Origin of the sequence: Rhizobium sp. RHZ02 (genome assembly GCF_014851575.1) — a bacterium.
GTDB lineage: Bacteria > Pseudomonadota > Alphaproteobacteria > Rhizobiales > Rhizobiaceae > Rhizobium > Rhizobium altiplani.
Genome location: NZ_JACUZX010000002.1, coordinates 173,015 through 229,927, shown reverse-complemented (window position 1 = coordinate 229,927; position 56,913 = coordinate 173,015). Strand labels below are relative to the sequence as shown.

At 59.9% G+C, this 56,913-nt stretch carries 55 protein-coding genes and 2 riboswitches (1 of these 57 running past the window's edge); of the genes, 30 read left to right on the top strand and 25 right to left on the bottom strand.

From position 1 onward, the window contains the following. The first annotated feature begins 100 nt into the window (after positions 1–100). The gene (locus tag IB244_RS03935; RefSeq protein ID WP_018855886.1) at positions 101–964 is read left to right on the top strand and encodes an RNA polymerase factor sigma-32; all 864 of its coding nucleotides are present in this window, start codon (positions 101–103) and stop codon (positions 962–964) included. 53 nt (positions 965–1,017) lie between these two features. On the opposite strand, the gene IB244_RS03930 is transcribed toward IB244_RS03935, so the two are convergent. The 5 genes from IB244_RS03930 to IB244_RS03910 form a co-directional block, all read right to left on the bottom strand. Next, positions 1,018–2,562 carry a M48 family metalloprotease gene (locus tag IB244_RS03930; protein ID WP_026371606.1) on the bottom strand — a complete coding sequence of 515 codons (1,545 nt, stop codon included), beginning with the start codon at positions 2,560–2,562 and terminating at the stop codon, positions 1,018–1,020. 246 nt (positions 2,563–2,808) lie between these two features. Beyond that, positions 2,809–3,525, bottom strand: coding sequence for an ATP-binding cassette domain-containing protein (locus tag IB244_RS03925; RefSeq protein ID WP_113469701.1), 717 nt, complete (start codon positions 3,523–3,525; stop codon positions 2,809–2,811). Then, entirely contained in the window at positions 3,518–5,152 is a 1,635-nt protein-coding gene (gene thiP / locus IB244_RS03920) for a thiamine/thiamine pyrophosphate ABC transporter permease ThiP (protein WP_113469700.1), read from the bottom strand. The genes IB244_RS03925 and thiP overlap by 8 nt, the downstream gene beginning before the upstream one ends. Then, positions 5,152–6,180: a thiamine ABC transporter substrate binding subunit gene (gene thiB, locus IB244_RS03915; RefSeq protein ID WP_113469699.1), complete on the bottom strand. Its 1,029-nt coding sequence runs from the start codon at positions 6,178–6,180 to the stop codon at positions 5,152–5,154. Before thiB ends, thiP begins: the two co-directional genes overlap by 1 nt. 44 nt (positions 6,181–6,224) lie before the next feature. Further along, positions 6,225–6,335, bottom strand: a riboswitch (TPP riboswitch). A 59-nt stretch (positions 6,336–6,394) separates the two neighbouring features. Next, complete coding sequence (locus IB244_RS03910) at positions 6,395–7,927, bottom strand: MDR family MFS transporter (RefSeq protein WP_113469698.1); 1,533 nt, start codon at positions 7,925–7,927, stop codon at positions 6,395–6,397. Positions 7,928–8,045: 118 nt separating this feature from the next. On the opposite strand from IB244_RS03910, the gene IB244_RS03905 reads away from it, so the two are divergent. The 4 genes from IB244_RS03905 to IB244_RS03890 all read left to right on the top strand — a co-directional run bounded on the left by IB244_RS03905 (position 8,046) and on the right by IB244_RS03890 (position 11,860). Continuing rightward, positions 8,046–8,576: a MarR family winged helix-turn-helix transcriptional regulator gene (locus tag IB244_RS03905; protein ID WP_018855892.1), complete on the top strand. Its 531-nt coding sequence runs from the start codon at positions 8,046–8,048 to the stop codon at positions 8,574–8,576. A 48-nt stretch (positions 8,577–8,624) separates the two neighbouring features. Further along, the gene (locus IB244_RS03900) at positions 8,625–9,275 is read left to right on the top strand and encodes a thiamine diphosphokinase (protein ID WP_113469696.1); all 651 of its coding nucleotides are present in this window, start codon (positions 8,625–8,627) and stop codon (positions 9,273–9,275) included. A 3-nt stretch (positions 9,276–9,278) separates the two neighbouring features. Then, on the top strand, positions 9,279–11,105 hold the full coding sequence (locus IB244_RS03895) for an ABC-F family ATP-binding cassette domain-containing protein (RefSeq protein ID WP_018855894.1): 1,827 nt from the start codon (positions 9,279–9,281) through the stop codon (positions 11,103–11,105). A gap of 194 nt (positions 11,106–11,299) precedes the next feature. Next, a complete protein-coding gene (locus IB244_RS03890; protein ID WP_245267918.1) occupies positions 11,300–11,860 on the top strand; it encodes a DUF5666 domain-containing protein in 561 nt (186 codons plus the stop codon). Between the two features lie 4 nt (positions 11,861–11,864). Here the strand turns inward: IB244_RS03890 and IB244_RS03885 are convergent, their stop codons facing one another. Further along, positions 11,865–13,691 carry an ABC transporter ATP-binding protein/permease gene (locus IB244_RS03885; protein WP_026371607.1) on the bottom strand — a complete coding sequence of 609 codons (1,827 nt, stop codon included), beginning with the start codon at positions 13,689–13,691 and terminating at the stop codon, positions 11,865–11,867. Between the two features lie 150 nt (positions 13,692–13,841). Beyond that, positions 13,842–13,919, top strand: a riboswitch (SAM riboswitch). A 35-nt stretch (positions 13,920–13,954) separates the two neighbouring features. On the opposite strand from IB244_RS03885, the gene metA reads away from it, so the two are divergent. From metA to IB244_RS03845, 8 genes are all read left to right on the top strand, one after another. After that, positions 13,955–14,878 (top strand): homoserine O-succinyltransferase, encoded by a 924-nt coding sequence (gene metA / locus IB244_RS03880; RefSeq protein ID WP_018855897.1) that lies wholly within the window; start codon positions 13,955–13,957, stop codon positions 14,876–14,878. Between the two features lie 125 nt (positions 14,879–15,003). Next, positions 15,004–16,026, top strand: coding sequence for an aldose epimerase family protein (locus IB244_RS03875; RefSeq protein WP_018855898.1), 1,023 nt, complete (start codon positions 15,004–15,006; stop codon positions 16,024–16,026). A 112-nt stretch (positions 16,027–16,138) separates the two neighbouring features. Beyond that, positions 16,139–16,912: a GntR family transcriptional regulator gene (locus IB244_RS03870; protein ID WP_018855899.1), complete on the top strand. Its 774-nt coding sequence runs from the start codon at positions 16,139–16,141 to the stop codon at positions 16,910–16,912. Beyond that, positions 16,909–17,940, top strand: coding sequence for an SIS domain-containing protein (locus IB244_RS03865; protein ID WP_026371608.1), 1,032 nt, complete (start codon positions 16,909–16,911; stop codon positions 17,938–17,940). Before IB244_RS03870 ends, IB244_RS03865 begins: the two co-directional genes overlap by 4 nt. Beyond that, the gene (gene nagA, locus IB244_RS03860; RefSeq protein WP_113469693.1) at positions 17,940–19,091 is read left to right on the top strand and encodes an N-acetylglucosamine-6-phosphate deacetylase; all 1,152 of its coding nucleotides are present in this window, start codon (positions 17,940–17,942) and stop codon (positions 19,089–19,091) included. Before IB244_RS03865 ends, nagA begins: the two co-directional genes overlap by 1 nt. Positions 19,092–19,105: 14 nt before the next feature. Beyond that, positions 19,106–19,834, top strand: coding sequence for an SIS domain-containing protein (locus tag IB244_RS03855; RefSeq protein ID WP_018855902.1), 729 nt, complete (start codon positions 19,106–19,108; stop codon positions 19,832–19,834). Positions 19,835–19,975: 141 nt separating this feature from the next. Continuing rightward, on the top strand, positions 19,976–20,122 hold the full coding sequence (locus IB244_RS03850) for a hypothetical protein (protein WP_018855903.1): 147 nt from the start codon (positions 19,976–19,978) through the stop codon (positions 20,120–20,122). A gap of 88 nt (positions 20,123–20,210) precedes the next feature. Further along, on the top strand, positions 20,211–20,363 hold the full coding sequence (locus IB244_RS03845) for a hypothetical protein (RefSeq protein WP_167354919.1): 153 nt from the start codon (positions 20,211–20,213) through the stop codon (positions 20,361–20,363). Here IB244_RS03845 and IB244_RS03840 read toward each other — a convergent pair. Together IB244_RS03840 and IB244_RS03835 are read right to left on the bottom strand one after the other, a co-directional pair. After that, entirely contained in the window at positions 20,360–21,085 is a 726-nt protein-coding gene (locus tag IB244_RS03840; RefSeq protein ID WP_018855905.1) for a beta-ketoacyl-ACP reductase, read from the bottom strand. The two genes, IB244_RS03845 and IB244_RS03840, sit on opposite strands and share 4 nt — an antisense overlap. 68 nt (positions 21,086–21,153) lie before the next feature. Then, positions 21,154–22,335, bottom strand: a complete 1,182-nt coding sequence (locus IB244_RS03835; protein WP_018855906.1) for an acetyl-CoA C-acetyltransferase — start codon at positions 22,333–22,335, stop codon at positions 21,154–21,156. Positions 22,336–22,570: 235 nt separating this feature from the next. Here IB244_RS03835 and phaR point away from each other — a divergent pair, with 235 nt between their 5' ends. After that, on the top strand, positions 22,571–23,143 hold the full coding sequence (phaR, locus tag IB244_RS03830; protein ID WP_018855907.1) for a polyhydroxyalkanoate synthesis repressor PhaR: 573 nt from the start codon (positions 22,571–22,573) through the stop codon (positions 23,141–23,143). Positions 23,144–23,146: 3 nt separating this feature from the next. Here phaR and IB244_RS03825 read toward each other — a convergent pair whose 3' ends face one another. The 5 genes from IB244_RS03825 to mtgA form a co-directional block, all read right to left on the bottom strand. Further along, complete coding sequence (locus tag IB244_RS03825) at positions 23,147–23,551, bottom strand: hypothetical protein (RefSeq protein ID WP_018855908.1); 405 nt, start codon at positions 23,549–23,551, stop codon at positions 23,147–23,149. A 146-nt stretch (positions 23,552–23,697) separates the two neighbouring features. Continuing rightward, complete coding sequence (gene rpmF / locus IB244_RS03820; RefSeq protein ID WP_016556742.1) at positions 23,698–23,883, bottom strand: 50S ribosomal protein L32; 186 nt, start codon at positions 23,881–23,883, stop codon at positions 23,698–23,700. 156 nt (positions 23,884–24,039) lie between these two features. After that, the gene (locus tag IB244_RS03815) at positions 24,040–24,687 is read right to left on the bottom strand and encodes a glutathione S-transferase family protein (protein ID WP_018855909.1); all 648 of its coding nucleotides are present in this window, start codon (positions 24,685–24,687) and stop codon (positions 24,040–24,042) included. A gap of 11 nt (positions 24,688–24,698) precedes the next feature. Beyond that, positions 24,699–25,418 carry a DUF1868 domain-containing protein gene (locus IB244_RS03810; protein ID WP_113469692.1) on the bottom strand — a complete coding sequence of 240 codons (720 nt, stop codon included), beginning with the start codon at positions 25,416–25,418 and terminating at the stop codon, positions 24,699–24,701. Between the two features lie 97 nt (positions 25,419–25,515). Beyond that, positions 25,516–26,262: a monofunctional biosynthetic peptidoglycan transglycosylase gene (gene mtgA / locus IB244_RS03805; RefSeq protein ID WP_026371609.1), complete on the bottom strand. Its 747-nt coding sequence runs from the start codon at positions 26,260–26,262 to the stop codon at positions 25,516–25,518. Positions 26,263–26,396: 134 nt separating this feature from the next. Between mtgA and IB244_RS03800 the strand changes: the two genes are divergently transcribed. Together IB244_RS03800 and IB244_RS03795 are read left to right on the top strand one after the other, a co-directional pair. Next, the gene (locus IB244_RS03800) at positions 26,397–27,311 is read left to right on the top strand and encodes a polyprenyl synthetase family protein (protein ID WP_018855912.1); all 915 of its coding nucleotides are present in this window, start codon (positions 26,397–26,399) and stop codon (positions 27,309–27,311) included. Between the two features lie 116 nt (positions 27,312–27,427). After that, the gene (locus IB244_RS03795) at positions 27,428–28,066 is read left to right on the top strand and encodes a LysE family translocator (protein WP_018855913.1); all 639 of its coding nucleotides are present in this window, start codon (positions 27,428–27,430) and stop codon (positions 28,064–28,066) included. A gap of 17 nt (positions 28,067–28,083) precedes the next feature. On the opposite strand, the gene ispG is transcribed toward IB244_RS03795, so the two are convergent. The 3 genes from ispG to IB244_RS03780 form a co-directional block, all read right to left on the bottom strand. Then, on the bottom strand, positions 28,084–29,334 hold the full coding sequence (gene ispG / locus IB244_RS03790; protein ID WP_018855914.1) for a flavodoxin-dependent (E)-4-hydroxy-3-methylbut-2-enyl-diphosphate synthase: 1,251 nt from the start codon (positions 29,332–29,334) through the stop codon (positions 28,084–28,086). Between the two features lie 96 nt (positions 29,335–29,430). Further along, positions 29,431–30,624 (bottom strand): MFS transporter, encoded by a 1,194-nt coding sequence (locus tag IB244_RS03785; protein ID WP_113469691.1) that lies wholly within the window; start codon positions 30,622–30,624, stop codon positions 29,431–29,433. Between the two features lie 60 nt (positions 30,625–30,684). Further along, on the bottom strand, positions 30,685–31,461 hold the full coding sequence (locus tag IB244_RS03780; protein WP_026371610.1) for a DeoR/GlpR family DNA-binding transcription regulator: 777 nt from the start codon (positions 31,459–31,461) through the stop codon (positions 30,685–30,687). 245 nt (positions 31,462–31,706) lie between these two features. Between IB244_RS03780 and IB244_RS03775 the strand changes: the two genes are divergently transcribed. The 3 genes from IB244_RS03775 (at position 31,707) to IB244_RS03765 (ending at position 34,022) form a co-directional block, all read left to right on the top strand. Then, the gene (locus IB244_RS03775; RefSeq protein WP_113469741.1) at positions 31,707–32,480 is read left to right on the top strand and encodes an amino acid ABC transporter substrate-binding protein; all 774 of its coding nucleotides are present in this window, start codon (positions 31,707–31,709) and stop codon (positions 32,478–32,480) included. A gap of 103 nt (positions 32,481–32,583) precedes the next feature. Next, a complete protein-coding gene (locus IB244_RS03770) occupies positions 32,584–33,264 on the top strand; it encodes an amino acid ABC transporter permease (protein WP_113469690.1) in 681 nt (226 codons plus the stop codon). Beyond that, on the top strand, positions 33,261–34,022 hold the full coding sequence (locus IB244_RS03765; RefSeq protein ID WP_018855919.1) for an amino acid ABC transporter ATP-binding protein: 762 nt from the start codon (positions 33,261–33,263) through the stop codon (positions 34,020–34,022). Before IB244_RS03770 ends, IB244_RS03765 begins: the two co-directional genes overlap by 4 nt. Positions 34,023–34,148: 126 nt before the next feature. Here the strand turns inward: IB244_RS03765 and pyc are convergent, their stop codons facing one another. Continuing rightward, on the bottom strand, positions 34,149–37,613 hold the full coding sequence (pyc, locus tag IB244_RS03760; RefSeq protein ID WP_113469689.1) for a pyruvate carboxylase: 3,465 nt from the start codon (positions 37,611–37,613) through the stop codon (positions 34,149–34,151). 115 nt (positions 37,614–37,728) lie between these two features. Next, positions 37,729–38,469 carry a helix-turn-helix transcriptional regulator gene (locus IB244_RS03755; protein ID WP_026371612.1) on the bottom strand — a complete coding sequence of 247 codons (741 nt, stop codon included), beginning with the start codon at positions 38,467–38,469 and terminating at the stop codon, positions 37,729–37,731. A gap of 316 nt (positions 38,470–38,785) precedes the next feature. Between IB244_RS03755 and IB244_RS03750 the strand changes: the two genes are divergently transcribed. From IB244_RS03750 to IB244_RS03740, 3 genes are all read left to right on the top strand, one after another. Beyond that, entirely contained in the window at positions 38,786–40,549 is a 1,764-nt protein-coding gene (locus IB244_RS03750; RefSeq protein WP_018855922.1) for a glucan ABC transporter ATP-binding protein/ permease, read from the top strand. Between the two features lie 113 nt (positions 40,550–40,662). After that, positions 40,663–41,016 carry a VOC family protein gene (locus tag IB244_RS03745; protein WP_018855923.1) on the top strand — a complete coding sequence of 118 codons (354 nt, stop codon included), beginning with the start codon at positions 40,663–40,665 and terminating at the stop codon, positions 41,014–41,016. Between the two features lie 218 nt (positions 41,017–41,234). Continuing rightward, positions 41,235–43,121, top strand: a complete 1,887-nt coding sequence (locus tag IB244_RS03740) for an MFS transporter (RefSeq protein WP_018855924.1) — start codon at positions 41,235–41,237, stop codon at positions 43,119–43,121. A 66-nt stretch (positions 43,122–43,187) separates the two neighbouring features. Here IB244_RS03740 and IB244_RS03735 read toward each other — a convergent pair whose 3' ends face one another. Then, positions 43,188–43,949, bottom strand: a complete 762-nt coding sequence (locus IB244_RS03735; RefSeq protein WP_113469688.1) for a phosphatase PAP2 family protein — start codon at positions 43,947–43,949, stop codon at positions 43,188–43,190. 117 nt (positions 43,950–44,066) lie between these two features. Beyond that, positions 44,067–45,179 carry a 3-isopropylmalate dehydrogenase gene (leuB, locus tag IB244_RS03730; protein ID WP_018855926.1) on the bottom strand — a complete coding sequence of 371 codons (1,113 nt, stop codon included), beginning with the start codon at positions 45,177–45,179 and terminating at the stop codon, positions 44,067–44,069. 177 nt (positions 45,180–45,356) lie between these two features. Here leuB and IB244_RS03725 point away from each other — a divergent pair, with 177 nt between their 5' ends. Further along, positions 45,357–46,289 (top strand): pyridoxal-phosphate dependent enzyme, encoded by a 933-nt coding sequence (locus IB244_RS03725; protein WP_025658021.1) that lies wholly within the window; start codon positions 45,357–45,359, stop codon positions 46,287–46,289. Positions 46,290–46,347: 58 nt separating this feature from the next. Here the strand turns inward: IB244_RS03725 and leuD are convergent, their stop codons facing one another. The 3 genes from leuD to IB244_RS03710 all read right to left on the bottom strand — a co-directional run bounded on the left by leuD (position 46,348) and on the right by IB244_RS03710 (position 47,879). Continuing rightward, a complete protein-coding gene (gene leuD / locus IB244_RS03720) occupies positions 46,348–46,956 on the bottom strand; it encodes a 3-isopropylmalate dehydratase small subunit (RefSeq protein ID WP_018855928.1) in 609 nt (202 codons plus the stop codon). A gap of 138 nt (positions 46,957–47,094) precedes the next feature. Then, on the bottom strand, positions 47,095–47,523 hold the full coding sequence (locus tag IB244_RS03715; RefSeq protein ID WP_018855929.1) for a VOC family protein: 429 nt from the start codon (positions 47,521–47,523) through the stop codon (positions 47,095–47,097). Positions 47,524–47,636: 113 nt separating this feature from the next. Further along, positions 47,637–47,879 (bottom strand): hypothetical protein, encoded by a 243-nt coding sequence (locus IB244_RS03710; RefSeq protein WP_018855930.1) that lies wholly within the window; start codon positions 47,877–47,879, stop codon positions 47,637–47,639. A gap of 111 nt (positions 47,880–47,990) precedes the next feature. On the opposite strand from IB244_RS03710, the gene IB244_RS03705 reads away from it, so the two are divergent. Together IB244_RS03705 and IB244_RS03700 are read left to right on the top strand one after the other, a co-directional pair. Then, positions 47,991–48,899: an HpcH/HpaI aldolase/citrate lyase family protein gene (locus tag IB244_RS03705; RefSeq protein ID WP_026371613.1), complete on the top strand. Its 909-nt coding sequence runs from the start codon at positions 47,991–47,993 to the stop codon at positions 48,897–48,899. 13 nt (positions 48,900–48,912) lie between these two features. Further along, a complete protein-coding gene (locus tag IB244_RS03700; protein ID WP_018855932.1) occupies positions 48,913–49,119 on the top strand; it encodes a DUF1737 domain-containing protein in 207 nt (68 codons plus the stop codon). 8 nt (positions 49,120–49,127) lie between these two features. Here the strand turns inward: IB244_RS03700 and IB244_RS03695 are convergent, their stop codons facing one another. Continuing rightward, entirely contained in the window at positions 49,128–49,565 is a 438-nt protein-coding gene (locus tag IB244_RS03695; RefSeq protein ID WP_192303210.1) for a metallopeptidase family protein, read from the bottom strand. A gap of 161 nt (positions 49,566–49,726) precedes the next feature. Between IB244_RS03695 and IB244_RS31990 the strand changes: the two genes are divergently transcribed. The 5 genes from IB244_RS31990 (at position 49,727) to bfr (ending at position 56,503) form a co-directional block, all read left to right on the top strand. Next, positions 49,727–50,674, top strand: coding sequence for an ImuA family protein (locus IB244_RS31990; protein WP_018855934.1), 948 nt, complete (start codon positions 49,727–49,729; stop codon positions 50,672–50,674). After that, a complete protein-coding gene (locus IB244_RS03690; RefSeq protein WP_312867210.1) occupies positions 50,586–52,139 on the top strand; it encodes a DNA polymerase Y family protein in 1,554 nt (517 codons plus the stop codon). Before IB244_RS31990 ends, IB244_RS03690 begins: the two co-directional genes overlap by 89 nt. Then, a complete protein-coding gene (locus IB244_RS03685) occupies positions 52,139–55,570 on the top strand; it encodes an error-prone DNA polymerase (protein WP_113469686.1) in 3,432 nt (1,143 codons plus the stop codon). Before IB244_RS03690 ends, IB244_RS03685 begins: the two co-directional genes overlap by 1 nt. Before the next feature lie 68 nt (positions 55,571–55,638). Continuing rightward, the gene (locus tag IB244_RS03680; RefSeq protein WP_018855937.1) at positions 55,639–56,052 is read left to right on the top strand and encodes a bacterioferritin-associated ferredoxin; all 414 of its coding nucleotides are present in this window, start codon (positions 55,639–55,641) and stop codon (positions 56,050–56,052) included. Then, positions 56,018–56,503, top strand: a complete 486-nt coding sequence (bfr, locus tag IB244_RS03675; protein ID WP_007528518.1) for a bacterioferritin — start codon at positions 56,018–56,020, stop codon at positions 56,501–56,503. Before IB244_RS03680 ends, bfr begins: the two co-directional genes overlap by 35 nt. 36 nt (positions 56,504–56,539) lie before the next feature. Here bfr and IB244_RS03670 read toward each other — a convergent pair whose 3' ends face one another. Continuing rightward, positions 56,540–56,913, bottom strand: partial view of an RNA pyrophosphohydrolase gene (locus IB244_RS03670; protein WP_018855938.1) — the 3' portion only. 160 nt of this gene lie beyond the right edge of the window; only the last 374 of its 534 coding nucleotides appear in the window; its start codon lies beyond the right edge, outside the window — the gene reads right to left on this strand; the stop codon is at positions 56,540–56,542.

Below are 56,913 nucleotides of genomic sequence, written 5' to 3'. Positions count from 1 at the left end.
GGGCCTTTATACGTTCAAGACATGAATTTGATCTGGGCAGCCAATGTCCGGAAGCAAGATTTCTTTGCCCTTTTTTGGCGTCACGCCTCAGGAGACCGATATGAAGAACATGTCAGCAGACCGGCGCATGATCAAAATCGCCATGGCGGCTCCCTACCTTGCTCGCGAAGAGGAACACGATCTCGCAATCCGCTGGAAGAACAATGATGATCGTGGTGCCCGCAACCAGATCGCCATGGCCCATATGCGTCTCGTTATCTCCATGGCCGGGAAATTTCGCAATTTCGGCCTGCCCATGAGCGACCTTGTCCAGGAAGGATACGTCGGTCTGCTGGAGGCCGCGGCCCGCTTCGAGCCCGAGCGCGATGTCCGCTTCTCCACCTATGCAAGCTGGTGGATCCGCGCCTCTATCCAGGACTACATCCTTCGCAATTGGTCGATTGTTCGCGGCGGTACGAGTTCTGCCCAGAAGGCCCTGTTCTTCAATCTTCGCCGTCTGCGCGCCAAGCTTGCCAGGGGCGACACGCAGCTCACGCTCCAGTCCATCCACCAGGAAATCGCGGCAGCCCTCGGCGTCAGCCTTTCAGACGTCCAGACAATGGACGCCAGGCTCTCGAGCAATGACGCCTCGCTCCAGGCGCCCTCAGTCTCGGGTGATGCCGACAGCGCCGAGAAGATGGATTTCCTCGTGAGCGACGATCCTCTGCCTGACGAGCAGGTATCGAACATGATCGACGGCGAGCGCCGTCGCAATTGGCTCGCTTCGGCCCTGAAGCACCTCAATGAGCGGGAAATGAAGATCATCAGCGCCCGCAGGCTCGCCGAAGATGGCGCTACGCTTGAGGAACTCGGTGCAGATCTCGGCATTTCCAAGGAGCGCGTCCGGCAGATCGAAAGCCGGGCGATGGAAAAACTCCGCAGCGCTCTCGTGAGTGCTGACCCGTATATGGCCGCATCGGCCTGAAAGAGCTTACTCCCCCAGTGATGCAATTGGCCCGGTGAAAACCGGGCCTCTTTTTATTCTGCAATAATCTTGACGCGGTCGCCGGGAGAGACAGCGGCGCCGGTCGGCAGGGCATTGATAAGCTTGAAAAGATCGAGCTTTCGATCCGTGCCCATCATCCGCGAAGCAAGCGTCGTGATGTTCTCGCCCGGCCGTACCTTGACGACCCGGACCCGCAGAGGCTTCAGGGAAGCCGTTTCATCCGGGGTCATGCGGCGGAAGCTTGCCCGCAAGACGTCGGCCGTCTGCTGCAAGACCGGGCTTCCCTTCGGGACGGCCGTCAGGAACCGGAAAATCTGCGCATTGTTGCGGATCACCGTGACGTCGAAATCCCAACGATCTGCACTCGCGCGTGCCGTTGCGGCCTCCATACCGTTGACCGTGATCTGCTGAATGGTCGACGGATCGAGACCGGTAACCCAGCCGCTCGAGATATAGTTGGTCAGGCTTTGGTTCTGGTTATCGGCAACACCATCGAAGCGGATTGCGATGTCGCCCGGACCGGTCGCCATAACCGCCTCGACCTTGTTGTCGATCTTGAAATCGGGAGGTACGTCGAAGCGAATGCCAAGCCCGCCATGCAGGAAGGTCTGGCCGCGGACATAGCCTTCCTCCGGGCTGTCGCCGTAGAGCAGGCCATCGATCCCATCGAGATAATAGTCCCTGCCCGTATCGCCAACTTTGCCTTCCTGGCCGAAGGCACGTGCATGATCGCGCGCGAGTTCGATGCGCTGCGCAGAGTTCGGGTGGCTGGAGAGGAAGTCGAGGCTCTGATCCGCCTCAGGATCGACCGACATGAAACGACTATAGGCGGCCATGGAGTCCAGGAACCGCGCAGCGGCATAGGGATCATAGCCTGCTTCACCAAGCATACGGACGCCGATCACGTCGGCCTGCAATTCCTGCTGCCGCGAGAAAGCAGCCAATCGGAGCTTGCCGCGCGCCAGAGCCTGCTTGCCGGCAATATCGCTCGACAGCACCTCGGCAACGACGCGGCTGGCGATGACTTCCGCCTCCTCGCGCTTCTGCCGTTCGATGCCGTGGTTTGCCGTAACGTGGCCCATCTCATGCGAGAGAACGGCAGCGACCTCGGATGCATCGTTGGCGAGCGCCAGCAGACCGCGTGTCACATAGAGATAACCGCCCGGCAGAGCGAATGCGTTGATAGCCGGGGAGTTCAGGATGGTGATGCGATAGGACTGGCTCGGGTTCTCGGAGACGGCTGTCAGCGCGCCCGTGATCCGGGCGACCAGGCGCTCGGTCTTTGCGTCCTTGTACTCGCCTCCATAGCTCGCAACGATGCGCGGATGTTCGCGCGCACCCATGGCCGCGCGCGGATCGTTCTTCTGGACTTCATCGACGATCTGCGGATTGGAGGACGGCGCAACGCTTGGCTGATAGGACTGCTCGAGAATGGACTGACAACCGTACAGCGCCATGCTCGTCGCACAGACGACCGAGGCTCGTCGCACCAGACGGCACGCAGACGAGAGCACATCACTGGAAGGCGCGGGGAATTTCCACGTCGGCATACTGTCCAGTCTGGCTCTCCAAGTCATCTTGCGTGTCAACCGGTCCGCTTCCGCGACCCGGCCGGTCTCATCGTGATTCAACAGGCGTCCGTCCCCGCTCTTGCACTGCACAATCGGGGACACAAGTCTTTGCTGTAACTGATTTCCGCATCGGTTGCATAGCGAGACTCTAAGTAAATGTGGCGCCGTTGTATTTTAGCAAGCCTAACGTGCTTTGAGTTTCCTCGGTCGCCTCAAATTATGGCGAAAGTGCCGTTGCGACTGCCAGATTCGTCAACTGCGGAGAAATTGCGTCAATCCTGGATGGTCCGATCGGCCCAGAAATTCGTCAATTGGAGCCGCCACGACAATCCTGCCGTCTTCAAGGAAAAGACCGAAGTCTGCGATGCGTTTGACCTCGTCCGGATCGTGCGAGACGACGACGACGGTATTGCCGGTTTCACGATGCATGTCGAGCAGCAGCGCCGCCATTCCGTTTCGCAGACCGGGGTCGAGGGCCGCGAAGGGCTCGTCCAGCAGCAGCACCGGCCGGTTGCGAACAAGCGCGCGTGCAAAGGCTACCCGCTGCCGTTCCCCGCCGGAGAGCGTCCCTGGCATCCGCCGCTCGAAACCGGCGAGCCCCACCTTTTCAAGCGAAGACGAGATGGTTCGGCAATCTGCGGTCGTGAGTTTCAACGACGGGCTAATGCCAAGGCCGATGTTGGTAAAGATATCGAGGTGCGCGAACAGATTGTTGTCCTGGAAGACCAGGGAGACCGGCCGCTGCGCCGGGTAAACCTCGGTCACATCTTTTCCGGCGATCAGGATCCGCCCCTTGAGAGCCGTGTCGAAGCCGGCAAGCAGATTGAGGAAGGTTGACTTGCCGGCCCCGGACGTCCCCGTCACGGCAATCACGGCACCGGTGGGAAGCCGGCAATCAAACTGAAAATTCTGATTGCCGAGCTGAAGACCGACCTGCTGCATCTCGATCGCGAACTCAGGATCAACCATGGACGGCAACCTCTAGGCGCGCTGGGCCCATCGTACCGGCGATCGTGAGCAACAGGCAGACGACACCAAGGATCAACGCCAGCCCATCGGCATCGTTCGTCCGATAGCTGCCCATGCGGCTATAGACGAGCCATGGCAGGGTGACGAAGCTGTCCGAACCGAACAGCGCAACCGCGCCCAGATCGCCGAGCGACAGCGCCATCGCGAACGAAAATGCCGTAAGCATCGGCTTGAACAGTGCCGGCGTGTCGATGAGGCGCAGCCGTGCCCAACCTGTGACACCGAGGCTCGCCGCAAGCTTCTGCGTCCGATGCTTGTGGACGATGAAAGCCGGTTCAAGGACGCGCATCACAAAGGGCAGCGACATCAACGCGTTGATGGCGACAATCAGCACCGGAGCGACGGCGCTCACGTTACCGAGATTTCTCAAGGCAAGGAACCAGCCAGTCGCAAGGACGATTGGCGGCACGAGCAACACCAGCGACGACGCGCCGCCCAAGGCGGCAAAAAGAAACCTCCTGCCGAAGGCACCTGAACCCTGGAGAAGCGCCGCGCGGCGCGCGCTCACCAATGTCATCGAAATCAGCAAAGCGAGAGCAGCCGCCGAAATCGAAATAACCAGACTGGTCGCAGCCGATTGCCAGAAGATGGGCTCGCGCAAGAGCTTCATCAGATCGGACCGCAGGCCGGCCAGGACCACGGACATTAAAGGGAGCGCTAGAAACAGCGTGGCAAGCAGCAGGACGCCACCATCCACAAGCCGCGCGCCCGGCAGTCGCCCATCCGGACGCCTGACAGGCTTGCCAACTGTCATGCCCTCATCCTCCGGAGCGGGAAGAAGCGACAGCGCCCCGAGGATCATTGATGTAAGTACGATCTGAAGCAGGGAAAGCGTAACGGCCCGGCCAGGGTCGAAATCGAAGCGCAGGGACTGATAGATGGCAACCTCGACCGTCGTTGCCGCAGGGCCACCACCCAACATCAGCACAAGCGTGAAGCTCGTGGCGCACAGCATGAAAATCAGGCCGGCGATACCGGGGACGACCGAGCGCAGGACCGGCCATTCGATGAAGCGAAAAGTCGAGCCGGAGCGCATGCCCAAGCCACTCGCCATCAGCCAATATTCCGATGGCACACGGTCCAGTGCGGCCAGCATCAGGCGGGCCGCCAGTGGCATGTTGAAGAAGACATGTGCCAGCAGGATCCCCGAGAGCCCGTATATGCTGACCGGTTCCGCCAGGCCGAACTCAAGCAGCGCCGAGTTCATGATGCCCTGCCGCCCCCAGATACCAATCAATCCGAGCGCCCCAATCAGAACAGGAAGCCCCATCGGCACGGCCATCAGCCTGATAATCCAGATACGGCCGGGGAAATGCCGTTGACGCGCCAGGGCTTGCGCGACCGGAATGGCAAAAACGATGGAGAGCGCGGTGGAGAGCACGGCCTGCAACAGCGTGAAACACAATATCCGCAGGATGTACGGTTCAAACACGGTCGCAAGAATCGACGAACCGCCGCTCGAGAGAAGCAAAGCAAGGACCGCAAGGCCGACGAAAGCGATAATGCCGGCGAGGCTCGCGGCCCCGCCGAGCATCGCCCGTCGCATCTCGGCCTTGGTCAAAAGCATCAGTTCATGCTCATGGCAGCCAGCCACTCGTCGATCCAGGCTTTGCGATTCTCGGCAACTTCGTCCGAGCTCATCAGAAAGGTCTTTGACGGATTCACGAGCTTGCCGAACGCATCCGGCAGTGGTTGCGATGTCGCGGAAACCGGCATCATCCAGTTGTTGGTCGGAATGGTGTCCTGGAAGCCCGGGGTCACCATGAATTTCAGGAAATCGCGCGCAAGTTCCTTGTCAGGCGCATTCTTCAGCAGTCCGGCCACTTCGATCTGTATGTAATGGCCCTCTGAAAATGCAGCCGCCTGGTAGCGGTCCGTATTCTCCGCGACCATGTGATAGGCAGGCGACGTCGTGTAGGAAAGCACCATCGGTGCTTCCCCCTTGGTGAACAGCCCATAGGCCTCTGACCAACCGGGCGTTACCGTCAACACCCGCTTCTTGAGTTTTGCCCAGGCCTCCGGCGCCTTGTCGCCGTAGACGGATTTTACCCATAACAGGAGACCGAGCCCGGGCGTCGAGGTGCGTGGGTCCTCGATGACGATCTTCTGCGAAGGGTCACCTTCGACCAGATCCTTCATGCTTTGCGGAGGGTTCTTGATCGTCTGCGTGTCGTAGATGACAGCGAAGTGGCCATAGTCGTACGGCACGAATACATCGTCCTTGTAGCCGCCCGGCACCTTGAGCCCGCCGACATCGATGCCGCTCGCATCGAACAGGCCGGTCGCCTTCGCTTCCGTGGTCAGGTTGGTGTCCAGGCCAAGCACGACATCTGCCTTCGTGCCGGCGCCTTCGAGCTTAAGACGCGACAGCAGTGCCACACCATCCGCCACGCTGACGAAACTGACGTTGCAGCCGCAGGTCTTCTCGAACGCTTCCTTGACCTTCGGCCCCGGACCCCATTCGGATGTGAAGCTTTCATAGGTGTAGACGGTAAGCGTCTTGCCTGCCGCCTGTGCACCGGCGCCGGCCAGGCCGGTAGTCGCGATGAAGATCGTGGCAAGCAACGAACGGCTCGGGAATTTGAATTTGAACATGGCACCTCTCCTCTGGTTTGCTTGAAGGGGAAAAGGGCGGTGCCAGATGTCACGCGTCTAATCCCTCCGCCGGTGTTAGCCGGATCAGGTTCCGCGGGTTGGCTTTCAGCCTCTCAGCCGCGCGCCTTATGGCACGGGCACCCCGTTAGAGCGCTTGAGATGTATCGCCACGCTTGGCGTCTTGCAAGAGGCGGCCTTAGGCCGCCATCGGCATTTACTCGGCGGCTTCGGCCCTTGCCGCCGGCCGCACCTCTACCACGCGGGGCAACTGCGTCGGTTTCAGCATCAAGGCGGCACAAAGGCCGATGAGAGCGATCGCGCAGGATGCCATGAAAAGCGGCGTGAACGCGCTGGCATAGGCGTCGGCGACGGCTTGACGCGCCTGTTCCGGCAACGCCGCCAGCATCCTTGGCGTCAGTTGCTCGATATCGGTCACGCCGGGAATTGAGAGTCCGGTCTTGCCGAGCTGCGAGCCGATGATCGCGCCATAAATGGAGATGGCGATCGATGCGCCGCCCATGCGCGACAGCGTCACCGATCCCGTTGCGGCGCCGACGTCGCGCGCCGGAGCGGCATTCTGGACGCCGATGACCGGGACCTGCTGTGCAAGGCCGACGCCGAAGCCGTGGAGAGCCATCACCGCCCCGATCACCATGACCGGTGTTCCGACATGAACCTGAGTGAGCAGCGCAAACGCGATGGCACTGCAGGTCAGGCTTGCGATCGCGAAGGGCTTGTAGCGCCCGGTGATGGAGATGATGCGACCGGCCGACAGCGACCCGCAGACGATGCCGCCGGTCAGAAGAATGAAGAACGCTCCGGCCGCCGATGGCGAGAGGCCGGTCGTCGTCTGCAGGAACAACGCGAAATAATTGACCATGCCGATGCCGATCGCGCCGCTCATGATCGACATGATGAGCAACAGGCTGAATGTCGAATTGCGAAACAGTGACAGGGGAACGATCGGCTCGGCGGCGCGTCGCTCGACGAAGATCCAACCGATGGCCGCCGCTACACCGAGCGCCATGATCGCCAGGCTTTGAGGAGCAACAAGCGAGCCGAAAACCTGAGAGCCATCGGCGGCAAGAACGATGCTAGCCGTCGTCAAGGCGAGCAGCAGGGCGCCGGCGTAATCGATCTTCGGACGGCGGTTGGGCTTCCGGTAGGGCAGCATCAAGGCCAGACCGACAAGGACGACGAAACCGATCGGAACATTGACGAGGAAGATCGAGCGCCAGCCGAAGAGATCGCTCATTGCCCCGCCAAGGACGGGTCCGATAGCGCCCGACGCCATCAGAACGAGGCTGGAATAGCTCTGGTAACGCGCCCGTTCGCGCGGTTCGAAGAGGTCGGCGTTGACGGCGAAGATCGACACCATGATGCCGCCGCCGCCAAGCCCCTGCAGCACGCGGGCCGCAATCAGCGTGTTCATGGATACCGCCAGTCCGCAAACGGCGGAACCGACCGTGAAGATCATGATCGCGGCCATCATCACATACTTGCGGCCGAAGAGGTCACCGAGCTTGCCGTAAAGCGGCATCACCGCGCTCACGGCGAGAAGATAGGCGGAGCCGACCCAGCTGAACCGCTCGAGGTGGCCGAACTCGCCGACGATCGTCGGCAAAGCCGTTGCGACGATCTGGTTGTCGAGTGTCGCCATGAACATGGCTGCCATCAGGAAAAGGAAGAGGATGAACCGCCGGCGGTGATCCGTCACAAGCGGCGCTGCGGCAATTTGAGTATCCATGAAGCGTCGTTCCAAATTGGAGAGTGGCCATTTATGTGCTGTTAGCATATATTTGTCAACGTCACTTGATTGACATTGGCATATTCTCAATTGACGCCTGAGATGCTATGTTACCGCAATGAACGAGAGCTTGACGAATCCGACCGAGACTGACGCCGAGACGCATGAGCCGGACATCCTGCGCATTGGGCAAAGCATGACCCGTATGCGTCTCATGACCGGGCGGAGACTGATCGGTCGGCTCGCGATCCAAAGTGTCGCACCGGGCCTCGAGCTGTCACACCTCGACGTGCTGGACGCTGTGCGGCGTGCACAAGAGGCTGGCGACGTAACGGTTGGGACGATTGCCGAGATGATGCGGATCGACCCCTCGCGCGCAAGCCGCATCGTCGCGGAAATGGTGGGGCGGAATATTCTGCGGCGAAAGGCATCTCAGGCGGATGCGCGGCGGATCATCGTCGTGATGACGCCGCTCGGGCAGAGGTTGCTGTCGGAAATACGCGCGCAGAAGCTCGCATTCGTTTCCGAAGTGGTCAAAGACTGGAAGCCGGAAGAGATCGAGGCGTTCGGAGAGCTATTCGAGAAGTTCATTTCCGGCTTCGAAAGTGTTTTTGAGGCTCGCGTCAAGGATATCGCTGACGAAGCCTGAGCGGCGGCCCTTTCCCTTCCCCCCTGGTTTGCGCTATGGGCAGTGCCCATGAGCCAATCCACCTTCACCATTCTGCTTGGCGGCGAGTTGCAGATAACCGACCGCCTGCGACATGCCATGTCGGGCAGCCGTTTCATAGCCGCCGATGGTGGCATGCGTCATGCGGCAGCGCTCGGCGTCGTTCCGGAATTGTGGGTCGGCGATTTCGATTCCACGCCGGCGGATCTCGAAGCCGCTTTTCCTGACGTCCCCAGGCAACCTTATCCCGCTGCCAAGGCCTCAACCGACGGCGAGATTGCGGTTGCGGAAGCGGTCGCCCGCGGCGCGAAACGCCTCGTCTTGGCCGGCGCCCTTGCAGGCGAACGTTCCGATCATGCCATCCAGCACCTGCTCTATGCCGTCAGCCTGGCGGAGCAGGGTTATGACGTACTGCTCACGTCTGGCAGCGAAGAGGCTGTGCCGCTGATTTCAGGCGCAATCGAACTGGACCTGCCACCAGGCAGTCTCTTTTCGGTGCCTGGCTTCAGCGAACTTCGCGGCCTGACAATCGAAAACGCGCGCTACCCGCTTGCCGACTTCCATTTGCCCTTCGGCTCGTCACGCACCATTTCCAATGTCGCGAAAGGCAAAGTGCGCTTTTCGCTCGAGAGCGGCCGCGCCATTGTGCTCGCCCGCCCCTATGATCTTTCCGGAGTCTGATCTTTGGCGCCTCCCATTCTGAAACTCGACGACGTCTTTCTCAGCTTCGGCGGCACGCCATTGCTTGCCGGCGCCGCCCTGCAGGTGGAGCCCGGAGACAAGATCTGTCTCGTCGGCCGCAACGGCTCCGGGAAGTCGACGTTGCTGAAGATTGCTGCCGGTCTCGTCGAAGCACAGTCGGGAGAGGTCTTCCGCCACCCCTCCTCGACCGTGCGTTATCTCGAACAGGCTCCCGATTTCACCGGATTCAAGACGGTGCAGGCCTATGCCGAAGCCGGCCTCGGCCCGGGTGACGATCATTATCGCGTCACCTATCTCCTCTCGCATCTCGGCCTCACCGGTGAGGAAGATCCACAAAACCTCTCGGGCGGAGAAGCCCGCCGCGCTGCCCTCGCCCGCGTACTCGCGCCAGAACCCGACATCCTGCTGCTCGATGAGCCGACCAACCATCTCGACCTGCCGACCATCGAATGGCTGGAAGGCGAACTGCAGAAGAGCCGCAGTGCGCTCGTCCTGATCTCCCACGACCGCCGTTTCCTGGAGAAGGTTTCAACGGCAACAGTCTGGCTCGACCGCGGCGCATCGCGGCGGCTCGACAGGGGTTTTGCCCATTTCGAAGCCTGGCGTGACCAGGTTCTGGAGGCGGAAGAGCTCGAGCAGCACAAGCTCGGCAAGGCGATCGAGCGCGAAGAGCATTGGCTGCGCTACGGCGTCACGGCCCGGCGCAAGCGCAACATGCGCCGGCTTGGCGAACTGCAGACCATGCGTACTCAGTATCGCGGCCACAAAGGTCCGCAGGGCACCGTGCAGGCAACGGTTTCCGATGCGCAGGAGTCCGGCAAGCTCGTCATCGAGGCCGAGAAGATCACGAAGACCTTCGGCGACCGGCCGATCGTCGCTCCCTTTTCCATCCGCGTGCATCGCGGTGATTGCATCGGTCTCGTCGGCCCGAACGGCGCCGGCAAAACCACGCTGTTGAAGATGCTGACCGGGCAGCTCTTGCCGGACAGCGGCACGGTCAAGCTCGGGACCAATCTGGAAATCGCGACGCTGGATCAGAAGCGCGAAGACCTCAATCCGGAAGAGACGCTCGCCCATTACCTGACCGATGGCCGCGGCGAGAACCTCCTCGTCAACGGCGAGCAGCGGCACGTGACCGGCTATATGAAGGAGTTCCTGTTCCAGCCCGAGCAGGCACGCACGCCGATCAGGAACCTTTCAGGCGGCGAGCGCGCACGGCTGATGCTGGCCCGCATCATGTCGCGCCCGGCGAATCTGTTGATCCTCGACGAGCCGACCAACGACCTTGATATCGAGACGCTGGATCTGCTGCAGGAAATCGTCGCCGGCTTCCCCGGCACCGTGATTCTCGTCAGCCACGACCGCGATTTCCTCGACCGCACGGTGACGTCGACAATCGCGCCGGCTGTGCCGGATGCACCTGACGGTCGCTGGATCGAGTATGCCGGCGGCTATTCGGACATGCTGGCACAACGAAAGGGCGCTATCGACGAGCGACGGAAGGCCGAGAAGGCGGCGGAACGAGCGAAGCCGCAGGAGGCAGCCGCTTCCGCCGAAACGGCAAAAGGAAAAGGCAAGCTTTCCTACAAGCAGAAGTTCGCGCTCGAAAATCTTCCGAAGGAAATGGCCAAGGCGGAAGCCGAAATCGCCAAGCGCGAAGAGCGGATGGCAGATCCCAGCCTGTTCAGCAAAGACCCCACCACGTTCAATCGCCTAGCGGCCGAGATGGAGAAATTCCGCGACAGCCTGACGAAGATGGAGGAGGAATGGCTGGAGCTTGAGATGCTGCGGGAGGAGTTGGAGGGCTGAGACAGCACACCCTCCCATTCCGCCCCATCTGTTGCTGGGCAATCTGGCTTCACTTTTCATTGATTCGTCAGCCTTCGACCGGCGGGACTAAGCTGCGCCCCGTAGCCGCAGTTCGTACGACGGCAAGGATGCAGATCATGCCACACAATCTCAACGCATTGACCGGGCTCGTCTGGGCCGCGGGTTTCCTCACTATGGCGTCACACGGCGCGCTTGCCCAGGAGGCGCAACGCGTGCGCGGTGCGATCGAAAGCCTGAACGGCAACACGCTGGTGGTGAAAACGCGAGAGGGCACCGAGCAGACGGTAAAATTGAAGCCGGATTGGAAGGTCCGCGGCATCAGGAAGGCTTCCGTGGAAGACATCAAGCCAGGGGATTTCGTTGGCGTCGCCTCGTTGCCGAAAGCCGATGGCGGCGATGGTGCTCTCGAAGTGCTGATCTTTCCAGCAGCCATGAAAGGCACCGGAGAAGGCAGTCGCCCCTGGGACCTGAAGCCGAACAGCACGATGACCAACGCAACCGTGGCTAAGGCCGTCAAGGCAGTCGACGGCCACACCATCACGCTCACCTATCAGGGCAAGGAAAAGACGATATCCATTGCCGACGATACACCCATCGTTACCATCGCGCCTGCGGGAAAGAAGGATCTTGTCGCAGGAGCGCGCGTGATCGTAATGGGTGAAAAAGCTGCGGACGGCACTGTGTCCTCGGCGAATGTCACGGTCGGCACAAACGGCGCCGTACCGCCGATGTAAGTGATCAGAGTGCTGGTGCCGGCGCGTTCGGCGCCTTTGCCACGACCTTCATCTCAGGCTTCGCGTGCAGCGCTTCAAGATGCAGAACGCGTGGCTTGAAAGTCTCGACGTATGTGTCTGACCGACCGATGTAGATCATCGTTGCCTCAGGCATGGAAGCGAGGACCTGCATCATCGTCGATTGCCATTCCGGCTCCATGCCCTCCAGCACTTCGTCGAATACAATCCATTTCGGCCGCACGAGAAGCAGGCGAGCGAAACCGATCGCCCGCTGCTCGTCTGAGTCAAGCAGCTTGTCCCAGCGGGCTCGGGTATCAAGCCGGGAAACCAGATTTTGGAGACCTGCCTTTTCCAGCGCCGTAACGACATCGGCATTCTGATAGGCGTCCACGGGTTCCGGAAACGCCAATGCTTCGCGAAGGGTACCACCCGGAATGTAGGCCGATTGCGGGACGAAAAGCATGTCGTCCGTGGGCGGCAAGCCGATCTTGCCGCCGCCGCACGGCCAAAGCTCGGAAAGCGCAAGGAAGAGCAATTTGCGATTCACGTTGTGGTCGCCGTTGATCATGACCTTTTCGCCGGCCTTGATCGTCACCGCGCCTTCGTGCATGCGGAAACCACCGCACTGGTCGATGTCCTCACCGATCTTGGCGGCGATCCGGACATGCTCCAGCGTCAGGTTTCCGGAAGGGTTCCGTTCGTACTTGATCGTTCCCTTCATATTGATCTCGTCATTCATGCTGGTGAGCGCCTGCCGGAAATCGGTGACGCGCATCAGGGTGGCGCGCCATTCGGCGATGGGACCGAAATTCGCGACATACCAGCGAAGGGCCGTGTTGACCTGGTTGAAGGCGCCCACGGACACCATCAGCTGGCCAAACGTCAGGCCGCCGGAGAAGTAGGCGGGTGCGGCAACAATGATCGGGATGACAACGACGAGCCAACCGTAGCCGGCCGATACCCAGGTGAGGTTGACGTTGGCCATCGCCACCCGCTTGATGACGGCAAGCACCGCACTGATGTCGGTGTCGATACGTTTCTGCTCATTCTCCTCGCCGCGTGCCACGGTAATCGCCGGCATGTTCTCGTTGGCATGCATCAGCGCGAAGCGAAGCTCTGCTTCCTTCGAGAAACGATCCGCATTGAGCTTTACAAGCTTGCGGCCCACCAGTTGGCTGAGAATCGATGCGGACGCCGCATAAAAGATCGCAGCCCAAACCATATAGCCCGGAATGGAAAAGGAATGCGTGCCGAAACGGAAGATAAAGCCGCTTGAGAGATCCCACAGAACGCCGATGAAACTGATCAGCAGGATCGTCGCCTGCACCAGCCCGATCATCAGGCTCGTGGTGCTTTCCGCGAGGTTGCGGGCGTCTTCGTGCAAGCGCTGATCGGGATTGACGCCGATGAGGCCGCTGGCCGAAAGCCGAAGCGCACGCTTGCGCTGAAGCCACTGGTTGACAAGATCACGCGTCAGGCCTTCGCGCATGTAGACCGCGGTCATCTGATTGAGCCAGGCCTGCACGACGTTGAGCAGCAGCAGCATGCCGGCGATCAACGCGAAGACCTTCAACTGATGGAAGAAGCCGGGCAGATCACGCCGCGCGATGCTGTCGTAAAATGGCGCGTTCCACTGGTTGAGAATGACGGTGGCATAGGCGGTCGCAAGAATGATGGCGATCAGCGCAGTAGCGATCACCAAGACCCTTCCCCGCACGGGCGAATGCCAGAAAGCCGAGAACATGACCCTCAAGCGATAGCCCAGGCTCAGGTCGTATCCTACTCTGTCCTGCCCTTGAATGCTTGGCCTGCCTTTGAGGTCATCTGCCATTACGCGTCCCTAGTCGTCATTCTACTTCAATAAACGTGGTGATTCGCTGTGTCCACCAACAGATTCTAGCAACCTTTAACGTGTGAGTGACTTCGCATCGACCCCACTCTTCGTATGAGCAATTGATTCGGAGCCCGACTGGCGCTATTTAAGGCACTCCGTGGTGATTTGGCCGGCCGGCTTGCAGCCACGTTAAAGAAGTTGCTAAAGGGCCGCGTGCGGACCGATAGCGATATATTCGTTTCTGTGATCGAGTGACCGCAATGCCCATCAAGATCCCCGATACCTTGCCTGCGTTTGAAACCCTGGTTCAGGAAGGCGTACGCGTGATGACCGAGACGGCGGCAATCCGTCAGGACATCCGGCCGCTGCAGATCGGGCTTCTCAACCTCATGCCCAACAAGATCAAGACGGAATTGCAAATGGCCCGCCTGGTCGGCGCTTCGCCGCTGCAGGTGGAGCTTTCGCTCATCCGCGTGGGCAACCATAAAGCAAAGAACACCTCGGAAGACCATCTTCTCGCCTTCTACCAGACGTGGGAGGAAGTGAAGGACCGCAAGTTCGACGGCTTCATCACAACAGGCGCGCCGATCGAGACACTGCCCTACGAGGACGTGAACTATTGGGGTGAAATGCAGCAGATTTTCGACTGGACGGAAACCAACGTCCATTCGTCGATGAACGTCTGCTGGGGCGCGATGGCCGCGATCTATCATTTCCACGGCGTTCCGAAGTACGAACTCAAGGAGAAGGCCTTCGGTGTCTACCGACACCGGAATCTGAAGCCGTCGTCGGTCTACCTGAACGGTTTCTCCGACAATTTCGAAGTGCCCGTGTCGCGCTGGACCGAGGTTCGCCGCAGCGATATCGAAAAGTCACCAGACCTGGAGATCCTGATGGAATCCAGCGAAATGGGCGTCTGCCTGGTGCATGAACGCAAGGGCAAGCGGCTCTATATGTTCAATCATGTGGAGTACGATTCAACGTCGCTCTCGGACGAGTACTTCCGCGACGTGAATGCCGGCGTGCCGATCAAGATGCCGCACAACTATTTCCCGCACAACGATCCGTCGCTGGCGCCGCAAAATCGCTGGCGCAGCCACGCGCACCTGTTGTTCGGCAACTGGATCAACGAGATCTACCAGACGACACCTTACGATCTCAACGACATCGGCAAGGGCAACTGACAGAAGCCGATGCTAAGCGGCCGCGCCTAGTCTGACCGTGCTTCTTTTTTACGACACCCGTTGCGGTTTGCGGCAAATGGGGGCAGGTTCCCTGCCTCAATTAAAGATATATCTGGATGGTCGCTATGGCGGAAATGTTGAAACGGGAAGTTTTTGGGCAAACCCAGTCGGGCGAGACTGTCTTTCGTGTCGAGATCAAGGGTGGCGGGCTGACCGCCAAGATCATCACCTGGGGCGCCGTCATTCAGGATCTCCGCCTTGACGGTCACGATGCGCCGCTGCTGCTTGGCTTCGACGATTTTGACAGCTACCCCGCCCACTCCTCTTATTTTGGAGCGACGCCTGGGCGCTGCGCAAACCGCATCGGCGGCGGCAAGTTCACCTTGGATGGCAAGAACTATCAACTCGATCTCAACGAGAAGGGCGTTACCCATCTTCACGGCGGCAAGGACAACATCGCCAAGCGGAACTGGACAATCGTCGAGCATGATGCCGACCGCGTCGTGTTGAAGATCGTCGATCCCGACGGTCGCGGCGGCTATCCGGGCAACTGCACCATCCAGGCGACGTACCGGGTACACGGCAACGGCGAATTTTCCGTGACCTACGAATCGACGAGCGATCAACCGACGATCGCTAACGTCTGCCAGCATGCCTATTTCAACCTCGACGGCCGCGACGATGCGCTCGGCCACGACATCATGATTGCAGCCGACGGCTACCTCGTGACGAATGAGTTGCAGATCCCGACCGGAGAGGTACGGCCCGTCGCCGGAACGGTTTTCGACTTCCGCGAGATGTCGCCCATGAAGCGGTTCGACGGTAGTGAACAGGCGCTCTACGATCACAATTTCTGCCTCTCCACCGAACGCACCGCAAAGCGCTCCGTCGCGCTTGCCCGCAGCCTGAACTCAGGCGTTTCGCTGGAAGTTCGCACCACGGAGCCCGGCGTACAGTTCTACGCCGGCTTCAAACTCGACGTGCCTGTGCCAGGCCTCGATGGACGCAAGTATGGTCCCTTCGCCGGCTTCTGCCTGGAAACACAGATCTGGCCGGATGCGATCAACCACGAGGGCTTCCCCGATGCCGTTTTGCGCCCGGGTGAAGTGTTGCGTCAGGAAACGGATTACATTTTCTCGAAGAGCTAACGCTCTCGCCTTGTTCTCGAATGAGCCAACCCTCGCAGGCTTCCTGCGGGGGTTTTTTTTGCGCGTCATTTCTTGCTTGCGATTGGTTCTAAATAGGTTCTATTATTGCGAGATGGATAGAACCAGTCTGATAGCGGAACTGAACAGCCGTGGCCTGCGCGACGAGGCGTTGACCGGGCCGCTTTACAAGCGGCTGGCACAGGCGCTGACCGGTTTGATCCAGGAAGGGTTGCTGAAGCCCGGAACGGCGCTCCCCGGCGAGCGCGATCTGGCCGAAGCCTTGAAGGTCGGGCGTGTCACCGTTCGGACCGCCTATCGCGACCTGATGAATTCAGGCACGCTCGAGTCGCGGCACGGAAGCGGCACCTTCGTTTCCGCCAAGGTCGAGCGAATGGAACAGTCGCTGTGGCGGCTCTCGTCGTTTTCTGCCGACATGCGCTCGCGCGGCCGCGCTCCGGCCGCAAGGATCTTGTCTCGGACGGTCAACACGCCATCTCCGGAAGAGGCGTTCCTGCTTGGCCTTGGGCTTGATGAACCGGTTCTTCGCCTCGATCGTCTGCGCCTTGCCGACGGGCTGCCGCTTGCCATCGAACGCGCTGTCGTGCCGATAAAGTTTCTCGGCGAAGGCGGTGGCGGCGAGGGATCTCTTTATGAAGCGCTCGCGGCGAACGGCCACCGCCCGGTCCGAGCGCTGCAGAGATTGACGGCGGTCACACTCGATCCGTCGTCGGCCGCTGCGCTTAACGTGAATGCCGGCGCGCCCGCACTGCTGATCGAACGTGTGTCGCGTCTGGAGGACCAGCGTGTCGTTGAATACACCCGCTCCCACTATCGTGGTGATGCATATGATTTTGTTGCGGAATTGAGAATCGGAGATGACCTATGAGTGAAAGCCCGTCGCTAATGTTGCAGGAAGCCGGCCAGTCGCCGGAGGTCGTCGCAACGCTGCTGCAGAAAGAAAGGCCCGTCCTCGACGAAATTGCAAAGCTGTTTGCATCGGGCGCTCCGAGCGTCGTGACGACCGCGGCGCGCGGCTCTTCGGACCACGCCGCGACCTTCTTCAAATACCTGTTCGAGATCACCTGTGGCGTGCCAGTCGCATCGGTTGGCCCTTCGATCGCCTCGGTCTACAGCGCATCGCTGCATCTGAAGGGTGGCATCCACTTCACAGTGTCGCAATCCGGCGCGAGCCCCGACATCGTTGCCTTGCAGGATGCGGCAAAACGCGGCGGCGCAACGACGATCGCTGTCGTCAACGTCACCGATAGTCCGCTTGCCAAGCAGGCCGACATCGTTCTCGGGCTCAATGCGGGCGCCGAAAAGAGCGTAGCTGCGACCAAGTCCTTCATTGCCTCGGTCGCCGCGCTTTCCGGTGTCACGGCCGCCATCAGCGGCAAGCGCGATCTGCATGCCTCCCTGGAAAAGCTGCCCGATGCCCTCCAGGCAACCAGCGGCATCGATACGAAGGCCGCAGAGGACGTCCTATTCAACGCCAGCTCACTCTACACCGCTGGTCGCGGTCCTGCCTTCGCCATCGCCCTTGAGGCAGCCTTGAAAGCCAAGGAGACGGCAGGCCTGCATGCAGAAGCCTTCTCCCTTGCCGAGCTGATGCATGGTCCGATGCGCCTTGTTCAGCCAGGCTTCCCGATCGTCGCCTTCACGCCGGATGATCCGGCCTTCGGCAATAACGTGCAGGCTCTGGAGCGACTGCAAAAGCTGGGCGCCACCACCGTGCCGTTCTCGGCCAAGCCGGTTTCCGGCATCAATGTCCAGGTGCCCACGACCGGCAGCGGATTGCTCGATCCCCTTGTTTCGCTGCTCGTCTACTACCGCCTGATCGAGTCGGTCACCCGTCGGAAAGGATTCGACCCCGACAAGCCGGCCAACCTGCTCAAGGTCACGGAGACGATGTGATGGTTCGCAAGATCTTCTCCGGCGCGCGGATCTTCGACGGTCAGCGCTTCCACGACGACAAGGCGCTCATTGTCTCGAACGGCCGTGTCGAGGCGATTGCGGCGGCAGGCGACCTTCCTGACGGTGAGCACACGCGCTTTGAAGGCGGCGTGCTTTCCGCAGGTTTCATCGATGCGCAAGTGAACGGCGGTGGCGGCCGGATGCTCAACGACGAGCCGTCGCCAGCCTCCATGTACATGATTGCTGAAGGTCATCGCCCTTACGGAACGACTGCATTGCTGCCGACGCTGATCACCGATACCGCGGACGCGACAGCAGCAGCAATCGAGGCAGCCAAGGAAGCCGTCAAGTCGAACCGCGGCGTGGCGGGTCTGCACCTCGAGGGCCCGCATCTGGCGCCTGCCCGCAAGGGAGCACACCTTGCCGAGCTCATGCGCCCGGTCGAAGACAGGGACGTGAAGGCGTTCATTGTGGCCAAGGAGGCGATCGGCACGCTGCTGGTAACGATGGCGGCCGAACAGGTCACGTCGAAACAGGTGCGCGAACTCAGCGAAGCCGGCGTCACCGTCAGCATCGGTCATTCCGATTGCTCCAGCGAGGCGGCAGAGGTACGGTTCGATGCCGGCGCACGTGGCGTCACCCATCTTTTCAACGCCATGAGCCAGCTTGGCCACCGGGCGCCCGGTCTGGTCGGTGCGGCCATCGATCACCCCTCGGTCTGGTGCGGCATCATCGCCGACGGCCATCATGTCGATCCGAAGGCGCTTCGAACCGCGCTTCGTGCCAAGCGGGGCGAGGGCAAGCTCTTTTTCGTCACCGACGCGATGTCGCTGGTTGGATCGGAGCAAGACTCTTTCACGTTGAACGGTCGTACGGTTCGGCGCGAAAGGGGCGGGTTCTGCTCGAAGCTGGTTCTTTCGGACGGCACGCTCGCGGGCTCCGATGTCGATATGGCGTCCACCATCCGCTACGGGATTACCTATCTGGAACTGACTCTCGCCGAGGCCCTTCGCATGGCGACGCTCTACCCGGCGCGCTTCCTGCGCCTTGACGACCGCGGCCACCTGTCACCGGGCGCCCGGGCCGACCTGGTGCATCTCACCGACGCCCTGGAGGTCACACGGACCTTCATCAGCGGTGAAGCCGCCTAGAAAGCGAGGATGTGATGACCGCGATCACCGATGCTTATTTCTCCAATCTGATTGGCCGGCTCGAGGCCTTGAAGACGGAACTCGCCGAGCCCATGGCTTTGGCGGCCAGAGCGATCCTGGAAGCCGCCCACAACGACAAGCGGGTCTATGTGTTCGGCACCGGGCACTCGCATATGCTGGCGGAAGAGCTCCACTATCGAGCAGGCGGCCTCGCCTTGACGATCCCGGTCCTCGTCGGCTCCGCAATGCTGCACGAAGGCGCCGTAATCAGTTCCGTTTACGAGCGTACGCAAGGATTGGTGCGGCCGGTACTGGAGCGCTATGGGATGCAGCCCGGCGACGTCATCATCATCGCATCGAACTCCGGCGTGAATGCAGCGCCGATCGAAGCTGCCGATTATGGCCACGAAATCGGCGCCAAGGTGATCGCCATCACGTCGGTCTCCTATTCGAGTGCGATTGCAAACGGCCGGCGGCGGCTGGCCGACATCGCCGATATCGTACTGGACAACGGTCTTCCCCCTGGCGATGCCGTGATAGCGCTCCCGGGCACGGAGCTAAAAGTCGGGCCGGTTTCCACGGCGATCGGTGCAACGGTCCTCAACGCGATCTTCGCAGAGGTTGCTTCGGAGCTGGCGAAGAGCGGCGACGCACCGATCTATCTCAGCGCCAACATGCCGGGCGCGGCAGCGGTGAACCAGCGGCTGGTGTCAAAATACCGACCGCGCAATCCGCACCTCTAGGAGAGCGCGGCGCCCGATTGTCAACGCCACGCCGACAGTCGGTCGCCAAAGTTCAATCTACCGGACCGTGCGAGTGAGGCGCATATTTCTTTCAAGAACAGCGGCAAGCTACGTCCCGCCGACTTGGAAAGGAACGGTCCCATGACGCAGATTATCTTGAATTCCGCGGTCGCCATCCTGATTGCGGCTGCATTCGTGACAACGGCCGCTGCCGCTCTTCGCGGCGAAGATCGCGCAATGCAAAAGGTGCCGGTCAGGGCTAAGGCAAGGCGTCACCCAAAGGGCTGAAAGACAGCCTAATAATTCCTCAGATCCGCCCCAATATCGACACCGGTTTGAACGACCAATGGGCCGTGGGGAATTCGGAGTGCAGGGCATGACCAGAATTATCGGCGCAGCCGCAATATTGACGATCGCCATGGCGACCTATGCGGCATACTTGAATCCGTACGATACGCGCAGCCAGCAAGGCCGCTATTCGCAGCAGATCGAGAGCCACGATAACGGCCTTACAGCCTCCATCCGCTAAACGAACAACTGGCCGCCATTGGCGCTGAGCGTCGATCCGGTAATGAAACCCGCATCATCGGAAACCAGGAAGACGACGCAGCGGGCAACCTCTTCAGGCTCGCCCAAGCGGCCGACCGGAATCTGCGGAATAATCCGTTCATTGAGGACTTTCTCGGGAACTGCGAGAACCATTTCCGTCCCGATATAGCCCGGGCAGATCGCATTCACGGTGATGTTCTTGGCTGCACCCTCCTGCGCAAGTGCCTTGGTGAAGCCGAGGTCGCCGGCCTTGGCCGCCGAATAGTTCGCCTGCCCCATCTGCCCCTTCTGGCCGTTGATCGAAGAGATGTTGACAATCCGCCCGTAGCTTCGGTCGCGCATGCCACCCCAGACCTGGTGCGTCATGTTGAAGAGTCCGGTGAGGTTGGTGTTGACGACCTCGTGCCACTGTTGCGGCGTCATCTTGTGGAACATTGCGTCCCGGGTGATCCCGGCGTTGTTGACAAGGACGTCGACCGGACCCAGTTCAGCCTCTACCTTCGCGATGCCCTCACCGCATGATGCATAGTCGGAAACATCCCATTTGAAGACGGGAATGCCTGTCCTGCTGTGAAAGGCGTTCGCCTTCTCGTCGTTGCCCGCGTAGTTGGCGGCAACTGCATAGCCTGCATTCTTCAGTGCGACGGAAATCGCGGCGCCAATGCCGCGGGTACCACCAGTGACAACAGCCACCCTGCTCATGTTCAGCTCCCTCATTTGAAGGCCCCGCTATCCTGCGGGGCTCAGGTTATGGTTGGATTGCCTGCTGTTCAAAGAGCTTCAAAGCACATCGCGACGCCCATGCCGCCACCGATGCACAACGTCGCCAATCCCTTCTTGGCGCCACGGCGCTTCATCTCGAAGAGGAGCGTGTTGAGCACCCGCGCGCCGGACGCGCCGATTGGGTGACCGATCGCGATCGCGCCACCGTTGACGTTGACGATCGAAGGATCCCAGCCGAGGTCCTTGTTGACCGCGCATGCTTGCGCGGCAAAGGCTTCGTTTGCTTCGACCAGATCGAGATCGCCGACAGACCAACCCGCCTTTTCCAGCGCCTTGCGCGACGCTGGGATCGGTCCGGTTCCCATGACCTGCGGATCAACGCCTGCCGTAGCCCAGGAAACAATGCGGACGAGCGGCTGGATACCACGACGGGAGGCCTCAGCTTCAGTCATAAGCACGGCTGCAGCAGCGCCATCATTCAGGCCGGAGGCATTCGCCGCGGTCACCGTGCCTTCCTTGTCGAAGGCAGGACGCAGCTTGGCCATCGATTCGAACGTCGCACCATGACGGATGTACTCGTCGGCATCGACAGTGACGTCGCCCTTTCGTGTCTGGATAACGTACGGAATGATTTCATCGGCGAAGCGACCCGCCTTTTGCGCGGCTTCCGCCTTGTTCTGCGACGCGACGGCAAAGCGGTCCTGCTCCTCGCGGGAGAGCTGCCACTGGCGGGCAATGTTCTCGGCGGTGATGCCCATGTGATAGCCGTAGAAGGCGTCCGTCAGGCCGTCCTTGATCATGGTGTCGACCATCTTCATGTCGCCCATTTTGACGCCGCCGCGCAGATGCGCAGCATGCGGCGCCATCGACATCGACTCCTGACCGCCGGCGACGATGATCTTTGCGTCACCGAGCGCGATCTGCTGCATGCCGAGCGCCACCGCCCGAAGACCGGAGCCACAGAGCTGGTTGACGCCCCATGCCGTCGCCTCCTTGGGAACGCCCGCCTTCATGGCGGCCTGGCGGGCCGGGTTCTGGCCTTCGCCAGCCGGAAGAACTTGGCCGAGAATGACTTCATCGACTTCGCTGGCATCGACGCCTGCACGCTCCAGCGCACCTTTGACCGCGGCCGCACCCAGTTCATGGGCCGGAACGGTGGCGAACGCGCCATTAAATGAGCCAACGGCTGTGCGGCCTGCACTAGCGATGACGATGGATGAACTCGACATGACGATCTCCTGTTAACTCCATCAGATACAGAGGAAACTGACAAAGCTTCAGCGCCAAGTCAAACGACAAGACGCTAACATTCAATTTTAGGCACTGCTTACGCTGGGGCAAATTATCTCTGCTGCAAAAGGGGTTGCCGCATCGCACAAAGAGATTGTCACTGGGCTTCGTTTGCGTCTACATTCCTCCGTGGAGGAATTTCCATAACAATCAGACGGGCTTCGGGAGACTGATATGGCGAAGAATGACGGGCAGATCGTAATCAAGAAATACGCCAATCGCCGCCTCTACAACACAGGCACCAGCACTTACGTAACGTTGGAAGACCTGGCGGAGATGGTAAAGAAGGGGGAGGATTTTACGGTCCAGGATGCAAAAAGCGGGGACGACATTACCCACTCGGTACTGACACAAATCATTTTCGAACAGGAATCCAAGACGGGCAACACGCTCCTGCCGATCTCGTTCCTCCGCCAGCTGATTACCTATTACGGCGACCAGATGCAGATGGTCGTTCCGAGCTTCCTGGAACACTCCATGCGCGCCTTTACCGAACAGCAGGCGCAGATGCGCGAGCAGGTCACGCGCGCTTTCGGCGAAACGCCGATCGGCAAGAACCTGCAACTGCCGATGCAGCTGGTCGAAGACCAGGTCCGTCGCAATACCGAGATGTTCCAGCAGGCCATGCAGATGTTTTCACCGTTCATGACGCCGCCGGCCAAGGAGAGCCGCAAGGCGGAAGCAAAGGACATCGACGAGCTGAAGGAACAGCTGCGCGCCCTTCAGAACAAACTCGATAGTCTCTAAGCGTCAGAGCCCGATCGAAACATCGCGCCTGGCGGTGCGAATAGATACGGCAAAGCCGCCAATCACATCGATCAACACAATCGTCATCAGGATGAAGAAAACCTGGGTGGCCGCATCCTGGACGAGGAGAAACTCGACCAGGAAGGCAATAAAGACGAGCATCGACAATATGTGATTGGTAAGGCTGCCGTCATTGCGGGTCGCCTTCAGTATTTCGAAGAACAGAACCGCAAGCGCGATGACGATGAAGAGGTCGCCGAGCGACATGCTCCACATGGCCCCCGAAATCATCGACAAAACGATGACATCGTTTTCGAGCGATGGAAGCCCGCCGCCGCCCATCAAGCCCAGCATCGACATATTGTAGAGAATGAACGGAATAACCATCAGCGGCACAGCATTGAACATGTGGCAAATCTCCCCCAGCGAGAGAATAGTGCCGTAAATCGCCGCGTGACTTCAAGCCATCCAAAGAATGTATTTGTCGTCGGAAAAAGCAAAAGGCCGGCACATGGCCGACCTCGCAAGTCTTACTCAGACAGAGCGCAAATGTATTATGCGCTTTCCTTCGGCGTCAGAACCTGACGGCCGCGATACATACCGGTCTTCAGATCGATATGGTGCGGACGGCGCAGTTCGCCGGAGTTCTTGTCTTCAACGTAGGTCGCAGCCTTCAGCGCGTCGGCAGAGCGGCGCATACCGCGCTTGGACGGGCTCGTTTTTCTCTTCGGTACAGCCATTTCTCTTACTCCACTTCACGGGCAAACACATCCTACGGCCAGACTGGCGGCCGAAACGACGTATCGCGATTTCGGAAATTTTGCGCGCTTATACATGCCTTGAGGGGGCTTGACCAGTCCCCAAGCTTATTTTTTGAGATTCCTGCGATTCAAGGGTCAGACCTCGTCTTCCTCGACAATCCAGGGCTCGGATCGCGCCGCCTCTTCCCACTTTTTCCAGGCGGGATGCGCCTTGATGGCTGCAATATAACTGAGCGTGTCGCCGGCAGATACCAGGTCGTATACATCGAAACGACTGACAACTGGCGCGAACATCGCGTCGGCGCCTGAAAAACCGCCAAAAAGGAACGGCCCGCCGGAGTGGGCGCGCAGGTCGCGCCAGATCGTCTCGATGCGGGCGACATCGGCCATGACCCCATCAGCAAGCGCGATCTTGCCCTTCGGCCGCCGGATATTCATCGGGCAGGCGTTCCGCAGGGCTCCGAAACCCGCAAGCATTTCCATGGAAACAGCGCGCGCGACCGCTCGCTTCCCACGCTCCCTTGGCCATAGCCCGGCTTCCGGGAAGAGCTCGGCAACATATTCGATGATCGCCAGTGACTGCCAGACACGAACCTCGCCGTGCAGAAGCACAGGAACCTGCCCCGTTGGCGAGAACTCCCTGAAGCGAGGATTGCCGGCGGGAAAATCGAAGGGAACCAGCACCTCCTCGAAGGGAATGCCGGCGGCCGTCATGGCGATCCATGGCCGAAGCGACCAGGACGAATAGTTCTTGTTGCCGATATAGAGCGTGAGCTTGTCCATGAAATCTCCCTTTACGCTGCAGGCGCGAACACAAGCCGCTCCTCGAAATGGTTCATATCGTCGAAAGAGCAGAAGGCCGGAGGCTTCAATTCTATCACCGGAGCGGTTTCGCGCAGTGTGGCAAGCGCGCCATCGAGCATCGCCTGCCATGCCCGGAGCGCCGCTTCCGGCAGCCTTGCGATCGGATAGCAGAATGTGACGTGGAACGCATAGGTGTCATGATCCGGGTGCCGGTAGCCGAACACAGGGGCGAACGCGTCCCGCCAGTCCTTCATGATCCGCCGGTCCGCTGCGGTAGTGCCGTCCACCGTAAGTCCGACCGGCGTGACCTCGGTGACTTCAACCTCAAACGGGCCCGGTGGCTCGTAGGATTGCAGCCGATCCAGAAAGATCTCGCTCATGCGCTCGATCCCGGTATCAAGCGCCACGTCCTCCGGCCAGTAAGGCGGCGTGCGGCGATACTCGATAATACCCTGAAACAGGGTCATGTGCAGGCTGGAGATCGGCGTGAAGGCGAACTGCGAAGCTTCCGGCATCGCCAGAAACGTCTCACGCGCTTCAACGATCGCCCGCTGCGAGCGCGATCCCTCGACCAGATGACAGACTACCGTATTGCCGGGCTCGCGCAGAAACGTCCCAGTTGCGTCGTAGCGGGTCCCGAGATGCCTCGGCGGGACAGGATTATGAATGGCGGAATAGGTCAGAAGGCTGGGCGAAAGGGCAGAAATCATCGCTGGTAATCCGGTCTTTGATGGAGGGATTTCCGTCCATAATTTTAAAGCACGAATGCCAGATGACACTCATGAGCACCAACGACTTATTGCGATATCAATCATAAATGCATCTGATGTAATCGCCCGACCCTCGCGCGCGGCGCTCGATCAGGCCGGCGAGCCGTCGCAAGCCACGCCCGGGCTTGCCGGCGTTGCGATCGAAGGGGTTGGGAAGCGACACGGCAAGAAGAGCGGCCTGCCGACTGGTCAACTTCGATGCCGGCACGTTGAAATGGTGACGTGCCGCGGCCTCGATGCCGTATACCCCCGGCCCCCATTCGGCAATGTTGAGATAGATCTCCATCAGGCGCCGCTTCGACCAGACGAAATCTGCGGTCACAGCCAACGGCAGCTCCATCGCCTTGCGAACGAAGGACCGGCTATTCCAGAGGAACAGGTTCTTCACCGTCTGCATCGGGATCGTACTTCCGCCACGGGTCGCCTGGCCGCTCAGCGTATCCTCCAACAACATCCGCATCTCGCCCCAATCGACACCGCCGTGGAAGCAATATTGTCCATCCTCGGACATCATCACCGACTGGACGAGAACCGGCGAGATATCGTCGAGCGATACCCATTGCCGGTCGTAGCCGCGCAGCAGCACCAGATCGCGAAGCATGAGCGTGGAAACGGGGTGAACGAAAGGCAGCAGATAGAGGACAATCAGGACATAGGGAAGAATGACGAGCGCCGCCAGTGCGAGAGCGATGCGCATGATCACGGGCCGGCCCTTGAGCCAAAACAACGCGTGCCTGTGAAACGGCACGGTCATGCTTTCCTCTCTCTCCGGCGTGATGTCCAATTCCCCGACCCAGTCTCTTGCCCTTCTCCTCCATACCGTTTGCGAACTGGCATTGCCAGAGACAAAGGAAATCTTCGCCGGATGATCGACAATTCCGTTGCAGAGGGAAGGCAGCTCATGCCAAACAGCGCGCCATGGACGCAAGCTCTGAAACATTCGAAGCCAGATTGACGGCCACCGCGCGCGAGGTCGAGGCTGTGCTCGACACCCTGCTGTCGTCATCCGTATTGAACGGCGAGATCGCCCGTCCGGAACGGCTGCGTTCAGCCGTGCACTATGCCAGCCTGAACGGCGGCAAGCGGCTCCGCCCTTTCCTGGTCATCGAGGCGGCATCGCTGCTCGGCGGGGACAGAGACGCGGCGCTGCGTGTGGGCGCGGCACTCGAATGCGTGCACTGTTATTCGCTGGTTCACGACGATCTGCCGGCAATGGACGACGACGACCTGCGTCGAGGCAAGCCGACCGTGCACATCGCCTATGACGAGGCGACCGCCATCCTCACTGGCGATAGTCTGCTCACCTATGCCTTTGACATCATCGCTGCGCCCGAAACGAAATTGCCTGATGCCGCCAAAGTGGCGTTGACGCTCGCGCTGGCGCGAGCCGCAGGCATCGGGGGCATGGCAGGCGGTCAGGCACTCGACCTTGCCGCCGAGAAGCAGGCGCCGGACGAACAAGGCATCGTGACGCTGCAGGCCATGAAAACAGGCGCGCTCATCCGCTTTGCCTGCGAAGCCGGCGCCATCATTGCCGGCGCTTCGCCGGAGGATCGTACACGACTGCGTCAGTTCGGCGAGAGGATCGGCCTCGCCTTCCAGCTCGCGGACGACATTCTCGATCTCACCTCCGATGCAGCCACAATGGGCAAGGCGACGGGTAAGGACGCCGGTCGCAGCAAGGGCACATTGGTGGCACTGCACGGCATGGCATGGGCGGAAGCCAAGCTTGCCGAGCATGTGCGCGAGGCCGAAGCACTGCTGTCTCCCTATGCCGGGCGCGGCACAGTTCTGACTGAAGCAGCTCGCTTCATTGCCGGACGCAAGAGCTGAAAAAGCGTCACCGAGACAATATTTCCGCCACCTGACGAGATGCAGTCCCTTGTCGTTCGCGTGGAGCCGGGGCAAAAAAACCGGCAATAGCCGAGTGGCCGAACAAGAGACGCAAGATGCATGAGATCCTGACCTACCTGCCGCAGATCCTGCCGGCCTACGTCGCCTATCTGATCGCCGTCATCAGCCCTGGTCCGGCAATCATGGCCATCGTGTCGACGTCGATGACGCACGGCCGGAAGGCAGGCATGACCATCGCGCTTGGCATCTTCGCGGGTTCGTTCACCTGGGCCTGCGCCGCCGCTCTCGGTCTTGCGACCATCCTCCAGACCTACGCCATCGCGCTTGAGATCCTGAAGGTCTTCGGCGGCCTCTATCTGCTTTATCTCGCCTACAAGGCCTTCAAGGCCGTACGCGCCAACAATGACCTGCCGACAGCTGTCGTGCAGAGAAACCTTTCGACGCGGGCCCAGTTGCTGCGCGGCTATGGTATCCACATCACCAACCCGAAGGCCATCTTCGCGTGGCTGGCGATCATCGCCCTCGGCATGCCGCAGGGCGCGCCGGCACCCGTCGCCGGCCTGATCATCGGAGTGTGCATGGTGACAGGCTTTACCGTCTTCATGGGCTACGCCGTGTTGTTCTCGACACCACATGCGTTGAAGATCTACCGCAACATACGCCGCTGGATCGAGGGGGCCATGGCCGCCTTCTACTGTGTCGCGGGGCTGAAGCTGCTGACCAGCCGAATCTGAGCGTTTTCGATTGCCGCTTATTCGGCGGCCGTCTTCTGCCCGAAGCGCTTTTCGATGTAGTCGACCACGAGCGCCTCAAAGTCAGAAGCGATGTTCGGCCCGCGCAGGGTCAACGCCTTCTTGCCGTCGATGAACACGGGCGCAGCCGGCGTTTCGCCGGTGCCGGGCAGGGAAATGCCGATGTCGGCGTGCTTGCTTTCACCTGGTCCGTTGACGATGCAGCCCATGACCGCAACGTTCAGCGCTTCGACACCCGGATATTTCTCGCGCCAGACCGGCATGTTCTTGCGAAGGTCGTTCTGGATGTTCTGCGCCAATTCTTGGAATACGGTCGAGGTCGTGCGCCCACAGCCGGGACAAGCCGCAACGACAGGCACGAACTGGCGGAAGCCCATCACCTGCAGCAGCTCCTGGGCAACCTGCACTTCGCGCGTCCGGTCGCCATTCGGCTCCGGCGTCAGCGACACGCGGATCGTATCGCCGATTCCCTGCTGCAGCACATAGCCCATGGCAGCCGATGAAGCGACGATCCCCTTGCTGCCCATGCCGGCTTCGGTAAGGCCGAGATGCAGGGCGTGGTCGGAGCGTTCGGAGAGCATCGAATAGACGGCGATCAGATCCTGGACCTGGCTGACCTTGGCGGACAGGATGATGCGGTTGCGCGGAAGGCCGATCTCTTCGGCCAGATTGGCCGAGATCAAGGCGGACTGCACGATTGCCTCACGCGTCACTTGACGCGCCGAAAGCGGTGAGCCAGCCTCGGCGTTCTGGTCCATCAGCGCCGTCAGCAACTCCTGATCCAGCGAACCCCAGTTCACACCGATGCGCACCGGCTTGTCGTAGCGGATCGCCATCTCGATGATGTCGCCGAACTGCTTGTCCTTCTTGTCCTTGAAGCCGACGTTGCCCGGATTGATACGGTATTTCGCCAGTGCCTCGGCGCAGGCCGGATGGTCGGCAAGAAGCTTGTGGCCGATGTAGTGAAAATCACCGACGAGCGGGACGTCCATGCCAAGGCGCAGCAGCCGTTCGCGAATCTTCGGAACCGCGGCAGCGCTCTCGTCGCGGTCGACGGTGATGCGGACAATCTCGGACCCCGCTTTGAAAAGAGCCGCCACCTGCGCAACGGTGGAGTCTATATCCGCAGTGTCGGTATTCGTCATCGACTGGACGACAACAGGCGCACCACCACCCACGATGACGCCACCAACATCGACCGCAACGGATGCGCGGCGCGGCTTCGGATCAAAATCTGCAGCAGAAGACATATAGAGTTCTTGAACCCCTGAATTTCGTGTCTTTCAGGTGGATCATGCCCGCTTTGTTGTCAACCGCCCCGCACATCACTTTTGCTTGGAGCCGTCTCAGTGACCGCCACCCGATATGCCGTCGGCATAGCGTGCAAGGTTCGAAAACAGCAGCACGACGACCAGCAACACCGGCAAAGCCATGAAGACGACGCTGAAGCCGATATGCTCCGCCACGAAACCGATTGCCGACGGAGCCACCAGCATGCCGGAATAGCCCATGGTGGTTACCACCGAGAGGCCAATGCCGGCGCGCAGGCCCGGAATATTGCCGGCAGCCGAAAAGGCAATCGGAACCATGTTCGAGATCCCGATCCCGCAAAGCGCAAAGCCTAGGATCGCAATTTCCGCATTGGGCGCAAAGGCGGCGAGCAGCATGCCTGATATTGCAAACAGCGTGCAGATCCGAAGCGTCATCACGCCGCCAAGCCGGTCGCGAACAAGATCGCCGCCAAACCGCATGACCGACATCGTCAGCGAAAACGCCGCAAAGCCGAAGCCGGAAAGCGCCACCGATGCTCCCAGTTCCTCACGCAGGTAGAGCGCGCCCCAATCCAGCACAGCGCCCTCGGGAACCATCGAGAACAGCGCCATCAATCCGATCAGCCATGGCAGCGGCACCAGAGGCAGCCGGAGCTTTTCCTTCTTCTCGTCGGGATGCGGAGGGTCCGCAAGGATCATCCTCCAGGCGATACCCAAAACGATCGCCGCAAGCGCAGTCGCAATCTGCGCATGCCAGATCACGCCGACCTTGGCGATCAGCAGGCCACCGAGGCTGGCACCGATCAAACCGCCCAAACTCCAAAAGGCGTGGCACGAGGACATGATCGACCGCCGCATCGATTGCTCGACCGCAACCGCATTCGCATTCATGGCAACGTCCATGGCGCCCATGAAGCCGCCAAACAGAAAGATCGAGATCGCCCCTGTCGCAACGTTCGGCGCAAGCGTCAGTGCAAGCAGCGCAGGCAGAAGGCACACCGCGGCGATCTGCGCGACAAGTTTCGAGCCATAGCGCGCGATTTGCGCCCCCGCGATTGGCATCAGGGTAAGCGAACCGACACCAAGAACCAGGATCATCAGACCCAACTGAAACTTGCTCAGCTGCAGGCGCTCTGCGAATTCGGGAATTTTCGGCGCCCAGCAGCCAACGATGAAGCCGTTGACGAGAAACAGCAGCGAAACCGCTATCCTGTTCTTCGTTACGTAGCCGCTTCTGACCATCGGCGCTGTGTTAACGTGGTTATCCATGTCTCTTCCCACAGTGTCTCGACGTCGGCACTCGCGCCCGACGCGTTTATTGAATGATAGTTACGTCGTTCCGCCAGCCACGATCGTCCTGCAGCCGCTGTCGCGATAGCGCGCCAGCATGGCCGGGTCGGCGTCCTGCTCGACCACCAGGCATTCGCACTGCGCCACCGGAAGTACACTGTGCGGCGCGGCAGTGCCGAACTTGTCGGACGTCGCGGCGACCAAAACCTTCTTGCTTCGCGATGCTGCAAAACGCTTGAATTCAGCATCTTCGAAGCCGAAAGTCGTCACGCCAGCCGTCAGATCTATCCCGCAAGCACCGAGGATGCAAAGATCGGGCGAGAGGGACTCCATGTCGCGCATGGCCTTCGCGCCGAGCGCACCGCTGACCTGCCGGTCGATAAGCCCGCCGATCAGGATCACGTTAACCGCCGGCTTCTCGATCAGGGCGGCGGCGATCGCTGGCGCGTTGGTCGCTGCCGTCAGGGTCAAATCCATTGGCAGGGCCGTCGCAATTGCGAGGTTGGTGCTGCCCGCATCGAAAAACACGGTCGAGCCGGGAACGATCTGCGACACAGCGGCGACGGCGAGCGCCTGCTTGCGATCCCGCGCGATCCCTGCCCGGTGGCCAAGGCTCCCGCCGGCGGGCGCAACCGGCAACGCGCCACCATAGACGCGCTCGCACAGGCCGGCAGCTGCCATCTCGCGCAGGTCCCTGCGGACCGTGTCTTCGGATACACGGAATTCAACTGCAAGATCTGCGGCTAGCACCCGACCATCACTCTGTAGCTTCCGCAGGATGACGCTTTGGCGCTCCTGCAGGAGAAGTTCGTTCATGTTCATGCCGACTTCAGCCTGGTTGATCAAAAACTGATAAAAACATGCATAAACGGATACAAACGTGCACGCAAGTGTGGTGCGCTATCTCGATCTTCACAAACTGAAACAGGGCGCGCCAAATCTGTGATAAATGAGAAAAATATTCGCAGATGCCGATTTTCTTCGCAGTTTTCTACGCTTCGCAGCGATCAGCTTTTCTGCGATTTTTCGTGCATCAAACACCCTGTGAATTGGATAAAAAAATGAACCTCCTGAAGACCATCGCCGCTGCAGCACTGATCCAGGCCGCCGCCCTTCTTCCCGCCGTTGCCGGCGAAAACCTCGCCGCCGTCAAGTCTGCGGGTGTCTTCAAGATCGGCACGGAGGGTACTTACGCCCCGTTCACCTATCATGACGATAGCGGCAAGCTGGTCGGCTTCGACGTGGAGATCGGCGAGGCGGTTGCTGCCAAGCTCGGCGTCAAGGCCGAATTCGTCGAAGGCAAATGGGACGGCCTGATCGCCGGTCTTGATGCCAAGCGCTACGACACGGTCATCAACCAGGTCGGTATCACCGAAGCCCGCAAGCAGAAGTACGATTTCTCCGAGCCCTACATCGCATCCAAGGCCGTTCTCATCATTCGCGACGGCGACGACAGCATCAAGGGCTTTGCGGACCTGAAGGGCAAGAAGTCGGCTCAGTCGCTGACCAGCAACTTCGGCAAGCTTGCCGAACAGTCCGGCGCAGAACTCGTCGGTACCGATGGTTTCGACCAGTCGATCCAGCTCGTATTGACCAAGCGTGCAGACGCGACGATCAACGACAGCCTCTCCTTCCTCGACTTCAAGAAGCACAAGCCTGACGCTCCGGTGAAGATCGTCGCCCAGCAGGAAAATGCCGATTTTTCCGGCATCATCATCCGCAAGGGTGAGCCGGAGCTACTGGAAGCCATCAACAAGGCACTGGCCGACATCAAGGCCGACGGCACCTACAAGAAGATCTCCGACAAGTACTTCGGTCAGGACGTTTCGAAGTAACTCGTAACGCAGGCGGCTTGCTGCCGCCGCCACATCCTTTATATGTTCCCGAGAAAGCGTTCAGCGAAACCTCGCTGGACGCATCTTCTTTGAGGATTGAACCTTGCCGCACTGGCTTCAACTGATGGCGGAGTCGCTTGGTCCGCTCCTCTGGGCCGGCCTGATCTTCACGATCCCGCTGACGCTCCTGTCATTCACACTCGGTCTCATCCTTGGACTGCTGACGGCAATCGCACGGCTTTTCGCGCCGGCGCCGGTCGCCGCCATCGCGCGCTTCTATGTCTGGGCCATCAGGGGCACGCCGCTGCTGGTGCAACTCTTCGTCATCTTTTACGGCCTGCCGAGCATCGGCATCCTGCTCGACGCCTTTCCGGCAGCGCTGATCGGCTTCACCCTCAACATCGGCGCCTATAGCTCCGAAATCATCCGCGCCGTCATCTCCTCCGTGCCGAAGGGGCAGTGGGAAGCGGCCTATTCGATCGGCATGAGCTGGCGCCAGGCGATGAGCCGCACGATCCTGCCCCAGGCCGGGCGCGTTGCTGTACCGCCGCTCTCCAATACGTTCATCTCGCTGGTGAAGGACACGTCGCTGGCGGCCGCCATTACGGTCCCGGAGCTGTTCCAGGCTGCGCAGCGCATCGTCGCGACCACTTACGAGCCGCTCATCCTCTACATCCAGGCCGCATTGATATACCTTGCTTTGAGCTCCGTCCTATCAGCGTTGCAGGTTCGCCTCGAGCGTCGCTTCGCGCGCTATGGCGGCATGCTGGAGGCAAACGCATGATCGAGCTTTCCCATATCGAAAAGCGCTTCGGCGACGCCGTCATCCTGAAAGACATCAGCATCCGGATTCCGGAAGGCAGCGTCACCGCACTCGTCGGCCCCTCGGGCGGAGGCAAGAGCACGCTGCTGCGATGCATCAACCTGCTGGAGATCCCGACAGCAGGCACGATCCGCCTCGGCGACGAGAAAATAAGCTTTACGCTGGGCCAGAAGACCGGCTGGCAGGCGATCCAGAAGATCCGCCGGCAGACCGGAATGGTATTCCAGAACTTCCAGCTCTTTCCGCATCAGACGGCCATCGAGAATGTAATGGAGGGCCTCATCACCGTGCTCAAGTGGCCGAAGGAAAAGGCGCGTGAACGGGCGATGGAATTGCTGACAAAGGTCAACATGGCGCACAAGGCCGACGCCTGGCCTTCGACACTCTCGGGTGGACAACAGCAGCGCGTCGCAATCGCCCGCGCGCTCGCTCCCTCTCCGCGAGTTCTTCTCTGCGATGAACCGACGTCGGCGCTCGACCCCGAGCTTTCCGCCGAAGTCGTCGATGTTCTTGGCCGTCTCGCCCGCGAGGGCACGACGATGGTGATGGCGACGCATGACCTGCGCCTTGCCTCGAAGATCGCCAACGACGTTGTCTTCCTCGAGGCCGGCAGTGTGGTCGAGACGGGAAGCGCAAGGAACATCTTCACGGCGCCGGAGCGAGAGCGCACCAAACGCTTCATCTCGACGATCAACGCCGCCCATACCTACGATATTTAGGGGGCGCGTCGAGCGACAGCGCGCAGCGCGTTCCCCCGACAATCTTGAGCTTGCTCATATCAATTCGCGCATAAAAAGCAGAAGGGCGGCCCGAAGGCCGCCCTCTTTTTGTCCTTCGCATCTTCGTCAGCCCGCGTAGCTGACCAACAGATCCTTGGCGTCGATCTGGTCGCCGGCTTTGACAAGCACTTCCGCGATCGCACCGTCCTTTTCGGCGTGGATCGCCGTTTCCATCTTCATAGCCTCGATGGAAACAAGCACGTCACCGGCATTGACCGCCTGCCCGGGCGAGACAAAGACGCGCGAGATGACGCCTGGCATCGGCGCACCGACATGCGCGGCATTGCCCGGTTCCGCCTTGCGGCGGGCGGCGGCACCGGTCGCACCATGGGCGCGATCCGGCACCTTGATGCGGCGCGGCTGGCCGTTGAGTTCGAAGAAGACAGTCACCATGCCTTGCTCGTCGGTCTGGCTCATCGCCTGGTTGACGACGACAAGCGTCTTGCCCTTTTCGATATCGGCAAACAGTTCCTCGCCATCGGCAAGGCCGTAGAAATAGGCCGGCGTCGGCAGGACGGAGACCGGGCCGTAGGTGTCGGAGGCCAGCGCAAAGTCGGTGAAGACTTTCGGATACATCAGGTAGGACGCGAATTCGAAGTCATTGACCTCGCGCTCCAGCTTGGTCTCGATCGTCTTGCGCTCGGCATCGAGGTCAGCGTCGGCAAGCAGCGAACCCGGACGCACCGTATAGGGCGCATCGCCCTTCAGTGCCTTCTTCTGCAGCGCCTCCGGCCAGCCTGATGGAGGCTGACCGAGATCGCCCTTCAGCATCGAGACAACAGATTCCGGGAAGGAGACTTCCTTGTCGGCGCTGACGACATCGGCAACCGTCAGGTCTTGCGAGACCATCATCAGCGCCATGTCGCCGACGACCTTCGAGGACGGCGTCACCTTGACGATATCGCCGAACATCTGGTTGGCGTCGGCATAGGCCTGCGCCACTTCGTGCCAGCGCGTCTCGAGGCCGAGCGAACGGGCCTGTTCCTTGAGGTTGGTGAACTGGCCGCCCGGCATTTCGTGCAGATAGACTTCGGAGGCCGGTCCCTTGAGGTCGCTTTCGAAGGCCGCGTACTGATGGCGCACCGCTTCCCAATAGAAAGAGATCCGACGGATCCATTCCGGATCGAGACCGGGATCGCGCTCGGAGCCGCGCAGGGCCTCGACGATCGAGCCAAGGCAGGGCTGCGAGGTGTTGCCGGACAGTGCATCCATTGCCGCATCGACCGCGTCGACGCCGGCATCGACCGCCGCGAGAACCGTCGCCGCTGCAATGCCCGAGGTGTCGTGCGTGTGGAAGTGGATCGGCAGGCTGGTGGCGTCGCGCAACGCCTTGAACAGCACCTTGGCGGCAGCCGGCTTCAGCAGGCCCGCCATATCCTTCAGCGCGATGATATGCGCACCGGCCTTTTCGAGCTCAACGGCGAGGTCGGTGTAGTACTTGAGATCGTACTTCGGGCGCGCCGAATTCAGGATATCGCCGGTGTAGCAGATCGCCGCTTCGCAGAGCTTGTTCTCCTCGGCCACCGCATCCATCGATACGCGCATATTCTCCACCCAGTTCAGGCAGTCGAAGACGCGGAAAAGGTCGATGCCACCGGCAGCAGCCTGCCGGACGAAGTATTTGACGACGTTGTCAGGGTAGTTCTTGTAACCGACGCCGTTTGCGCCGCGCAGCAGCATCTGCAAAAGCAGGTTAGGCGCGGCTTCGCGCACCAGCGACAGACGTTCCCATGGATCTTCCGTCAGGAAGCGCATCGAAACGTCAAACGTCGCGCCGCCCCAGCATTCGAGCGACAGCAGGTTCGGCAAAGCGTGCGCATAGGTGCCGGCGATCCGCGCGATGTCATAGGTGCGCATGCGGGTCGCAAGCAGCGACTGGTGGCCGTCGCGCATCGTCGTATCGGTCATCAGGATGCGCTTTTCGTTGCGCATCCACTCGCCGAATTTCTTCGGGCCGAGCTTGTCGAGAAGCTGCTTGGTGCCGTCGGCGATGCCGCTACCGTTGGTATAAGGGACGATCGGCTCGGCGATATCGGCGGACGGCTTCGGTCGATCCTTGGCTTCCGGATGGCCGTTGACCGTCACATCAGCGAGGTAAGTCAGAAGCTTCGTCGCGCGATCCTGTCGCTTGACCTGCTGGAAGAGCTCCGGCGTCGAGTCGATGAAGCGCGTAGTGTAGCTGTTATCCTTGAAATTCGGATGCGTGATGATCGCTTCCAGGAAGGTGAGGTTCGTCGCAACGCCGCGGATACGGAACTCACGCAATGCACGGTCCATGCGGGAGATCGCTTCCAGCGGGTTCGGGGCCCAGGCAGTGACCTTGACCAGCAGCGGATCGTAGTAGCGGGTGATGATCGCGCCGGAATAGGAGGTGCCACCATCGAGACGGATGCCGAAGCCGGATGCCGAACGATAGGCGGTGATGCGGCCGTAGTCCGGAATGAAGTTGTGCTCCGGATCCTCTGTCGTGATGCGGCACTGCAGGGCATGGCCGTTGAGGCGGATGTCCTTCTGCTCGGGAACGCCCGATTCCGGTGTACCGATCGCAAAGCCATCAAGGATGTGGATCTGCGCCTTGACGATATCGATGCCTGTAACGACTTCGGTGACCGTGTGCTCGACCTGGATGCGCGGATTGACTTCGATGAAGTAGAATTTGCCGGTGTCGGCATCCATCAGATATTCGACGGTGCCCGCACCGATGTAGTTGGTGGCACCCGCGATCTTCAGCGAGTACGCCGCCAGTTCCTGGCGCTGGGCTTCCGACAGGTAAGGCGCCGGCGCACGCTCGACGACCTTCTGGTTGCGGCGCTGGATCGAGCAGTCGCGCTCGAAGAGATGAACGACATTGCCATGCGTGTCGCCAAGGATCTGGCTTTCGACATGGCGCGCACGCTCGACGAGCTTTTCGAGATAGACCTCGTCCTTACCAAAAGCCGCCATCGCTTCGCGCTTGGCCTCCGTCACCTCGCGTGCAAGGTCGGCTTCCGAGCGGATGACGCGCATGCCGCGTCCGCCGCCACCCCAGGAGGCCTTCAGCATCACAGGGTAGCCGATCACCGCCGCCATCTTGGCGACCTCAGCCATATCATCCGGCAGTGGCTCGGTTGCCGGCACGACAGGCACGCCGACCGAGATTGCCAGATTGCGTGCTGCGACCTTGTTGCCGAGCTGGCGCATGGTATCGGCCGTCGGGCCGATGAAGATGATGCCCGCCTTGTTGCAGGCATCGACGAATTCCGGACTTTCCGACAGCAGACCGTAGCCGGGATGGATCGCATCGGCGCCGGAAAGCTTGGCGACGCGGATCACCTCATCGATCGACAGATAGCTCTCGATCGGGCCGAGGTCGCGGGCGAGATGCGGGCCGCGGCCGACCTGATAGCTTTCGTCTGCCTTGAACCTGTGCAGCGCCAGTTTGTCTTCTTCCGCCCATATCGCGACCGTTTTTATCCCGAGCTCATTGGCCGCGCGAAACACGCGGATGGCAATTTCCGAACGGTTGGCAACAAGTATCTTGGATATGGGCAATGCAGTCTCCTCACGGCATCGAAACGGGCAATGCTGCACCCGCGAAGAGAAGTCTTAACGCGCTGTCACGGAAAGTTCAATTTCCGGAGCCGTCCGAAATAGAATTTCTCTAAGACTAGGTGATCAGCCCATGCCGGAAGGCGACAGCGACCGCGTGCTGTCTATTCTTTGCCTTCAGCTTGTCTTGCAGGCCGTTCATGTACCAGTCGACGGTGTGGTTTGAAATCTTGAGGCGTTTGCCAATCTCAACCGAGGTCATGCCTTCCGCGAGATATTGAAGTATTTCCATCTCCCGGCGCGTCAAACGCGTGTCGATGCCGGAAACTTCTTCAAGCGCATCCGCCTCCCCCTTAAGCTCAAGAAGACGCCAGAAAGCCTTTCGGGCAACGGCATCAAAGAGCGAGATCTCGACAGGAGAGAGGTCTACCGGTGTCCCGCCTATGCTCATATTACCAAGGATGCCGTTTCTGCCCTGGATGGGGAAAATGTAGCCGTCCTTCAGGCCATGGCTATGCGCGTCGGCCATCATTTGCTCCATCCGGCGGTGATGCGGGTCCTTCCGGAAGGCCGCCAGACTATCCTTCCAGCGAAACGGCCTTTGCGCATATGCGAGATAGCGAACCGTCGGATCGCTGAGAACGTATTTTTTCGAAATATAGATCTGCGGCCATTTCTCTGGCCAATGACCGGCAAACATCAGACTGATTGGATCTTCAGTCGCTTTCAGGTGTCGCAAAAGGCCATAATACTGGAAGCCGTAGGCGTGGATGACATGCTCCAGTTCGCCAACAACTCCTTCGGGTCTTCGACACTCTTCCAGAACGACAAGCAATTGAATTAATGAATGAATACTCAAAATAAATGCCCCTACGCCAGTTGGGCTCCTAGCCGAATGATCACGACCAAGGGAAGTGTTTGGTTGGGCGCCCCTGCGACGCATTTAGACGTCAATCTATGGTGTGCCAGCGCGACCATGCAACGCAAGTGAAAATTGCGAGATTTGCGATACGTCCCAAAAAAGTTCAGTCCCTCGGAATGGATTGCTATGGGTGCGCTCCGTAAAAGAATCTTGCCGCGACCGCTCGTCTGAACGCTTCGTTAATCGCTGGTTCAGGTATCTTTTTGTAGCGTTGCAGCGTCCATTATTTCGCAAATGCACAAGAGGTATCGCCGTGTCGCTATTCAAGGTCTATGCTAGAGCTTTGCGCTATCTCGGCGCCTACAAGCTCCGCGTATCCCTGGTCGTTATTGCGAACATCGTGCTTGCCGCGATCACAATCGCCGAACCGATTTTGTTCGGTCGCATCATCGATGCAATTTCAGGCAAGGGCGAAGTCAAACCCATCCTTTTCATGTGGGCCGGCTTTGCCGTTTTCAACACCATAGCGTTCGTTCTTGTCGCTCGTGAGGCCGACCGGCTGGCCCATGGCCGCCGCGCCACACTGCTGACGGAAGCGTTCGGCCGTATCATCTCCATGCCGCTGTCCTGGCATCATCAGCGTGGCACGTCGAATGCGCTGCATACGCTGCTGCGCGCATGCGAAACGCTCTTTGGCCTTTGGCTCGAGTTCATGCGCAACCACCTGGCGACTGCCGTTGCCATCGCGCTTCTGGTGCCGACTGCGATGTCGATGGACCTGCGTCTTTCGGGCGTGCTGGTCGTGCTCGGCGTCGCCTACTGGCTGATTGGTCGTCTCGTCATGAGCCGCACCAAGGATGGCCAGGCGTCGGTCGAAAACCACTACCACACCGTTTTCTCACACGTCAGCGACTCGATCAGCAACGTATCGGTCCTCCATAGCTACAATCGCATCGAAGCAGAAACCAAGGCACTGAAGTCGTTTGCCGAGCGCCTGCTGCAGGCTCAGTATCCGGTTCTCGACTGGTGGGCTCTCGCGGGCGCCATGAACCGCATGGCTTCGACCATTGCGATGATGATCATCCTCGTCATCGGCACGCTCATGGTTCAGTCCGGCGAGCTGCGCATCGGCGACGTGATTGCCTTCATCGGCTTTGCGAACCTGCTGATCTCGCGTCTCGACCAGATGCGCCAGTTTGCCACGCAGATTTTCGAGGCCCGTTCGAAGCTCGAGGATTTCTACTCGCTCGAAGACTCCGTGCGTGAACGCGAAGAGCCTGCCGGCAATGACGATATCGCCGACGTGAAGGGTGAAGTCGAATTCCGCAACGTGTCGTTCCGCTTCGGCAACACCGCGCAGGGCTTGCACAACGTGTCCTTTACCGCCAAGGCTGGTCAGACGGTTGCGATCGTCGGTCCGACCGGTTCGGGCAAGACCACGATGATCAACCTGCTGCAGCGCGTGTATGACCCGGATAGCGGCCAGATCCTCGTCGATGGTCACGACACGACGAAGATCACCCGCAAGTCGCTGCGCCGCTATATCGCGACGGTGTTCCAGGATGCCGGCCTGCTCAACCGCTCGATCAGCGACAACATTCGCCTCGGCCGGGAAGGCGCCTCGGATGAGGACATGCGTCGAGCAGCTGAAGCGGCCGCTGCCGCCGACTTCATCGAGACGCGCGAAGAGCAGTACGACACCCATGTCGGCGAACGCGGCAACAGGCTCTCCGGCGGCGAACGTCAGCGTGTGGCGATTGCCCGCGCCATCCTCAAGGATGCCCCGATCCTCGTGCTAGACGAAGCGACAAGCGCGCTTGACGTCGAAACCGAAAATCGCGTTAAGGCCGCAATCGACAACCTGCGCCAGAACCGCACGACATTCATCATCGCGCACCGTCTTTCCACTGTTCGCGAAGCGGACAAGGTCCTGTTCCTGGACGGTGGCCGTGTCGTCGAAGAAGGCAGCTTCGATGAGCTCAGCCATAGCAACGGCCGGTTCGCGGCGCTGCTGCGCGCGAGCGGCATCCTCACGGACGAAGAAGTTCGCAAGGCACACACGACCGAGGCCGCATAAGACGGATCGCTCAAGGGAAAAACAGAAGCCGGACGGTACCTGCCGCCCGGCTTTTTTCTTGCCCGCGGGGAGCTCGCGCATAGCTTAAGGGAAACGGTATTGCCGGAGGCGATATGAAGGTCCTGCGAATCGTAGCGAACATCGAAACAGCCGATCCGGCCGCTGCCAAGGTCTTCTATAAGGATATCCTTGGCCTCGACGTACTGATGGATCACGACTGGATCTCCACCTATGGCTCAAACCAATCAATGCGGGTCCAGGTGGGCTTTGCGAGCGAGGGCGGCTCAGACACACCGGTTCCAGGCCTCTCGATCGAGGTCGACGATGTTGACGAGGCCTTCGCAGCCATGAGTGCATCAGCCTTCGAAATCATCTATGGGCCGGCCAATGAGCCCTGGGGCGTTCGGCGCTTCTACGTGCGCGACCCCTTTGGAACAATCGTGAATATTCTTTCTCATAGACCGTGAAGCCGGCAACGCCCGACTCCTCGGGCGGGACGCGCTGCGCCATCCAGCGGCAATTCGCGCGAAGGTGTTAGACTAAAGTCATAATCCCAAAGCCGCTCTCTGTATGGATGAGCTTTTCTGTCACACTCTTGTCAGGCGAACCGCGACCCGAGGGTATGCTTTGAGGAGAGCATGGTGGTCGCGCGCCGCGTTTCACATCATTCTGTGGAGGACAGAAAATGGCAAATATCGCAAGCGTCGACGGCCCCAAGGCCGGTCCGATGACGGGCGAGGAGAAGAAGGTTATCTTCGCTTCATCGCTCGGCACCGTTTTCGAATGGTACGACTTCTACCTTTACGGTTCGCTCGCAACCTATATCGGCGCGACCTATTTTACCCAGTATCCGGAAGCAACGCGAAACATCTTCACGCTTTTGGCCTTCGCTGCCGGCTTCCTCGTGCGTCCGTTCGGCGCACTGGTCTTCGGGCGTCTCGGCGATCTCGTCGGACGCAAATACACGTTCCTGGTGACGATCCTTATCATGGGCCTCTCCACCTTCCTCGTCGGCATCCTGCCGGGTGCGGCGACGATTGGTATCGCAGCACCGATCATCCTGATCGGACTTCGCCTCTTGCAGGGTCTTGCGCTCGGCGGTGAATATGGCGGTGCGGCGACTTACGTGGCCGAACATGCCCCGCATGGACGCCGCGGATACTTCACGTCGTGGATCCAAACCACGGCTACGCTCGGCCTCTTCCTGTCACTTCTCGTCATCGTCGGCGTCCAGTTCCTGATGGGCAAGGAAGCCTTTGCGGCATGGGGCTGGCGCATTCCGTTCCTCGTCTCCGTCGTGCTCCTCGGGATTTCCGTCTGGATTCGACTGAAGATGAACGAATCTCCGGCATTCCAGCGCATGAAGGCCGAAGGCAAGGGATCCAAGGCACCGCTGACGGAAGCTTTCGGTCAGTGGAAGAACGCCAAGATCGCCCTGATCGCGCTTCTCGGCGCAACGATGGGTCAGGCGGTCGTCTGGTACGGCGGCCAATTCTATGCGTTGTTCTTCCTGCAGAACGTGCTCAAGGTTGATCTGCAGTCGGCAAACATCATGGTCGCCATTGCGCTCTTCCTGGGCACGCCCTTCTTCGTCATCTTCGGCGCCCTGTCCGACAGGATCGGCCGCAAGCCGATCCTGATGGCCGGCCTCTTGATCGCCGCCGTTACCTACACCCCGCTGTTCAAGGCCATGACCTGGACTGCCAATCCGGCGCTTGCGGAAGCCCAGGCTTCTATCCGTGCAACCGTGACGGCCGATCCGGCGGATTGCAAATTCCAGTTCAACCCAACTGGAACGTCGAAGTTCACCAACTCTTGCGATGTGGCCACTGCCTTCCTGACCAAGAACTCGGTGCCTTATGATGTCGTGCCCGGCCCGGCAGGCCAGCCTGCCACGATCAAGATCGGTGACGAAACCATCCCCAGCTTCGACGTCGTCGCCGCCGGCGACAAGGCAAAGGCAATGACGGGCGCGTTCGAAAAGGGCGTCAACATCGCCCTTCATGATGCCGGATACCCGCTGAACCGCGGCGCCATCAAGGTGCCGGATGCGAAGCTGGACCCCTTCATCGCGGCCAACCCTGAGCTTGCCCTCAACGCTGACGCAGTACGCGCCGGTGAAAAACAGACCGTACCGGTCGACAAGCTGGTTGCCGACAAGCTGCTGACGGCCGATGAAGCAAAGGGCGCCACCGACATGGCGGTCTATAACATTGCCAAGGGTGGCAGCTTCTCCATGGTAGCCGACCCTGCCCGTGTCAACTGGATCGGCACGATCGCCATTCTGTTCGTGCTCGTTCTCTATGTGACGATGGTCTATGGCCCGATCGCAGCCCTGCTGGTCGAACTCTTCCCGACCCGCATCCGCTACACCGGCATGTCGCTGCCTTACCATATCGGCAACGGCTGGTTCGGCGGCTTGTTGCCGGCGATGGCCTTTGCAATGAGCGCGGCCAAGGGCGATATCTACTTCGGCCTCTGGTATCCGATCGTCTTCGCAGCCATCACGCTGGTCATCGGCCTGATCTTCCTGCCGGAAACGAAGGACCGCGATATCCACGCCATGGATTGAGCCGATTGAGGACTGCAAACATCTGCCCGGCGCTCTCAAGGCGCCGGGTATTTTATTTATGGAAGGCTAGAGAAGACGGCTCAGCCGCGGCGTCGGCCAGCCGCCATCGCGATCGATGGAGAACACCAAGCCGAAGCGCGCGAAGAGGACCGAGGTGGCAAAGGCGAACCAGGCGCCCAACGCAAGGCCGGCCACGACATCGCTTGGATAATGCACGCCGATGATGACGCGTGTGGCGCCAAGCCAAAGGCCTATGCCGATAAAACCAAGGCGAAAGCGCGGGAAGAGAAGTGCGAGCGCCACGAACAGCGCGCCGATGTTGGCCGAATGGCCCGACGGAAAGCTCTGATGCAGGAAGTCAGCATTGAAAGGCGCGAAGCTGAAGATACCCTCCTGCTCATAGACCAGCGGTCGGGCCCGGCCGATTGCAAACTTCAGCACGTTGGCGACGATGCTGGTGGATAGAACGGACAGCCCGACATAAGCCGTCATCTGTCCAAAATAGATCATGCGGAACTGCCTGCGCACCTTCCAGAGCCGGCGGCGAACGAGATAGCTGGTGGCGAAGATTGTGCAAAGGCCTGCCAGGATCCAGGCGAGCCTGCCGATATCGGTAATGTCCCCGGCAACGGTGATCAGCCGCGGCGCCAGGTCCTTGGCCGCCTGTCCGAGCGGACGGTCGAAGACGAAGAAAGCGATGGCAACCGCGTTGATGGCCGAAAAGACGAAGCCCTTCCAGGGAACCCGCCGATGGATCGTACGCCGCGCCTCGTAACGCCTTCGCAGATAGTTCCAGAAACTTGGCTTGCGATCGACGGTCCCGCTCATTCCACTCCGCTCTTTCCTCAATGCAGAAGGGAGATAGGGGCGACAATAACTGCCTTCAAGCAAAGGCCCTCCGCATCAACAGATGCGAAGGGCCAAAAGCGTGTTTCACGTGAAATATCAGGCAGAAAGCGCCTTGAACTCGGCGAGGATCGCGTCGCCCATCTCAATGGTTCCAACCTTCGTGCAACCTTCGGCCATGATGTCGCCGGTGCGGATGCCCTTGTCGAGGACGTTGGCGATCGCCTTTTCGAGGTTGTCGGCTTCCTTCACGAGGTTGAAGGAATAGCGCAGGCACATGGCGAAGGAAGCGATCATCGCGATCGGATTGGCGATGCCCTTGCCGGCAATGTCAGGAGCCGAACCATGCACCGGCTCATAGAGCGCCTTGCGCTTGCCGGTCTTGGCATCCGGGGCGCCAAGCGAAGCCGAAGGCAGCATGCCGAGCGAGCCCGTCAGCATGGCGGCAACGTCGGACAGCATGTCGCCGAACAGGTTGTCGGTGACGATGACGTCGAACTGCTTCGGCGCGCGCACCAGCTGCATGCCGCCGGCATCCGCCAGCATGTGCTCGAGCTTGACGTCGGAATACTTGTCCTTGTGCGTCGCTGTGACGACCTGGTTCCACAACACGCCCGACTTCATGACGTTGCGCTTTTCCATCGAGCAGACGCGATTCTGACGCGTGCGGGCCATTTCGAAGGCCACGGCCGAGATGCGCTCGATTTCGTATGTATCGTAGACCTGCGTGTCGATCGCGCGTTTCTGGCCATTGCCGAGATCGGTGATGGTCTTCGGCTCGCCGAAATAGACGCCGCCTGTCAGTTCGCGGATGATCAGGATATCGAGGCCTTCGACCAGCTCCGGCTTCAGCGAGGAAGCGGAAGCGAGCGCCGGGTAGCAGATGGCCGGACGCAGGTTGGCGAAAAGCTCCAGATCCTTGCGCAGGCGCAGCAGGCCGGCTTCGGGGCGTACTTCATAGGGAACATCATCCCACTTCGGACCGCCGACGGCGCCGAAGAGAACGGCGTCGGCTGCGAGCGCCTTCTGCATGTCGCCTTCGGAGATCGCCGCGCCGTGCGCGTCATAGGCGCTGCCGCCGACCAGACCTTCGTCGGTGACGAAGCCGGCATTCATTGCCTCGTTCATATAGGCAATGATCTTGCGGACCTCGCCCATGGCCTCTGGGCCGATGCCGTCGCCCGGCAGCAGGAAAAGATTGCGCGCTGTCATGAAACCCTCCGCGGAAAAACAAGTTGCGGCTTCTTAGACCTGCAAAAACGGCATTTCAAGCGAGTGGGCGGCCGATTCGGTACGGTTGCGGAATTACTGCCGCGATCCCTCGTTGACCGATCGGCGCATGCGGGTCCACAAGAAGAGCCTCCATCGCCACGGTCATCGGACACCATCATGCCATCTGCACCGCTCCACCTCGACACGCCGCTTTTCCGCACCTCCGCCGACTACAGCGCAAGCAACAAGCCGCTTTGGCTGAAGCTCGACGCGCTGCAGCCCTCTGGAAGCTTCAAGCTTCGCGGTGTTGGCAGGCTTTGCCAGCACGAGATCGAGAACGGCGCACGGGAGATCTTCTGCGCCTCCGGCGGCAATGCGGGGATCGCCGCCGCTTATACGGGACGGGCGCTCGGCATTCCGGTGACGATCGTCGTACCGGAGACGACGTCGCCGGAAGTGCGCCAATCGATCGAAGCAACCGGCGCCACGGTTCTCGTGCATGGATCGGTATTCGACGAAGCGAATGCCTTCGCAATAGAACACGCGAAGGCCAGAAACGCAGCCTACGTGCACCCATTCGATCATCCCCTTCTGTGGGAGGGGCACGGCACTTTGATCGACGAGGTTGTCGCAAAGGGCGCCGAGTTTGATTGCGTCATCACGAGCGTCGGCGGTGGCGGCTTGCTGGCGGGCATCGTAGCCGGTCTCGAGCGAAACGGCCTGTCTGATGTGCCGGTCATTGCCGTCGAGACCGAAGGGGCCGCTTCGCTTTATGCCAGCCTTGCTGCAGGCGAGCGCCTTACCTTGCCGGCGATCACCTCAATCGCCAGTTCGCTTGGCGCACGTCAGGTGGCGCAGCACGTCTTCGATCTGCCGAAGCACCACCCGATCGAAAGCGTCACGGTCACGGATGCGCAGGCGGTCACCGCCTGCCTGAAGTTCGCCGATGCCTATCGCATTCTGGTCGAGCCCGCCTGCGGGGCCGCCCTGGCGGTGGCCGACGTGCATTCCGATATTCTCGCCCGCTTCAATAATCCGCTGATCGAAGTCTGCGGCGGCATCGGTGTCTCGCTGGAAAAGCTGAAGGTTTGGAAAGAACGGTTGCTGTAAGCAGCAAAAGAAAAGCCGGGCGAAAACCCGGCTTTCTCGAATGCTATGTTTTTAAGACTTAAGCAGCCCAGGGGCGCGATGCCGCGTTCTTGGCTTCGAAGCTGTCGATTGCCTTGCCCTTCTCGAGTGTCAGGCCGATATCGTCGAGGCCGTTCAGCAGGCAGTGGCGCTTGAACTCGTCGAGATCGAACTTGATCGAACCGCCGTCCGGACCGGTGATCTCAAGGTTTTCCAGGTCGACCGTTAGGATCGCATTGGAGCCGCGCGAGGCGTCGTCCATCAGCTTGTCGAGGTTTTCCTGGCTGACCTTGATCGGCAGAATGCCGTTCTTGAAACAGTTGTTGTAGAAGATGTCGGCGAAGCTGGTCGAGATTACGCAACGGATGCCGAAGTCGAGAAGCGCCCATGGCGCATGCTCGCGCGAGGAGCCGCAACCGAAATTGTCACCGGCAACCAGGATCTTCGCATTCTGATAGGCCGGCTTGTTCAGCACGAAATCCGGGTTCGGAGAACCGTCTTCATTGTAACGGGCTTCGGCGAAAAGACCCTTGCCAAGACCGGTGCGCTTGATCGTCTTCAGGTAATCCTTCGGAATGATCATGTCGGTGTCGATGTTGACAACAGGCAGAGGGGCAGCAACGCCCGTCAGCTTTACGAATTTGTCCATGGCCTGGCTCCAATGTCAGCAGACGTAGTTTTGTTGATCAGCGTTTAGTCCAGATTTCGGCCAAAATGAAGGAAAATTTACACCGCGGAAAAGGCTGCGCGCGGATTCGACGCGCAGCCATCCATGGATATCGTGAGATCAACTTGCATTCGCTGGCGCATTCATTGCCCAGAGAACCCCGAACGGATCGCGAAGCTGGCCATACCGATCGCCCCAGAACATCAGCTGAACGGGCATGATCACCTCTACGCCAGCCTGAACCGCGCGCTCCCACCAGAAATCGATATCGTCGATAACAAGCTGGAGACTGAAGCCCTGGTGCTTTTCGAAGGGATGACCATGCTCGGGGTAGGCATCGCAGAGCATCAGCGAGCTTCCGTTGACGTAGAGGTGAACATGCATCGTCCGCCCGTTTTCGTCAGGAGGAACGACAAAAGCCTCCTCGGCGCCGAACGCACGCTTGTAGAATTCCGCCGCCTTCAAAGCACCGTCGACGGTGACATAAGGCAACAAGCCATTCTTCACCGGCGGCATTTTCGTTGCGCCGGTTTCCGTTGCGGTATCCATTCTGTCCTCCATTGTTTGATTTGGTTTGGGCAAAAGCCCTGGCCTTTCAAAGACGCGGGAAGATCAGCCGAGCCGACAGCGATGTCGAAATTTTTCTGGAAACGACCCGACGGTCAGAGGTCGATGATCGTGCCGCGCCCGTCATTCCAGATACGCATGCTCTCGCCGGAATGTGACTTCGTTCTGGCGGTGGCGCGAACGGGGGCCGGTTTCATCTTCAGCGAAAGCGCGCGGCCAACCATGAGCACCGTCAGGATACCGCCAACTGCGAGCGTCACAGAAAATGTGAGGAGCGCCAACGCAATGAAGGCTGTGATGCCTGCGAGCAGGAGGAAGACGGAACGAATGCTTTGCATGGTTTAGACCTTTCTTCGGAAAGGAATGTGGTCCTTCATTTCTTTCTCTGCAAGGTGAGCATGGCTTTTTGTTGTCTTGCCACCCATCACAAAGCTTGGCACAGATTTGTGATGACCCGCAACTCTCCGACTCGTTCCTTGAATCTCCGCCGTTCGGTGCTAAGCGTTCCGGCCATCAATGCACGCGCCTTGGAAAAGACCCATGCGCTCGATTGCGACGCCGTGATCTTCGATCTCGAGGACTCGGTGGCGCCGGAGCGAAAGGCGGAAGCCCGCGACAATCTGAAAGCCTTTTTTTCGGGCCCTCCTCTGGTGAACAAGGAGCGGATCATCCGCATCAATGCGCTGGCTTCCACATTCGGCAATGCCGACATGGAGCTGGTCTTGGCATTGGAACCGGATGCCGTGCTTCTGCCGAAAGTGGCCGAGCCTCAGGATGTGATGTCCATCAGCGACCGGCTTGCCGATGCCGATGCGCCGGAAAGCCTCCGCATCTGGGCGATGATCGAAACGCCCCGCGGCATTCTGAACGCGGCGGCGATCGCCGAAGCCGGACGCACGCCGGGCTCAAGACTCGATTGTTTCGTCGTTGGCCTCAACGACCTGCGCAAAGAGACCGGTGTCTTGCCGCAGCCCGGCCGCACCTATCTCGTGCCCTGGCTGATGCAGGTGGTACTTGCCGTGCGTGCCTATGGCCTCGACGCGATCGACAGTGTCTTCAATGATTTCAAGGACGCAGATGCCTTCGACGCCGAATGCGCGCATGCCCGGGCCATGGGCTTCGACGGCAAGATGCTGATCCATCCTGCTCAGATCGAAGCGTCAAACCGGCATTTCGGCCCGGACAATGCGGCAATTGCCGAGGCGGAGGCAATCATCGCCGCCTTTGCCGACCCGGCTGCCGAAGGTCTGAACGTCATCAATGTCAACGGACGGATGATCGAGCGGCTGCATCTTGTCCAGGCGGAAAGTCTGGTTCATAAAGCCCGCCTGATTACTGAGCGCCAAACGGCGAAGTGAAAGACGACTCTAGATGAAGCTTTATCGCCTTCTGACCGGCCAGGATGATGCCGCTTTCTGTCATCGCGTAACCGACGCCCTCAACAAGGGCTGGTCGCTGAACGGCTCGCCGTCGCTGACCTTCAACACCCAGACCGGCCAGGTGATGTGCGCTCAGGCGATCGTCAAGGAAGTCGAAGGCAAGGACTACCACCCGGACATGAAGCTATCCGAACAGTAAGCGAAGGCTTAGCGTTCGGCCGCCTCTTCGGCACTTGCCTCGATCCGTTCCATGTCGTCGTCGCTGAGACCGAAATGGTGGCCGATCTCGTGGATGAGGACGTGGGTGATGATATCGCCCAGCGTCTCGTCGTTCTCGGCCCAGTAGTCGAGGATCGGCCGCCTGTAGAGGCGGACACGGTTCGGCAGTTCGCCGGTTTCCATCGTGAAACGCTCCGAGATGCCCCGGCCTTCAAAGAGGCCGAGAAGGTCGAATGGCGTTTCCAGCGCCATGTCCTCGAACACGTCGTCGTCAGGGAAATCCTCGATCTCGATGGTCAGATTGGTGGTCAGCGAGCGGAATTCTTCCGGCAGGTGGCTATATGCCTCCATCGCCAACGACTCGAAGGTACTGATCGTCGGCGCGTGGCGATCCCGCCAATCCTCGCTCTGGTCTATGCGGGCCATTAATATTCCTTCCTTTGCCGCCCATATAGAACCTTTGCGCACGATTTTCGAGAGCGGAATCAAAGGCAGGAATAAATTCACATCAAATGCCTGTTGACTCTTTCGCCCGCCTCTGGAATCCATAAGAACATAACAGGAACATCTGAGACTTGGAGAACGTCATGGCACAGTCGGCCGTGACGCGCGAGCGGCTTTTTGCGCTCCGCGAAACCATTGCAAAGCTTGAAGGGAAGCCCGCGCCGGCCTTGGCGGCCGCGCAAAGCGAAGCCTTGGCCGACAAAGGCCTCGCCGCCAAGAACGACAGCGGCCCGCGTCTTCCTCTTGGAATACCCGCACTCGACGAGGCGATCGATGGCGGCTTGCCGCTCGACGGGATCACCGAGGCTCGCACCGACCTCTTGCGGGAGGCCGGTGCCGGCAGCGGCTTTGTGCTGGCGCTTGCCGCCATGCTGCAGCGTCAAGTCGAGGAGAGCCACAGTGCGCCGCTACCGATCCTGTGGATCGCGGACATGGTTTCCACGATGGAAGCAGGCGTCCCCTACGCCGTAGGGTTACGAGATTTCGGTCTGAAACCGGACCAGTTCTTCTATGCCAGTCCGCGCAAGCTTGAAGACGCTCTCTGGCTTGCGGAATCTGCAGTCGAAAGCGGCGTTTTTCCTGCGACGGTTCTGGAGATCCGCGGCAACCCAAAGCCCTTCGGCCTGACGGAGAGCCGTCGTTTGAGCTTGCGGGCGAAAGCATCGAAACGCCCGCTTTTCCTGTTGCGGCAGGCTGGAGAGGAAGAAGCCAGCAGCGCTTATTTCCGCTTCCTTGCAGCACCCGCGCCGGCACAGGCGCGCCCCTTGCCGGATGGCACGATGCTGGGCGGTAGCATCGGCAATCCGGTTTTTCATCTCACCCTGGAGAAGAGCCGCAACCCGGCTCCCCTCTCCTTTCTACTGGAGTGGAACCCCCATGACCGCCGTTTTTTCGCCGTCTCCCAATCAGCCAACCCTCGCCTTCCAGACGAACGCGCAACGCATTCTGGCACTCCACTTTCCGCACCTTCCAACCGACCGGATCGCAAGAAAGAAATGGGGGCTCTCCTGGCGTTCGCACGGACGTCCTGAAGCCGCACCGATCGTCTGTTCCAGCCGCCTCAACAATACGATGCGGCTGACGGCACTGGACGAGGCTGCCGAAACACTCAATCTCCGAAAGCATATGGGTGTCGCCGAAGCCCGCGCCATCTACCCCACGCTTGATGTGATCGAGGACGACCCAGCCGCCAACCGGCGCTTCCTGGAAGCGATCGCCGACTGGTGCGATCGCTATACCCCGCTTGTTGCTCTCGACGGCGTCGATGGCTTGTTCCTTGACATTACCGGGTGCGCCCATCTGTTTGGCGGTGAGACGCCCCTTCTCAAGGATATTCTCGCACGGCTCTTCCAGATGGGAATTGACGCCCGCGGCGCCATCTCTTCCTCGCCTGGATTGTCCTGGGCCATCAGCCGTTTTGGCCAAGGCGGCATCATCGAGCATGGGGAGGCAGAACAGGCGTTGGCTCCCCTGCCCGTCGCGGCCCTGCGTCTCGAGGACGAAACCATAGGGGGCCTGGACAAGATGGGCCTCAAATATGTCGGCGATTTGCTGACCGCGCCCCGCGCCCCCCTCGCCCGCCGCTTTGGGGGAGCTGTGCTCTTGAGGCTCGATCAGGCGCTTGGGACCGATGAAGAGCCGGTCTCTCCACGCCTGCCGGTCGCAAGCCTCTCGGTCGAACGTCGCCTGATTGAGCCGATCGGAGCCGAAGACGATATCCTCGCACTCACGGGTCAGGTTGCCGTCTCCCTGAAGCCCTCGCTGGAAGCCCGCGGTGTCGGCGGCCGTATCTTCGAGTTGGTCCTGTTCCGTGTCGACGGCAAGGTTTTTCGCATTTCTGCCGGGACCGCGCAGCCCTTGCGGGAGCCCAAGCGCATTGCCGCCCTCTTTGCCGAACGCCTGCAGGCAATTCACGACGATTTCGATGCGGGTTACGGATTCGAGATCCTTCGTCTCAACGTACTCCTGCACGAAGATTTCGTGACGTCACAGGGAGACTTCGAACACCGCCAGCAGAAGGACGCGTCTCTTGCTGCCTTCGTGGATCGGGTTTCAGCTCGCCTCGGAGAAGACTGCCTGCAAACCTTCCAATTGCGGGAGAGCCACATACCGGAAAGAGCCTACACTACAGTGCCGGCAATCGAACATCTGTCCGCCCCGAAAACCCGGGAGGGGCATCTGCCACCAGCCAGGAGCGAACGGCCCATCCGGCTATTGCGGAAAGCGGAGCCAATGGATGCCTTTGCCATCGAAATCCCTGATGGCGCACCAGCGAGCTTTCACTGGCGGCGCATGCAGCACCGTGTCTTGAAGAGCGAGGGCCCGGAGCGGCTGGCAATGGAATGGTGGCTCGATGGCGTAGATGGAAAGGATGCTGGGGATCGGGACTATTTCCGGATCGAAGACGATAAGGGGCGCCGCTTCTGGATCTATCGCCAGGGTCATTATGAGCGTGACACAACACAGAGTTGGTTCATGCACGGGGTCATTGCCTGATGTCCGCCTTCTTCGAAATCGGCGCCAAGACCAATTTCTCGTTTCTGGAGGGCGCCTCCAAGCCCGAGGAAATGGTCGTTCAGGCTGCCGTTATGAAGCTTGGAGGCCTTGGCATTGCCGACCGCAACTCAGTTGCAGGTGTCGTCCGGGCCCATGCCCAGGCAGAGGCGATCCGGAAGAAGTTCGAACGAATGAAAGCCGGGCTTCTGGAGGAGCGCGAGAAGAAGGACATCATTCCCGACCCGATCCGTTTCCAGCCGGGAGCCCGCCTCGTCTTTGCGGATGGAACGCCTGACATTCTTGCCTACCCCCGAGATCGCCAGGGCTGGGCGCATCTTTGCCGGTTGCTGAGCGCTGGAAACCTGAGAGCCGAGAAGGGTAAGTGCATTCTGTCGGAAGCAGATCTGATGGAATGGGGCGACGACATGATGCTTGCAATCATTCCGCACCCGTCCATTGCCGACGATAACAATCACGCCGCGTTCGAAGCCTGTCTGGAGCGCTTCAGAAAACGCTTCCGGAAAAACATCCACATGGCGCTCGCTCCCGCCTATGACGGCCGCGATAGGCGCATGTTTGCGACCATCTCCATGCTAGCTGACCGTAGCCGCATCCCGCTGATCGCCACCAACCAGCCACTCTACCACGATACGGCCCGCCGCCCCCTCGCCGATATCGTTACGTCGATCCGGGAGCATATTCCCATTCCCGAGGCTGGCTTTCTCCTGGCTCCGAATGCCGAACGCTATCTCAAGAGTGGCAACGAAATTCTGCGCCTCTTCAGAGACTATGCGCACGCCGTAACAAACACAGGGAAGTTCTTTGAAAGCCTTTCCTTTTCGCTCGACGAACTGGAGCACAACTATCCCTCCGAGAATGACGAGGGGGAAACACCCTATGAAACACTGGAACGCCTTGCCAATTCAGGTGCAGCAAAGCGCTTCCCCAACGGCGTGCCTGAGAAAGTTCAGAATAACATCGAATACGAGTTGGATCTCGTTCGTCGTAAGCAATATGAACCATACTTCCTGACGGTCCACAGGATCATCCAGTACGCCAGGCATGAGAAAAAAATCCTCTGTCAGGGTCGCGGCTCCGCGGCAAATTCCGTCATTTGCTACTGCCTTGAGATAACCGAGGTGAATCCCGAGAAAAGCACCCTGCTTTTCGACCGCTTCCTGTCGATGGACCGCGACGAACCGCCGGATATCGATGTCGATTTCGAGCATGAGAGGCGCGAAGAGGTCATCCAGCATATCTATGAGAAATACGGCAAGGAGCATGCGGGTCTCACCGCAGGGGTGACCACTTATCGCACCCGGTCCGCCGGACGTGAGGTTTCCAAAGCCTTCGGTCTCTCAGAAGATGTCCAGTCCGCGATCGGCAGCTTGGTCTGGGGCTGGTCGGATGAGAAGCTATCCGAACGGGAAGCAAAGGCGGCCGGGCTCGACATTTTCGATCCCATGACCAAAAACGTGCTGAAATATGCATCCGAGCTTCTCGGTTTTCCCCGCCATCTCACCCAGCATGTCGGGGGGTTCGTCATCACTAGGGACAGGCTGGATGAAGTCGTTCCGATCATGAAGACGGCAATGCCCGGACGCTACATGGTCGAATGGGACAAGGATGATCTCGACAATCTGAAGATCCTCAAGGTCGATATCCTGGCGCTCGGAATGTTGACCGCCCTGAAGCGGGCATTCGATCTGCTTCTCCTGCATTACGACGTGAAGAAGACCCTCGCCGATCTCGGCAACGATAAGCATGAGGATGAGGAGCCCGTCTATGCGATGATGTGCCGGGCCGACACGCTTGGCGTCTTTCAGATCGAGAGCCGAGCGCAGATGAGCATGCTGCCGCGCCTAAAACCCCAAAAATTCTACGACCTCGTCATCGAAGTCGCCATCGTCAGGCCAGGCCCCATTCAAGGAGACATGGTCCACCCCTACCTGAAACGCCGGGAGGAAAAAGCGCGCGGTATCCCAACGACATATCCAAGCGAGGAACTGAAGGGAGTTCTGGAGCGAACGCTCGGCGTGCCGCTCTTTCAGGAGCAAGCCATGCAGATCGCAATCACCGCTGCGGGATTCAAGCCGGCCGAAGCAGACCAACTGAGGCGGGCCATGGCGACCTTCAAACGAACAGGCACCATCGGCAATTTCGAAACGCGGTTCATCGAAGGCATGGTCGCGAAGGATTACCCCCGCGACTTTGCCCAGCAATGCTTCAACCAGATCAAGGGTTTTGGCGAATACGGCTTCCCGGAAAGCCACGCGGCCTCGTTCGCACTACTGGTATATGCCTCTTCCTGGGTGAAAGCCTACTATCCTGATGTCTTCTGTGCTGCGATGCTGAATTCGCAGCCAATGGGTTTTTATGCCCCCGCGCAGCTCGTCAGGGATGCAAGGGAGCATGGGGTTGATATCCGGCCCGTCGACATCAATGAATCGAACTGGGATTGCTTGCTTGAGGAGGCAGAATTTAACAAGCGTTCAGTCGATTTCCGGCATGCCAGCATGCGGGATGTCATCAAGACAAAGCGAGCCGTTCGGCTTGGTTTCCGGCAGATAAAGGGCCTTTCGGAAGCGAGTATGGAACAACTCGTCGCCAACAGAGGCAGGGGCTATTCTTCCATTCGCGATCTCTGGCTACGCTCAGGCCTGCAGAAAGCGGATATAGAGCGGCTTGCTGATGCGGATGCCTTTCGTTCCATAAAACTGTCGCGGCGGGAAGCGCTCTGGGCGGTGCGGGCGCTTGATGCGAAGAGCGCTGCCGAAAAGCTTCCTCTGTTCGACCAGGTGAGCCACATCGACTTGCAGGTCGAGCCTGAGACGCGGCTGCCGCAAATGCTGCCTGGCGAACAAGTCATCGAGGACTATCGCTACCTCTCGCTTTCCCTGAAAGGTCATCCGGTCTCGTTCCTCCGCGACGAATTCCGCAAAGCCGGGGTCGTGCGGAGTGTCGATCTTCTCACCGTCCCGAACGGCAGAAGGGTGACGATCGCCGGCCTGGTTTTAGTGCGTCAGCGCCCGGGCTCCGCCAAGGGCGTCATCTTTATGACACTGGAAGACGAAACGGGCGTTGCCAATGCCATTGTCTGGCAAAGGGTCTTCGAGAAATATCGCCCGATCGTAATGGGAGCACGACTCGTGAAGATTCATGGCAGGCTTCAGAGCCAGAGCGGCGTGATCCACACCGTCGTCGATCATATCGAGGATATGACCCCCGCGCTCGGCATCCTGCAGAAGGAAGCCCGTCGTTTTGGCGTTAGCGATCGTTCGGATCAAGCGCTCAATCCGACGATGGATCCGCGTCAAAGGAAACTCGCAAACTCAGTTGAGAACGCCGTGATGGAGAAGAGCCTCATCTCCGGCAGTCATGGAGCACGGGAAACAGCTCAGATCATGCCAAAGGGCCGCAATTTCCATTGAGAACGTGCATCAGAACGCCGGATTTGAGGCTTTGCAATGTAGCGGAGAGTACCTTCGACAGTCCCACAATGTGCGACGAATGGCCTATTCCGCGAGTCGATTTTTTCTTGACACCTATCATCTTCTTTTGCAGAAAAGGGGATAGTGAATGTCATGTTTGGAATGACGCCGTGCTTGTCTGCAGCTGCAACTACATAACCGATCACGAAATCCGGGAAGTCATCAAAGAACTTCTCGATGAGGATTGTTGGCAGCTTATCGTGCCTGCAAAGGTATACCACGCCATGGGGAAACGGGGCCGCTGCTGTGGCTGCTTCCCGAACGTGGTCGACATCATCATCCAGACGACCGAGGAATATCACGCCCGTCACCACTCGACGGAAGCCGAAATATTTGATTTCATGTCCCGCCTCAGAGAATTCCATGAAGAAAACAGGAGAGCGGACATTGAAAGGCGACAAAAAAGTCATCGAGCGGCTTAACGAGGCCCTCTTTCTCGAGCTCGGCGCCGTCAACCAATACTGGGTCCATTACCGACTTCTTGAAGACTGGGGCTACACCAAGCTCGCCAAGAAGGAACGGGCAGAATCCATCGAGGAGATGCATCATGCCGATCGTCTGGTCGCGCGCATCATCTTCCTCGAAGGTCATCCCAACCTTCAGACTCTTGCCCCGCTTCGGATCGGCCAGAACGTCAAGGAAGTTCTGGAAGCCGACCTCGCCGGCGAATACGATGCCCGCACGGCCTACAAGAAATCACGCGACATCTGTCATGAGGCCGGGGACTACGTCTCGATGAAGCTTTTCGAGGAGCTCCTGGCAGACGAGGAAGGTCACATCGACTTCCTCGAAACACAGCTGGAGCTGCTCGGCAAGATCGGCGAATCGAAGTACGGCCAGCTCAATGCCGACTCCGCCAACGAGGCCGAATAACGATTGACATGACCGGCAGCCCTGGCCGCCGGTCATTCACTCTGCGGCGCTTAGGCCAGCCAAGTGCCTGAACTCGTCGACCACCTGCTCATAGACCGCCCGCTTGAAGGGCACGATGAGACCGGGCAGGCTTTCCATCGACTTCCAATCCCATGCATCGAATTCCGCCGCATGGCCGCCGGGCGGCGGATTGATTGCGATCTCCTTCTCATCTCCATCGAAACGGAAGGCAAACCAGCGCTGCGTCTGACCCCGGAATTTCCCCTTTAGCCCAATGCCCACCAATTGGGGTGGCAAATCGTAGTTGATCCAGTTCCTGGCTTCCGCAAGCAGCGTCACCGTGCGAATGCCCGTTTCCTCGTAGAGTTCCCGATAGGCGGCATCCAGCGGATCCTCGCCCTTGTCGATGC

Coding starts and splice junctions, on each gene's coding strand:
- rpmF (WP_016556742.1), bottom strand. CDS start 23,883: ATGGCTGTACCGAAGAGAAAAACGAGCCCGTCCAAGCGCGGTATGCGC.
- IB244_RS03925 (WP_113469701.1), bottom strand. CDS start 3,525: ATGGTTGATCCTGAGTTCGCGATCGAGATGCAGCAGGTCGGTCTTCAG.
- IB244_RS03705 (WP_026371613.1), top strand. CDS start 47,991: ATGACCCGCAACTCTCCGACTCGTTCCTTGAATCTCCGCCGTTCGGTG.
- IB244_RS03745 (WP_018855923.1), top strand. CDS start 40,663: ATGAAGGTCCTGCGAATCGTAGCGAACATCGAAACAGCCGATCCGGCC.
- IB244_RS03840 (WP_018855905.1), bottom strand. CDS start 21,085: ATGAGCAGGGTGGCTGTTGTCACTGGTGGTACCCGCGGCATTGGCGCC.
- thiB (WP_113469699.1), bottom strand. CDS start 6,180: ATGTTCAAATTCAAATTCCCGAGCCGTTCGTTGCTTGCCACGATCTTC.
- IB244_RS03740 (WP_018855924.1), top strand. CDS start 41,235: ATGGCAAATATCGCAAGCGTCGACGGCCCCAAGGCCGGTCCGATGACG.
- IB244_RS03725 (WP_025658021.1), top strand. CDS start 45,357: ATGCCATCTGCACCGCTCCACCTCGACACGCCGCTTTTCCGCACCTCC.
- IB244_RS03815 (WP_018855909.1), bottom strand. CDS start 24,687: ATGGACAAGCTCACGCTCTATATCGGCAACAAGAACTATTCGTCCTGG.
- IB244_RS03795 (WP_018855913.1), top strand. CDS start 27,428: ATGCATGAGATCCTGACCTACCTGCCGCAGATCCTGCCGGCCTACGTC.
- IB244_RS31990 (WP_018855934.1), top strand. CDS start 49,727: ATGGCACAGTCGGCCGTGACGCGCGAGCGGCTTTTTGCGCTCCGCGAA.
- ispG (WP_018855914.1), bottom strand. CDS start 29,334: ATGTCTTCTGCTGCAGATTTTGATCCGAAGCCGCGCCGCGCATCCGTT.
- IB244_RS03930 (WP_026371606.1), bottom strand. CDS start 2,562: ATGACTTGGAGAGCCAGACTGGACAGTATGCCGACGTGGAAATTCCCC.
- nagA (WP_113469693.1), top strand. CDS start 17,940: ATGGTTCGCAAGATCTTCTCCGGCGCGCGGATCTTCGACGGTCAGCGC.
- IB244_RS03865 (WP_026371608.1), top strand. CDS start 16,909: ATGAGTGAAAGCCCGTCGCTAATGTTGCAGGAAGCCGGCCAGTCGCCG.
- thiP (WP_113469700.1), bottom strand. CDS start 5,152: ATGCTTTTGACCAAGGCCGAGATGCGACGGGCGATGCTCGGCGGGGCC.
- IB244_RS03900 (WP_113469696.1), top strand. CDS start 8,625: ATGAGCCAATCCACCTTCACCATTCTGCTTGGCGGCGAGTTGCAGATA.
- metA (WP_018855897.1), top strand. CDS start 13,955: ATGCCCATCAAGATCCCCGATACCTTGCCTGCGTTTGAAACCCTGGTT.
- IB244_RS03715 (WP_018855929.1), bottom strand. CDS start 47,523: ATGGATACCGCAACGGAAACCGGCGCAACGAAAATGCCGCCGGTGAAG.
- IB244_RS03875 (WP_018855898.1), top strand. CDS start 15,004: ATGGCGGAAATGTTGAAACGGGAAGTTTTTGGGCAAACCCAGTCGGGC.
- IB244_RS03810 (WP_113469692.1), bottom strand. CDS start 25,418: ATGATTTCTGCCCTTTCGCCCAGCCTTCTGACCTATTCCGCCATTCAT.
- IB244_RS03765 (WP_018855919.1), top strand. CDS start 33,261: ATGATCGAGCTTTCCCATATCGAAAAGCGCTTCGGCGACGCCGTCATC.
- IB244_RS03695 (WP_192303210.1), bottom strand. CDS start 49,565: ATGGCCCGCATAGACCAGAGCGAGGATTGGCGGGATCGCCACGCGCCG.
- IB244_RS03935 (WP_018855886.1), top strand. CDS start 101: ATGAAGAACATGTCAGCAGACCGGCGCATGATCAAAATCGCCATGGCG.
- IB244_RS03825 (WP_018855908.1), bottom strand. CDS start 23,551: ATGTTCAATGCTGTGCCGCTGATGGTTATTCCGTTCATTCTCTACAAT.
- IB244_RS03845 (WP_167354919.1), top strand. CDS start 20,211: ATGACCAGAATTATCGGCGCAGCCGCAATATTGACGATCGCCATGGCG.
- IB244_RS03775 (WP_113469741.1), top strand. CDS start 31,707: ATGAACCTCCTGAAGACCATCGCCGCTGCAGCACTGATCCAGGCCGCC.
- IB244_RS03835 (WP_018855906.1), bottom strand. CDS start 22,335: ATGTCGAGTTCATCCATCGTCATCGCTAGTGCAGGCCGCACAGCCGTT.
- IB244_RS03700 (WP_018855932.1), top strand. CDS start 48,913: ATGAAGCTTTATCGCCTTCTGACCGGCCAGGATGATGCCGCTTTCTGT.
- phaR (WP_018855907.1), top strand. CDS start 22,571: ATGGCGAAGAATGACGGGCAGATCGTAATCAAGAAATACGCCAATCGC.
- IB244_RS03685 (WP_113469686.1), top strand. CDS start 52,139: ATGTCCGCCTTCTTCGAAATCGGCGCCAAGACCAATTTCTCGTTTCTG.
- IB244_RS03785 (WP_113469691.1), bottom strand. CDS start 30,624: ATGGATAACCACGTTAACACAGCGCCGATGGTCAGAAGCGGCTACGTA.
- IB244_RS03890 (WP_245267918.1), top strand. CDS start 11,300: ATGGCGTCACACGGCGCGCTTGCCCAGGAGGCGCAACGCGTGCGCGGT.
- IB244_RS03780 (WP_026371610.1), bottom strand. CDS start 31,461: ATGAACGAACTTCTCCTGCAGGAGCGCCAAAGCGTCATCCTGCGGAAG.
- IB244_RS03735 (WP_113469688.1), bottom strand. CDS start 43,949: ATGAGCGGGACCGTCGATCGCAAGCCAAGTTTCTGGAACTATCTGCGA.
- leuD (WP_018855928.1), bottom strand. CDS start 46,956: ATGGACAAATTCGTAAAGCTGACGGGCGTTGCTGCCCCTCTGCCTGTT.
- IB244_RS03800 (WP_018855912.1), top strand. CDS start 26,397: ATGGACGCAAGCTCTGAAACATTCGAAGCCAGATTGACGGCCACCGCG.
- IB244_RS03710 (WP_018855930.1), bottom strand. CDS start 47,879: ATGCAAAGCATTCGTTCCGTCTTCCTCCTGCTCGCAGGCATCACAGCC.
- leuB (WP_018855926.1), bottom strand. CDS start 45,179: ATGACAGCGCGCAATCTTTTCCTGCTGCCGGGCGACGGCATCGGCCCA.
- IB244_RS03850 (WP_018855903.1), top strand. CDS start 19,976: ATGACGCAGATTATCTTGAATTCCGCGGTCGCCATCCTGATTGCGGCT.
- IB244_RS03855 (WP_018855902.1), top strand. CDS start 19,106: ATGACCGCGATCACCGATGCTTATTTCTCCAATCTGATTGGCCGGCTC.
- IB244_RS03885 (WP_026371607.1), bottom strand. CDS start 13,691: ATGGCAGATGACCTCAAAGGCAGGCCAAGCATTCAAGGGCAGGACAGA.
- IB244_RS03680 (WP_018855937.1), top strand. CDS start 55,639: ATGTGCGACGAATGGCCTATTCCGCGAGTCGATTTTTTCTTGACACCT.
- IB244_RS03905 (WP_018855892.1), top strand. CDS start 8,046: ATGAACGAGAGCTTGACGAATCCGACCGAGACTGACGCCGAGACGCAT.
- IB244_RS03870 (WP_018855899.1), top strand. CDS start 16,139: ATGGATAGAACCAGTCTGATAGCGGAACTGAACAGCCGTGGCCTGCGC.
- IB244_RS03910 (WP_113469698.1), bottom strand. CDS start 7,927: ATGGATACTCAAATTGCCGCAGCGCCGCTTGTGACGGATCACCGCCGG.